Origin of the sequence: Deinococcus aquatilis DSM 23025, from assembly GCF_000378445.1 — a bacterium.
GTDB lineage: Bacteria > Deinococcota > Deinococci > Deinococcales > Deinococcaceae > Deinococcus > Deinococcus aquatilis.
This window is the reverse complement of record NZ_KB899706.1, coordinates 1-57,671: the sequence shown is the minus strand read 5'-3', so window position 1 is coordinate 57,671 and position 57,671 is coordinate 1. Positions and strand designations below refer to the sequence as shown.

Annotated in this window: 49 protein-coding genes, 3 tRNA genes and 1 pseudogene (1 of these 53 running past the window's edge); 18 read left to right on the top strand and 35 right to left on the bottom strand. The window is 60.9% G+C overall.

The genetic code is table 11. The features are described from left to right. Positions 1-518: the beginning of a RecQ family ATP-dependent DNA helicase gene (locus tag F561_RS0108730; protein ID WP_019009576.1), read on the bottom strand. 4,744 nt of this gene lie to the left of the window's left edge; 518 of the gene's 5,262 nt are visible here — the first part of the coding sequence; the start codon lies at positions 516-518; its stop codon lies beyond the left edge, outside the window. Positions 519-757: 239 nt separating this feature from the next. Here F561_RS0108730 and F561_RS0108725 point away from each other — a divergent pair, with 239 nt between their 5' ends. Further along, entirely contained in the window at positions 758-1,414 is a 657-nt protein-coding gene (locus F561_RS0108725) for a hypothetical protein (RefSeq protein WP_019009575.1), read from the top strand. Beyond that, entirely contained in the window at positions 1,411-3,693 is a 2,283-nt protein-coding gene (locus F561_RS25135; RefSeq protein ID WP_019009574.1) for a nuclease-related domain-containing protein, read from the top strand. Before F561_RS0108725 ends, F561_RS25135 begins: the two co-directional genes overlap by 4 nt. A 106-nt stretch (positions 3,694-3,799) precedes the next feature. On the opposite strand, the gene F561_RS25130 is transcribed toward F561_RS25135, so the two are convergent. The 12 genes from F561_RS25130 to F561_RS28770 all read right to left on the bottom strand — a co-directional run bounded on the left by F561_RS25130 (position 3,800) and on the right by F561_RS28770 (position 19,100). Continuing rightward, positions 3,800-7,030, bottom strand: a complete 3,231-nt coding sequence (locus F561_RS25130; RefSeq protein ID WP_019009573.1) for a helicase-related protein — start codon at positions 7,028-7,030, stop codon at positions 3,800-3,802. Positions 7,031-7,047: 17 nt separating this feature from the next. Next, a complete protein-coding gene (locus F561_RS0108710) occupies positions 7,048-7,509 on the bottom strand; it encodes a hypothetical protein (RefSeq protein WP_019009572.1) in 462 nt (153 codons plus the stop codon). After that, positions 7,502-8,404: a ParA family protein gene (locus F561_RS0108705; RefSeq protein WP_040380233.1), complete on the bottom strand. Its 903-nt coding sequence runs from the start codon at positions 8,402-8,404 to the stop codon at positions 7,502-7,504. Before F561_RS0108705 ends, F561_RS0108710 begins: the two co-directional genes overlap by 8 nt. 164 nt (positions 8,405-8,568) lie before the next feature. Continuing rightward, entirely contained in the window at positions 8,569-8,913 is a 345-nt protein-coding gene (locus F561_RS0108700; protein ID WP_019009570.1) for a hypothetical protein, read from the bottom strand. Beyond that, entirely contained in the window at positions 8,910-9,695 is a 786-nt protein-coding gene (locus tag F561_RS28775) for a nucleotidyltransferase family protein (RefSeq protein WP_157451681.1), read from the bottom strand. Before F561_RS28775 ends, F561_RS0108700 begins: the two co-directional genes overlap by 4 nt. Continuing rightward, positions 9,692-13,069, bottom strand: a complete 3,378-nt coding sequence (locus F561_RS0108690; protein ID WP_019009568.1) for an Eco57I restriction-modification methylase domain-containing protein — start codon at positions 13,067-13,069, stop codon at positions 9,692-9,694. The genes F561_RS28775 and F561_RS0108690 overlap by 4 nt, the downstream gene beginning before the upstream one ends. A gap of 187 nt (positions 13,070-13,256) precedes the next feature. After that, positions 13,257-14,396 (bottom strand): AAA family ATPase, encoded by a 1,140-nt coding sequence (locus F561_RS0108685; protein ID WP_019009567.1) that lies wholly within the window; start codon positions 14,394-14,396, stop codon positions 13,257-13,259. Positions 14,397-14,648: 252 nt separating this feature from the next. Continuing rightward, positions 14,649-15,131, bottom strand: coding sequence for a hypothetical protein (locus F561_RS0108680; RefSeq protein ID WP_019009566.1), 483 nt, complete (start codon positions 15,129-15,131; stop codon positions 14,649-14,651). 284 nt (positions 15,132-15,415) lie between these two features. Next, complete coding sequence (locus tag F561_RS0108675) at positions 15,416-15,691, bottom strand: hypothetical protein (protein WP_019009565.1); 276 nt, start codon at positions 15,689-15,691, stop codon at positions 15,416-15,418. 233 nt (positions 15,692-15,924) lie between these two features. Continuing rightward, on the bottom strand, positions 15,925-16,482 hold the full coding sequence (locus F561_RS0108670) for a PDDEXK-like family protein (RefSeq protein ID WP_019009564.1): 558 nt from the start codon (positions 16,480-16,482) through the stop codon (positions 15,925-15,927). Between the two features lie 850 nt (positions 16,483-17,332). Continuing rightward, positions 17,333-17,839, bottom strand: a complete 507-nt coding sequence (locus F561_RS0108660; protein ID WP_019009563.1) for a hypothetical protein — start codon at positions 17,837-17,839, stop codon at positions 17,333-17,335. 988 nt (positions 17,840-18,827) lie between these two features. Then, entirely contained in the window at positions 18,828-19,100 is a 273-nt protein-coding gene (locus F561_RS28770) for a hypothetical protein (protein WP_157451680.1), read from the bottom strand. A 9-nt stretch (positions 19,101-19,109) separates the two neighbouring features. Here F561_RS28770 and F561_RS28765 point away from each other — a divergent pair, with 9 nt between their 5' ends. Then, positions 19,110-20,183: a hypothetical protein gene (locus F561_RS28765; protein WP_157451679.1), complete on the top strand. Its 1,074-nt coding sequence runs from the start codon at positions 19,110-19,112 to the stop codon at positions 20,181-20,183. 211 nt (positions 20,184-20,394) lie between these two features. On the opposite strand, the gene F561_RS0108650 is transcribed toward F561_RS28765, so the two are convergent. The 6 genes from F561_RS0108650 to F561_RS0108625 all read right to left on the bottom strand — a co-directional run bounded on the left by F561_RS0108650 (position 20,395) and on the right by F561_RS0108625 (position 26,894). Further along, on the bottom strand, positions 20,395-21,204 hold the full coding sequence (locus F561_RS0108650; RefSeq protein ID WP_019009561.1) for an aminoglycoside phosphotransferase/kinase family protein: 810 nt from the start codon (positions 21,202-21,204) through the stop codon (positions 20,395-20,397). Continuing rightward, on the bottom strand, positions 21,204-22,100 hold the full coding sequence (locus F561_RS0108645; protein ID WP_019009560.1) for a tyrosine-type recombinase/integrase: 897 nt from the start codon (positions 22,098-22,100) through the stop codon (positions 21,204-21,206). Before F561_RS0108645 ends, F561_RS0108650 begins: the two co-directional genes overlap by 1 nt. A 126-nt stretch (positions 22,101-22,226) precedes the next feature. Then, a tRNA-Met gene (locus F561_RS0108640) sits at positions 22,227-22,303 on the bottom strand. A gap of 66 nt (positions 22,304-22,369) precedes the next feature. After that, a tRNA-Ala gene (locus tag F561_RS0108635) sits at positions 22,370-22,445 on the bottom strand. A 101-nt stretch (positions 22,446-22,546) separates the two neighbouring features. Then, the gene (locus F561_RS0108630; protein ID WP_019009559.1) at positions 22,547-23,245 is read right to left on the bottom strand and encodes a TrmB family transcriptional regulator; all 699 of its coding nucleotides are present in this window, start codon (positions 23,243-23,245) and stop codon (positions 22,547-22,549) included. Between the two features lie 76 nt (positions 23,246-23,321). Next, the gene (locus F561_RS0108625; protein WP_157451678.1) at positions 23,322-26,894 is read right to left on the bottom strand and encodes a beta strand repeat-containing protein; all 3,573 of its coding nucleotides are present in this window, start codon (positions 26,892-26,894) and stop codon (positions 23,322-23,324) included. A 375-nt stretch (positions 26,895-27,269) separates the two neighbouring features. Here F561_RS0108625 and F561_RS0108620 point away from each other — a divergent pair, with 375 nt between their 5' ends. The 9 genes from F561_RS0108620 to F561_RS0108580 are packed head-to-tail and all read left to right on the top strand — an operon-like array spanning position 27,270 to position 33,787. After that, positions 27,270-27,965 carry an urease subunit gamma gene (locus F561_RS0108620; protein ID WP_019009557.1) on the top strand — a complete coding sequence of 232 codons (696 nt, stop codon included), beginning with the start codon at positions 27,270-27,272 and terminating at the stop codon, positions 27,963-27,965. Next, a complete protein-coding gene (gene ureC, locus F561_RS0108615; protein ID WP_019009556.1) occupies positions 27,962-29,674 on the top strand; it encodes an urease subunit alpha in 1,713 nt (570 codons plus the stop codon). The genes F561_RS0108620 and ureC overlap by 4 nt, the downstream gene beginning before the upstream one ends. Before the next feature lie 13 nt (positions 29,675-29,687). Next, the gene (locus F561_RS0108610; RefSeq protein WP_019009555.1) at positions 29,688-30,125 is read left to right on the top strand and encodes a hypothetical protein; all 438 of its coding nucleotides are present in this window, start codon (positions 29,688-29,690) and stop codon (positions 30,123-30,125) included. Between the two features lie 4 nt (positions 30,126-30,129). Continuing rightward, the gene (locus tag F561_RS0108605; protein ID WP_019009554.1) at positions 30,130-30,471 is read left to right on the top strand and encodes a hydrogenase maturation nickel metallochaperone HypA/HybF; all 342 of its coding nucleotides are present in this window, start codon (positions 30,130-30,132) and stop codon (positions 30,469-30,471) included. 25 nt (positions 30,472-30,496) lie between these two features. After that, on the top strand, positions 30,497-31,159 hold the full coding sequence (gene hypB, locus F561_RS0108600; protein WP_019009553.1) for a hydrogenase nickel incorporation protein HypB: 663 nt from the start codon (positions 30,497-30,499) through the stop codon (positions 31,157-31,159). Continuing rightward, a complete protein-coding gene (ureE, locus tag F561_RS0108595) occupies positions 31,156-31,614 on the top strand; it encodes an urease accessory protein UreE (RefSeq protein WP_019009552.1) in 459 nt (152 codons plus the stop codon). The genes hypB and ureE overlap by 4 nt, the downstream gene beginning before the upstream one ends. Continuing rightward, the gene (locus F561_RS0108590) at positions 31,611-32,264 is read left to right on the top strand and encodes an urease accessory protein UreF (RefSeq protein ID WP_019009551.1); all 654 of its coding nucleotides are present in this window, start codon (positions 31,611-31,613) and stop codon (positions 32,262-32,264) included. Before ureE ends, F561_RS0108590 begins: the two co-directional genes overlap by 4 nt. 54 nt (positions 32,265-32,318) lie before the next feature. Then, positions 32,319-32,978 carry an urease accessory protein UreG gene (gene ureG / locus F561_RS0108585; RefSeq protein WP_026298727.1) on the top strand — a complete coding sequence of 220 codons (660 nt, stop codon included), beginning with the start codon at positions 32,319-32,321 and terminating at the stop codon, positions 32,976-32,978. Next, positions 32,975-33,787 carry an urease accessory protein UreD gene (locus F561_RS0108580; protein ID WP_019009549.1) on the top strand — a complete coding sequence of 271 codons (813 nt, stop codon included), beginning with the start codon at positions 32,975-32,977 and terminating at the stop codon, positions 33,785-33,787. The genes ureG and F561_RS0108580 overlap by 4 nt, the downstream gene beginning before the upstream one ends. Positions 33,788-33,826: 39 nt before the next feature. Here the strand turns inward: F561_RS0108580 and F561_RS0108575 are convergent, their stop codons facing one another. After that, the gene (locus F561_RS0108575) at positions 33,827-35,548 is read right to left on the bottom strand and encodes a sensor domain-containing diguanylate cyclase (protein ID WP_019009548.1); all 1,722 of its coding nucleotides are present in this window, start codon (positions 35,546-35,548) and stop codon (positions 33,827-33,829) included. 116 nt (positions 35,549-35,664) lie between these two features. Then, positions 35,665-37,350 carry an adenine deaminase C-terminal domain-containing protein gene (locus F561_RS0108570; RefSeq protein WP_019009547.1) on the bottom strand — a complete coding sequence of 562 codons (1,686 nt, stop codon included), beginning with the start codon at positions 37,348-37,350 and terminating at the stop codon, positions 35,665-35,667. 91 nt (positions 37,351-37,441) lie between these two features. On the opposite strand from F561_RS0108570, the gene plsY reads away from it, so the two are divergent. Together plsY and F561_RS0108560 are read left to right on the top strand one after the other, a co-directional pair. Further along, a complete protein-coding gene (gene plsY / locus F561_RS0108565; RefSeq protein WP_019009546.1) occupies positions 37,442-38,035 on the top strand; it encodes a glycerol-3-phosphate 1-O-acyltransferase PlsY in 594 nt (197 codons plus the stop codon). Positions 38,036-38,271: 236 nt separating this feature from the next. Next, positions 38,272-38,595 (top strand): hypothetical protein, encoded by a 324-nt coding sequence (locus tag F561_RS0108560; RefSeq protein WP_019009545.1) that lies wholly within the window; start codon positions 38,272-38,274, stop codon positions 38,593-38,595. A gap of 21 nt (positions 38,596-38,616) precedes the next feature. On the opposite strand, the gene F561_RS0108555 is transcribed toward F561_RS0108560, so the two are convergent. Next, positions 38,617-39,111: an AAA family ATPase gene (locus F561_RS0108555; RefSeq protein WP_019009544.1), complete on the bottom strand. Its 495-nt coding sequence runs from the start codon at positions 39,109-39,111 to the stop codon at positions 38,617-38,619. Positions 39,112-39,377: 266 nt separating this feature from the next. On the opposite strand from F561_RS0108555, the gene F561_RS0108550 reads away from it, so the two are divergent. Further along, the gene (locus F561_RS0108550) at positions 39,378-40,424 is read left to right on the top strand and encodes an aspartate-semialdehyde dehydrogenase (protein ID WP_245556475.1); all 1,047 of its coding nucleotides are present in this window, start codon (positions 39,378-39,380) and stop codon (positions 40,422-40,424) included. Between the two features lie 120 nt (positions 40,425-40,544). Here F561_RS0108550 and F561_RS0108545 read toward each other — a convergent pair. Beyond that, positions 40,545-40,634 (bottom strand) — tRNA-Ser (locus F561_RS0108545). A gap of 104 nt (positions 40,635-40,738) precedes the next feature. Between F561_RS0108545 and murJ the strand changes: the two genes are divergently transcribed. Then, the gene (gene murJ, locus F561_RS0108540) at positions 40,739-42,367 is read left to right on the top strand and encodes a murein biosynthesis integral membrane protein MurJ (RefSeq protein ID WP_157451677.1); all 1,629 of its coding nucleotides are present in this window, start codon (positions 40,739-40,741) and stop codon (positions 42,365-42,367) included. A 59-nt stretch (positions 42,368-42,426) separates the two neighbouring features. On the opposite strand, the gene F561_RS0108535 is transcribed toward murJ, so the two are convergent. The 9 genes from F561_RS0108535 to topA all read right to left on the bottom strand — a co-directional run bounded on the left by F561_RS0108535 (position 42,427) and on the right by topA (position 51,927). Continuing rightward, positions 42,427-42,759 carry a hypothetical protein gene (locus F561_RS0108535; RefSeq protein WP_019009541.1) on the bottom strand — a complete coding sequence of 111 codons (333 nt, stop codon included), beginning with the start codon at positions 42,757-42,759 and terminating at the stop codon, positions 42,427-42,429. Beyond that, on the bottom strand, positions 42,756-43,103 hold the full coding sequence (locus F561_RS0108530) for a hypothetical protein (protein WP_019009540.1): 348 nt from the start codon (positions 43,101-43,103) through the stop codon (positions 42,756-42,758). The genes F561_RS0108535 and F561_RS0108530 overlap by 4 nt, the downstream gene beginning before the upstream one ends. Before the next feature lie 102 nt (positions 43,104-43,205). Next, positions 43,206-43,688 (bottom strand): hypothetical protein, encoded by a 483-nt coding sequence (locus tag F561_RS28760; RefSeq protein WP_157451676.1) that lies wholly within the window; start codon positions 43,686-43,688, stop codon positions 43,206-43,208. Between the two features lie 70 nt (positions 43,689-43,758). Further along, on the bottom strand, positions 43,759-44,967 hold the full coding sequence (gene mqnC, locus F561_RS0108520; RefSeq protein WP_019009538.1) for a cyclic dehypoxanthinyl futalosine synthase: 1,209 nt from the start codon (positions 44,965-44,967) through the stop codon (positions 43,759-43,761). A 38-nt stretch (positions 44,968-45,005) separates the two neighbouring features. Further along, positions 45,006-45,884, bottom strand: coding sequence for a HAMP domain-containing protein (locus F561_RS0108515; protein ID WP_083922381.1), 879 nt, complete (start codon positions 45,882-45,884; stop codon positions 45,006-45,008). A gap of 61 nt (positions 45,885-45,945) precedes the next feature. Further along, a complete protein-coding gene (locus F561_RS0108510; protein WP_019009536.1) occupies positions 45,946-47,001 on the bottom strand; it encodes a DUF4388 domain-containing protein in 1,056 nt (351 codons plus the stop codon). 76 nt (positions 47,002-47,077) lie between these two features. Then, positions 47,078-48,058, bottom strand: coding sequence for a Bug family tripartite tricarboxylate transporter substrate binding protein (locus F561_RS0108505; protein WP_026298724.1), 981 nt, complete (start codon positions 48,056-48,058; stop codon positions 47,078-47,080). Positions 48,059-48,684: 626 nt separating this feature from the next. Continuing rightward, positions 48,685-48,990, bottom strand: a complete 306-nt coding sequence (locus F561_RS0108500; RefSeq protein WP_019009534.1) for a hypothetical protein — start codon at positions 48,988-48,990, stop codon at positions 48,685-48,687. A gap of 9 nt (positions 48,991-48,999) precedes the next feature. Next, positions 49,000-51,927 carry a type I DNA topoisomerase gene (topA, locus tag F561_RS0108495; RefSeq protein WP_019009533.1) on the bottom strand — a complete coding sequence of 976 codons (2,928 nt, stop codon included), beginning with the start codon at positions 51,925-51,927 and terminating at the stop codon, positions 49,000-49,002. Between the two features lie 175 nt (positions 51,928-52,102). Between topA and F561_RS0108490 the strand changes: the two genes are divergently transcribed. Beyond that, the gene (locus tag F561_RS0108490; RefSeq protein ID WP_019009532.1) at positions 52,103-52,675 is read left to right on the top strand and encodes a YdcF family protein; all 573 of its coding nucleotides are present in this window, start codon (positions 52,103-52,105) and stop codon (positions 52,673-52,675) included. Between the two features lie 454 nt (positions 52,676-53,129). Here the strand turns inward: F561_RS0108490 and F561_RS0108485 are convergent, their stop codons facing one another. Together F561_RS0108485 and F561_RS0108480 are read right to left on the bottom strand one after the other, a co-directional pair. Continuing rightward, a complete protein-coding gene (locus F561_RS0108485) occupies positions 53,130-53,906 on the bottom strand; it encodes a DUF421 domain-containing protein (protein WP_019009531.1) in 777 nt (258 codons plus the stop codon). Further along, positions 53,903-54,121: a hypothetical protein gene (locus tag F561_RS0108480; RefSeq protein ID WP_019009530.1), complete on the bottom strand. Its 219-nt coding sequence runs from the start codon at positions 54,119-54,121 to the stop codon at positions 53,903-53,905. Before F561_RS0108480 ends, F561_RS0108485 begins: the two co-directional genes overlap by 4 nt. Positions 54,122-54,699: 578 nt before the next feature. Between F561_RS0108480 and F561_RS0108470 the strand changes: the two genes are divergently transcribed. Further along, complete coding sequence (locus F561_RS0108470; protein ID WP_245556474.1) at positions 54,700-57,396, top strand: sensor domain-containing protein; 2,697 nt, start codon at positions 54,700-54,702, stop codon at positions 57,394-57,396. Between the two features lie 146 nt (positions 57,397-57,542). Here the strand turns inward: F561_RS0108470 and F561_RS28755 are convergent. Next, positions 57,543-57,671: pseudogene (locus F561_RS28755) on the bottom strand (IS5-like element ISDds9 family transposase); the annotation flags it as partial.

Sequence of the window (57,671 nt, the reverse complement as noted above, 5' to 3'; positions counted from 1 at the left end):
GTGGCCAAGGCGCGGCGCAAGACCGGGAGGTCGTATTTCAGCGCGTTGTGACCCAATAGTGGAAGGGATCCTGCCCAAATCAGGAAGTCGTTCAGCACCGCGTCCAGCGGTTGCCCCTCGTCCATCAACATCTGCGGCGTAATGGATGTCAGGTTCGTGATTTCTGCGCTCAGCTTGGGGCCGTAGACGAGCCGTTGAAAGGTGTCTACCTCCTGCCCATCCCGCACCCGGACGGCCGCCAGCTCAATGATCTCCGCCTGTTCCGGATTGGCACTGGTGGTTTCCAGATCGAAAACGACGTATTCACTCAGTCGTCCGTCCAGGTCGGATCCTGGTTCAGTGTCCTCCTGTCCAGGCAACAGCAGTTGACCGCCGTCTTGCACGATACGGCCCTCACTGGCCCCTGCGACCTTCAGCAGAGCGCGTTCGCTGGACATGATCCCCAACGTGACCAGATCACTGAGGAGGGTCGGGCCGCGCTGACGAAGGGCGGCGATCAGTTTCTCTTCAACGGACACGCGACTTCTCCCGGCAACAGTCTGTAGCTTAAGTTATTGTTCAAGATAGTTCTACGTTACTTGACTTGACTTGAAACCATCTACAAATTTGCAGTGCTCTGCGACAATTTTGGGCTTAATGAAGCTGAATTGGCGCGGGTCTGCTAGGGGGGGTCTACCCCCAGCGCAACTCTGGCGCACGGCACAAAAGACGGTAAATACGTGTTCAGGACGGTAGCCAGCACCCTAGACTCAGCCCAATGCTGCTCCGCGCCTTCCTGCTCACCCTTGCCCTGTGGGGCACCACTTCCGCTTCTGCCCTGCCCGGCCAAACCACCACGCCTCAAGCCCTCGGCATCACCCTGTCACTGCGCGGCGATGATGCTCGCAATCTGGTCGTGATTGAGGGTGCCCGCGCTTCTGGTCAAACCCTCTTTCGCAGCAACGCAGGCCGCACCCACCTGAAATTTAAGGTCGCAGTGGAAGGCCAGACCTATGAGGCGATCATGTTCGACGGTGACTGGAAGACTGCTGATCAGTCGCAGCTTTCAGCAGGCCCAGTACGACTGGTGGGAGTATGGGACACCTTCAACAACCAACCGTCACTGACGGTCAAGCGGGTGTTGGCGACTAAGACAGCGGCTCCTGTAGTAACCAGCGTCAGCAAGCCTCTGCTCAAGATCGCAGGTGCCCAGATCAACCTCGCCAGCCTCCAGAAATACACCAGCACTGCGCAAAAGGTACATCTTTCGTACACCTTTAATGCCAATGGCAAGACCTATCAGGGCGTGCTGTATGCAGGAAGCTGGTCAACGCCTGTGTTGGCCGTTCTCCGCTCAGGCCGCGCCACGCTGTATGGCCGTTGGAGCACGTTTGACGGCAAACCGAACTTCGTGACCGAGCGAGTGGAGCGGTGACCAAGCAGCTCAAAGACGATCCCCGCAGCCGGATATATGTGGGTCAAGACTTCGTGATCGGAGACATCGCTGAGCCACTCATCTCGGCGTTGGAAAGATTCTTGAAGCAGTACCCCGATGCTTTAGCCATGCTGGAGTTCACCAGTCCCGGCCCCAACAACCGCCAGATCGACTGCGCTCTGGTCAGCCGAGGGGGCATCGATCTGATTGAGGTCAAGGATAAGCAAGGCGTCGTGGAGGGATCGGCGGACGGCCCCTGGACCGTGCGGCAGGGCAGACGCGTCAACCCTGTGTCCAATACCAAGTCGGGGAAGGAAGAGAACCCATACCAACAAGCCTCCAACACGGCTGAAGACCTGAAAAAAGGCTTGCGGAAACTCTTTACCCATAAGCCTCACCTGCGGGTGACACCTCTGGTGTTCCTACCAAGTGCCGATCCAGCCTCATTCATTTCCGACTACTCCAATGTCAAGCTCGCTTTAGGCGAACGACAGTTCCAAGCGGCACTTCGGTCTGCTCCGCGCAGTCACGATGGTGGCTGGAACGGCCTCGATCATTTTCTTCTGCCTAACCTGCTGCACCTGAAACCCATGAATCTGTCATTCATTCAGGGACGAATCACAGACGCTTTTGAACATCAGGCCCTTCCCAATGTTGAGGTGTGGGCCAATGTAAACGGCGAGCAGTTGATTACACACACCGACAAAGCTGGAACCTACCGCTTTGCCGCCGCGTGGGGCAGTGAGGTACAGCTCAGCGTCATTGCGCCAGACCGGTACTTGGCCCCAGAAACGACGCCGTTCCGCGCCGACATGCATTACCTCAACGTGGCTGACCTGCGGCTGGCCGACCGGTATGAACGCAAAACCGAGGAGCAACTGCGGGCTGAGGTGAGGCGGGAGATGGAAGCCCGGATTGAGGAACAAGTGCGCCAGATGCAGGCCGCCTGGACAGACACCCAGTTGCAGATGGGGCTGGTCATTGACGACCTGAATACCCAATTGCGTCAAGCGGCGGTGCAGTTGCAGCAGCGTGACCGGCAGGCCAAGGAAGCCTTGCGGTTGGGCAGCCAGCAGCGCCTCCCTCTGCCCATTCAGGTGCGGCAGGCGACCCTCGTGCAGAGCCTCGGTGAGCAGCGCCAACAGGTGCAGGAGGCGTTGGCCGACCTTCAGACGGCCCAGAACACCGAACAGCAACAGGCGGTGCAGCAGGCATTCGGCGTCCTCACGAGGGTGGCCCTCAGTGCCCGCTTGGAGCTGGAACGGCCACGAGACAGCGCCTTGCCAGTGCTGGCTCTAAAAACCAGCCCACGCGTGGTCGATGCGCCGGAGCTGCAAGATTTGGGCGAGCCGGAGTTGGTGGAGGACGCGAAGTGGTCAGACGTGAGCCGTGAGCGTCCTACGGCGGCCCGACACGACACAAGGCCGTCCAGCGCGACGCTCACTGCCCAACCACCACGCCGAGTGCCCATGTGGGTCTGGGGGGTCGGGTTCCTTATGGCGGCAGGCCTAGGGGCGGGATTGACCAGCCAACTGATTCGCCCACAGTCGCCTGCACCGTTGGCCACGCCGACGCCCCCTGCACCAGTGACCGTCGCTGTGGCTGAAACAACGCCTGCTGAACCGGCGAGTGAGCAGGCGGCAGCTGTCATACCGCCTGCGACCAAGCCCGTGTCGGCTCAAGTTACTCTTGAACCTGTGGCTAAAACGTCTGTCGCTACACCAACCCCATCACCAGCGACACCAGTGCCCACCGTTGAGGTAAGTCCATCGGCAACTGCACCCACCAATTCACCAACAAAAACCGTTGTTGCAAAGCCTGTGACAACGCCAGCCGTCCAAATTCCCACTCCTGCACCCGCCAGACGCACAGTAGAGGAGGCGGCCCCGGCGCAGGCTCCGGTACCCGCTGTAACGCCCACTGCTTCCCGCTCAGTGGCGGCCAGCCCAACTTCTAGTAAACCCGTGGCGGCAGCTGTGGCCTCTCCGCCGCCTGTGGTCGTGACGCCTCCAGCCGCTTCAGCACCACGGCCTGCCCAGACTCCTCAAGTCACTCCGCCTGCAGCGGTGGTTAAAGCTATTACCACACCGCCTACTCCCGCTCCCAAACCCGTGGTTGCTCCCTCTACTCCAGTGGCACCTGCCGTATCAAACGCCTTGCCGCAGCCCACGGCAGATTCGACGAACCTGCCCGGAGAAATGGTGGACGTGGTGGACAGCGCCAGCAATACAGACGTGACGAGCGAAACTGATGCCTTGCCAGGAGTACCTGTGGAATGAGCGCACAAACCTTCCTACAGAAGAGCGGCTCAAGAATTGAGTCAGTAGCCATCTGCCCCCCTGACATGACTGACAGGCTGACACTCCCTGCTCGTCACTCTGTCCGTCAGGTCAGCCATTCATAGGCAATCAGTTCCACCTGAGCGCGCGTAATGTCCTGAATCGTGACGCGCTCAGATGGCTGATCCACCAGCAGCTTGTTGTCAACGAAAAAGCCTTCAAGGTCAGCCGCCAGCACAACTGCTTGTTGCACCCCGATCCCAGCAATAATCGCCTTGAGGGCTGGGTCGCGTTCGAAGCCGCTCAACGAGCGGTTTTCCAGGGTGTGCAGCAATCTGGCCTGAAGGGAGGCCTCCAGCGCCGTCCGTACAAAAGCGTCTTGCAACCAGGTCGAGAGGGTGAGGTTGTTGCCCTTGAGCGGCACCTTGAAGCGGCTCTTCTTGGCTGCACGGGTCGACTCCGCCAGGATGTCCTTGATGGCCTGCTCCAGGAAGGGATACACCTCCTGCCCAGCGGGCAGTTCGGCGCGGGGGGTGTCCTGCTGGGCTGCGATGCGGCGGTAAATCTCACGCTTGGACGTCAGCGGAATTGCACCTTCCTGCAAGGAATAGACCCGCCACAGCACGCGCTCACCAACCCGGAAGGCAAAGAAAATCCCCTGCGTGCCTTCTGGTGACGCGTGGACACTGTGAGTGCCCAGCGGAATGTCTTCCACAAACGCTTCCCCAAGCAGTTGCAGGGCAGAGATCAGCGGCAGGCGCATCTCGTCGCCGTAGCTGAGTTCGCTCTCCTGCTCCAGTTCGTCCAGCACGCTCTGGTCTTCGGCACGGATGCGCTTCAATTCCTCAAAGGAACGGCGGCTCACGGCTTCGCCCAGCACACTGGCGTCAAGGCCCACCGTGCGGTCGATGTCGGCTATGCGGGTTTGCAGGCGCTCGACCAGGCCCAGCACCTCTTCCAGCCCCTCTTCGGGGAACACGTTGGCAATTTCCAGTTCCTCAAAGGTGCTGCCGAGGCGGTCGATGCGTCCAGCCCGCTGAATCATACGGACCGGGTTCCAGTGCAAGTCAGCGTTCAGCAGAAAGCCTGCATCCTGAAGGTTCTGCCCTTCACTGAGAACGTCAGTGCTGATGAGAAGATCAATGGGACGATCCAGCAGCTTCTGGTAATCGTGGTCGTCATCTTCGCTGCGGCGGTTGGAACGCGGGGCAAAGCGTCTCACCACATCGTTGCGGGTATCGCCGTTGCTGCCGCCACTGAGGAAGGCTACGCGCTCCGGGGTCAGGGTCATGGCCGCCATAAACTCCGCGTCATGGATGAGGGCGCGGTAGATGTAATCAGCGGTGTCGTGGTAATAGCTGAACACGATGGCCTTGCCAAAGCCCTGCTCGGCACAGCGTTCCAAAAGAGCTCGCTTGATAGCGGCGACCTTAGCGTCTTGCTCGCCGCCGTCACCGCGCGAGACCAGCAGGGTCTTAATGGCCCCTTCCATCCAGATCAGTGCGTCCAGGTCGGCCTGAATCTCGACCTCCATACGCGGCACGTCGTAGTCGGTGCTCTTCACTTCTGGCAGACTACCTAGCAGGCCGTCAATGCGGGGGCCTTCGGCATCATCTTCCAGCGCGGCGAGACGCAGCACCTGCTCGACCTTGCGGTTGGTGCCAGCGTCCAGGAGGCGGCCCTGCTTGAACTGCGTGTAGAAACGCTCCTGAAAGCGACGCTGGTTGGCGATGCTGGATGAGAGGGCATGCACGCTGCTTTCCAGCCGCTTCAGGAAGTTGGTCTTGAAGATGCCGGTCAGCGCCTCGCGCTTGCTGAGTTCGGTGGCATCGGCGTCCAGCTTGTAGCGCTCAAGGTTATATGCGACCAGCCGTAACCGCTCGATGCGCCCCACCAGGCCGCTGTAGAAGTCACCGAACTGATCGGTCAGGCTGTACTCGACCCGGTGCAAGCGGCGCTTGGGGAAGCGCACTTCCTGCCCGGCGATGATTACTGCCTCACCCTGCTCCTGACGGCGGCGCACGTCCCGGCGGCTGCGGCGCACCATGCTGTGTTCGACCAGATCGTAGAACTCTTGGGTGCCGCGTGTCACACCAGTGATAAAGGACTTGAGGCTGGGCACCCCATAGGCGCTGTAGGCGTCGTCCCGGCCCCGCGTCATCAGCATCACCTGCTGATAGAAGTCCCAGATGGTGTTGTTCACTGGGGTGGCCGTGAGCAGGGCAATGCGCTTGTCACTGCGGCCCCCGGTCAGCAAGCGCATCAGGTTGATGTAGCGCCTCGCACCGGGGTTGCGGAAGTTGTGGCTTTCATCCACTATCACGACATCGAAGTTGGAAAAGGCTTTCCAGTCGAAGTCCTCGCGGCCCAGTGACTCCATGCTCACGACCTGCGCAGGAATGCCGTAGCGCTCCAAGAGGGGCCGCCAGACCAGCTTCTCCAGTTGGGCCGGACACACGACTAGACCACGCGGCACCCGGCCTCCGAATTGTGCCCGGCGTTTGATCAGGTACTCCTCGAGGATGCTCAGCCCCATGAAGGACTTGCCGAGGCCCACTGCGTCGGCCACCATCACGCCCCCGAAGCGCTCCAAGAGGCCGATTGAGAGCCGGAAGCCCTCCGCCTGAAACTCGGCGAGGTTGATGACGCCGGGTGTATCGCCGGGGTCGTTCAACCCTAGCGAATCGCGGAAGTTTTCGAACAGCACTTTGACGAACACCTCAAAGGGGGTGTAGGGATGTGCCCCGAACTTGCTGCGTTCCAGCTCGTCGATCAGGTCCTGCTTGTAATCGTCGGCTCGCGTCCAGAAACGCTCAAACCACTCCTCCCGGAGCTGCTTGGCAACGCCAGTCTGCTTGGTGACCGTGTTGAGTTCCGAGTTATGCCGCAGGCCATTGACGGTCAGATTGCTGCTGCCCACGATGCTGTAATTCGGGAACAGGTAGGCCTTGGCGTGCAAGAAGGGATCATCGAAGAGCCGCACTTCCACCGTCTCGCGGCGCAGGAAGGCGACGAGTTGATCGATCATCTCGGCATAGGCACTGCCCAGCGTTTCGCCTTCCAGTTCCTTGCGGAGCTGCTGCCGGAAGAACCGCTTGAGTTCGAGGCCCCGCCGATCCAGCGGCATGTCGGGTTCTTTACCCAGCATCAGTCGCAAGTGTTCTAGCTGCGAAAACGCCCCACCGATCACGTTCCAGACGTTTGGACTGAAAAAGCCCGTGGCAATATCCATCCTGCGCTGTTCGTACTCGCCAATAAGGGCTGTCAGGACGCTAGAGAGATATTGGGTCTCGTTATCGGTGAAATCGGGGAGGGGCGTGTGGGGCATCCCGGCCATGATGCCGCAGGATAGGTTTACTCAGGGGCAGATGTGCCTGCTGGTAAATCCTTCAAACTCCCGGACTCCTTGAAGGTTTCATCGGGTGCTGCAGCGCCGGGGGCCTCCTTCTCGGAAAACGTGTCCTGACGCGCGAAGGCCGAACCCTTGTTGAACTGCTGGCGCATGGTCTGCAACACCTGTTGACGCAGGTCACTCAATGCTAGCTTCTTAGATGCTTTAAGCTTCAAACGCTTTGCATAATGACGCACCTGTTCTTCATCTGCATGAAGCAGATGCTCTTCAAAGGCTGGGAGATCATACTCCGCAACATATTCATGAGGGTCAGTGTAAATCGCAGTTTTCAAGGGCGTTTTACTGTCTTCTGTCGCGTCTAAAGCTGCCTCAAGTTCTTGACTAAAGCTTGGATGTTTTGCTGCATAACTCTCAAGGAAGTGAAGCAACCGCTCTAATTGGGCTAAAGCAACAATCTTATTCATCTGCCTCTCCTTCAAGCCTTGAGAGGATCTCTTGAGTCAGTGCCCAAGGGTAGTAATGAAGGGCATGAGAGCCAGAGTTTCCTGTTCCCCACTTGTCTTTATAGCTAATCTGTTGTGCGGTGTAATCCATCACTTCGGAATATCGGTTGGCCTGGGGGATAGTAGTTTTAAAGATTAGGGCTGGTGAAGCACCTGCCATGGTGTAGTACCCGGCAAGTTGACGAGGAAGCATTTTCACAACCGATTTGTGGAGAGTACTACTAGAGTTAAATTTGGTCACTACCACACCGAGGCTCTTCACAGGAATTTTTCGAGTTCGTGCGTATTTCTCGATGCGTTGAATAATTTGCGGAATCCCATATGTAGACATTACGTCTGGAATGACTGGTGTTACATAGTAATGACTAACCTCTAATCCATTTTGCGTAATGAACCCAAGATTAGGAGGGCAGTCAATCAATATAAAATCGTAGTTGGAAAATAATCCACTCAGCTCCATCTTCACAATCTCCATAGGAGACATTGTGAAGGATGATTTTATTGCCACCTCATGCATACGGTCTTGAGCTTCAACCAATTGAATGCTGGATGGGATAAGATCAATCTTGCGTGTTTTTAGGTTGGAAACCCCTACAATCAAAGCCTTTTCTAAATCGAAGTTGTTGGTTCCGTCCAGCTTATCAAGAAACAAGTGTGCCAAGGTTTGCTTATCTTCATCTGCCTGCTGCCAACGTTCTTCCCCTATAAGAGCAATGGTCGCATTCGTTTGTGGGTCAAGATCTAGGACTAAAACACGGTATTTATTGATGGCGCTAAGTGTCTCTGCAACCTGTACCAGTGTAGTTGTCTTCCCGACGCCGCCTTTGAAGTTGATAAAGCTGATGATATGAGTCACTTCAGTAGCATAACCGCAGTCTCCTAACATGGTAAGCACAAATACGTGGCCTAGCAAGGTTACCCCTGAGATCACTGCGAATATCTATTGAGTTGTCAGCCTGAAATAACTGAGGTGTCTGCCTCCTCTTGAATCAAGGGAAGCGAATTGGCACCTTTGAGTTATTAGGGTACAGAACGTAATAGTGTGCTGGCGGCCCTAAGTTCGGCCACTTGCCTTTTATACTCATTCTCGTCAATACGACGTACGCCGTCTCCATCGCGCTCATGCCGTTTAATAGTGATGTAATAACGGGAGTCAGAGACGAAGCCACCTAATACTGGGTTGTAGGCGCGCAGCACGACCCCATCCAAGCGTTCCTGCATCTTGACAGGTACACGGCCAACCATGTAATACCGCACAGAGCTGGGGGTATCCCCTACACTCCGAAATTTTTTCTCATCCTGACGTAAGGCCGGACGGTCTTTCTTCTTGATGACCACTTTCTCGGAAGTTTTCGGATGTGTCATGGGGATCCTCCTTCCTGCCTTTGCAGAGCTTCGGCGGCCAGAATCATCTTCCAAGCCTGATTGAACAAGTCTGCACTGGTAGCGTCCAGTGTGTCCAGCACCAATTGCTCAATTGGAGTCAGCACTGGATCGCCGAAGTCAGCGTCTTCTAGGTTGAGGTCGACCTCCTCAGTCTCGATGACCATATTGGCCTGCTGTTCAGATTCTTTGGCCTGAAGTCCCCGGCGAATCTCGTAGAGCCGATGCTCAAAGCCGTCTAGTTCGTCGATCATGGCATGCATCACTTTTAGCTCGGTGTAATGGCCATTGACGTCCAGCACAAACTGAAGATCCCGGTAGCCGCTACTTTGAGGTCGCACGACCCGGTCACGGTACGCCACCACTGGGAAGACACGTTGGACATAGGCAGCTACGTCATACATCCCCCAGAGTGAATCCACAACAACTTTTGCTCCCAAAATGTCGACTGGGACAACCAAAGCCGTACGAGCATATAGATACTTTTCTACCAGACGTTCAAGACTCTTGACCTTATTCGGGCGCGCTTGAGCCTGAACTCCGCCAGGCCATTTGGCCAGTCGTAAGCGTTCTTCAAACGGCCCAGCGAGTTGCCGGGCCTGTGTATAGGCTCTGATCAAATCCTGCTCGGGCTGTTCAACTTGGCCAGTGTCAATGATGTGTTGCGCTCGCAAAGCCACACTAAGAGCGGCACAATGACCTGTTAAACCTGCCTCGCGTGCTTCCTGCTCAGCAGCAGACTCTACCAGCTTGCGCCGACTCAAGCCCCCACCGCGTCCACTTCCAGTTCCTCTGCTGCATCGCCCGCGCCCGCATAGGCTCCAGCCGTCAGCGATTCCACTAATTCTATTTCGGCAGGCGTCAGGCAGTACATCTCGTATACCAGCGCATTGAGTTCGGGTAGACGGGAATCATCGGTGAATGTTTCGAGCATGGCTGCTTGGGTTGGGGTTGGGGTGACGATGGGGAGTTGCTCTAGGTATTGACTGAAATAGCGGCGTGAGCCACCCATGATAGTTGGAGAGATAGAATTCATAAAATATTCAGTCATTCTAGAGTTTAGAATAGGTACTAACCACCGATCTGTAGAGCAAATAAAATAAGTTGTATTACCTAAATAAACTCCACTTTCATCCCACAAGAATCTGGGTAATCTACCCATGTCTGGATAAACTATCTTACTCTTTTTGAATTCAGAGTAATATCCACATGACCTAAGCTCCCACCAAAATCTTCCTTTCTCAGTCCTATCTCTAAGTTCTTGTTCATTTAACTTCATATACCTGTAAATAGCTGGGTATTCACTCTCAAAAATGCTCTCAGCTATACTTTCCGACCGTTCACTGGACCAAGGATGGCCTAACGCTTTATCGCCAGTATTTCTAAGCAGAATTATGTACTTTTTTTCGCGCTCATTTATCCTCCATCTCTCTATATCCTTTCCTCTCAGATACGGCTTAATTATATCGCAATTTTTCGGGTCTTCAGATATGAATGCTTGCGCTGCTTCATTATCTATTATGAAAACTTGATTCAAGCTCGTTTGTATACCATGACTAAATTGTCCTGAGACTATCTCCCCTAATGGTTGACCTTGGCTCTTAAGCTTGGCAATCAACCGCAAAACCCCCGGTTCATCAAGAGTCCATTCTTGTGTTGTCAACACATTAGGGTTTAGGGCCGCCATAACTTCACGAGCAAAGCTATGGAAGCTCGCCATGCCTTCACGGAAACTGTCTACGCCCTCAGTTAGATTTTCGCTGAGCTTTGCCTTTAGAGTACGTTCTGGCAACATCCGAATACTCTCACCATCAGGTTTAGCTTTTTGCACCATGACAATAGAGGTTAATACAACAGCATCAAATATTGGCAAATCACCAAAGTCGGCTAGAATCTCTACTCTAGTTTTGCTGCTCAATACGCCGCGTAACTTCTCACCATATCCCGCCCGCATAAACTTATTAGGCGTGATGTACGCCAAGCGTCCACCTTCGCGCAACACATTCAAACCTTTTTGATAAAAATACACGTACAGATCGGCAGTTCCACTAGCTACCTCTGAGAACGCTGTTTGCAAGGCTTCTTTATAGTTTTTCGCTAAACGTTGTGTACGTACGTAGGGCGGATTGCCGATCACGATGTCAAAGCCGCCGTTACCACCCCGGTTATCGTCTTTCATCACCTCGGCAAAGTGAACGTTGTGCAGGAAGAAGGGCAGAGGTTCCTTCTCGTCCCACACCTTAATTTTCTGCTCGATCAGGCGGCCCATATTTTCTGCAAGGGCAGTGCGGCGCTTGGCAAGGGTGGCGCGGCTGCGTTCAGCGAGAGTGGGGTGAGCAATCTGGCCATCCAGAATCCTGATCTGGCCGTCCAGCCCCTTGATGCGGGCATCCACGTCAGCGCGGAACAATTCACGCTCCAGCTGTTGAATCTCTTGCCGCAGAGCGCGGCGGCGTTCTGGGTGCTGCTCGGCAAAAAAGGCTTCGTGCTTGGTTTCAATCGCTTGCGCCTTTTCGGTCACGAGGGCCTGATCGCCCAGAATGGCCTGCTCCACTTTGATAAAGGGCGTGCCATCCACCGTTTCCAGCAGGCCGTCGCCAGCCATCAGCTTGTACTCGAGGTTGGGCAGTGGTTCAGGCTCTTGCGCGTCCACCACCAAACTCAACCACAAGCGCAAGCGGGCAATTTCAATGGCTTCCTGCTTGATGTCGACGCCGTACAAACAGTGCTGGATGTATTCACGCTTCCAACTGGCCAGCGCGGGGCTGCCTTCGGTCACGTTCACGCCCCGGCGGGCCTCAGCACTGCGGCGCACCCGGATCATGGCGCTCAGAAAGCCCACCAGCATTGAGGCCGTGCCCACCGCCGGATCAAGCACACGCACCTTGCCCAGCGCCTCAATGATGGCGTTGGCTTCGGGGGCGCTCAGGTCATGTACGGCGCTGTCGTCGGCCACCAATAGCAGCAGACGCTCTTGCCCAATTCCGGTGGTGTCTGCCAAATACCGGGTCAGGGTTTCTTCGACCATAAATTGCACGATGGAGCGTGGCGTATAGAAGGTGCCGCTCTGCGCGGCTTCCTCTTCTTCCATCATGTTCTCGAAGACCTTGCCCAACATTTCGGGGTCAAGGCTTACGTCCTGCTCCAGTGCGCCGCTTTCAGCAATGGTGAAGTTGTAGCCGCCCAGCGTATGCAGAATGCTGCCGGTCACGCGGGGATCAAACAGGCTGTTGGGCAGGTTCAGCACGGTGTCTTGCGGGTACTCGCGCTCAAAGAGGCTGCCGTTGAGGTAAGGAATCCGGCCCAGATCGCTGGCGTTGCTGGGACGCGGCGTGTTGAGCACGTTGAAGAACAGCGGTTCCAGACCGTCGCGGTAAAAGTTGCCGCCAGGGTGCGCGGACGCCTTGCCATAGAGGTCGGCAATAAAATCAGGGGCCTCGTCCAGCCAGCCCTTCTTCTGAATAAAATACAAGAAGATGATTCGCCCCAGCAGGCGCTGGGTGAACGCATGCAGACTGGCCCTGTCTTCAGGGCGGTTGCGCTCCAGTGGGCCAAGCTGGGCGTTCGGGTTCTCGTCGCGGATGACGCCGCGCACATGCTCGAACAGGCGGCGGTAGTCGTCGTAAAAGCGCTTTGTCACGCGCTCAACATTGAAAGCCTTGACCTGCGCGAGGTGGGCGGCCTGCGCGCGCTGTCCGGCAGGTCGGGCGACCTCACGGAGTAGGGAGAGGTCATGCGCCGTGGGACGCGCGGGCTGCACACTCAGGCGGCCCAGTTTGACGCTCCCACCGTCCCGGCGGGGTTTAACAAACACCAGCCGCTCAAAGTCGCTTTGTGTGGTCGCAAAGGTGAGCAGGTACTCGCCGGGCCGTTTCAGGAAACCCTCAGTGACGCGCCTTAGCGTGGCTGCGTGCAGGTCAGTGACCTCAAAGTGAACGTGTTGCAGGCCGTCACTGCCCTCGCCCAGATCTACCAGCAGCCAGACCCGGCGCACGTCATTGGCCGCCGCTCCTTCTATCCCGATGTCGTCGGGTGTATACGCCGGGGCCTCCTGATCCACCGGATAACCCAGCAGGTGATAGAGGTCGGCCAAGGCAGCAGGCGAGCGGAGAGAACGCAGATCATCGAGGTGCAGCAAGGGAAAGCTCCTAGCGGGAGTGAGAGGGACAACCGGCGGTGGACAGGTTTATGGCGGCATTCTGGTGTATTCCTCCCATGGGCGCAAACGAATGTGTGGATGGGTGAAGTCGGGTTGGGGGTCAGGGACTGGACCAGATCCCCAGTCCCTGACATGACTGACAGCCTGACACGCTGTGGGTGAGGGGCTAAATCAGAACGTCGTACTGGAAGCGAACTTCGCTGTCACTGTTGTCTGTCATGTCAGCGGGTTCAGGCGTTAGAGCATCGATGTCGTCTTCAGATTCAGGAACCGGTAGGCCGTGTTCGCCCCCACCCAGCCGCACCAGATGGCCGTCCCGCACCAAGTCACTCAGATGATTGGTGACGGACGTTCTGCTTTTGCCAAGGTGGGCAGCGATTGTCGTGGCTTTGGTGAAGCCTGCTGATACGGTGTCCATGACCAGCTGCTTTTCAGGAGAGAAGCTCGGCCCTGAGGTATGGGTCGCTTCGTTCCACTGACAAGACGCCTTGTCGAAGGTCAACTGAATGGCGTTTTCTTCCACGTCTCGCCCAGTCATGGACAGCACTGCGTCCCGCTGCAAGCGGGTTCGGGTGAGCATCATGGTGAGATCCATATTTGAGGTCAGGCCTCGGCTCCCCATGATTTGATCGTAAGGATCATTGCCTGCAGAGCCTTCCCCCTGCGTCTTCTTGGTGTGATGAATCAGCACCACGGCCACCCCAAACTCTGCGGCAATTGCCTGAAGAGGCTGCAAAGTCTGCGTGATGCGGGCATATTCATCTTTTGTACCCGTGCCGCGGGAGTCGAACTTTCCCCAGACGTCGAACGCAATGACACGGGGACAATCTGCAACTTCCAGCCAGCCCCTCACCGCGGCCAAACCACCTTCATCTATAGGATCAATCTCCGTCCAGATCTCAAGCGGCGCAGTCTCCCAAGCCGTTCCAGGAGCGATGCGGTTGAGGCGTTCTTGTAAGCGCCTTGGTGAGTCTTCGAGAGCCAGATATAACACAGCCCCTTGCTGGGTCACTCGGTTCAGGAATGGACGGCCTAAGGCGACACTAATCACCAGATCCAGAGTGAGCCACGATTTGCCAATCTTGGGCGCACCCGCCACCATGCACAGGCCCACGGGGAGCAAGCCTTCCACAATGAACTGCTGAGGGGGAAACTCAGTCGCCATCAGGTCGGCAACTTTGAGTCGGGTTCGTCTTCTAATGGGCAATCCGGGCGCGGGAATCGGTTCAGGCAGGCCGCGCACGACATCATCGTGGCTTTTTAAAGAGGTGAGAGGGGGCTGGGCGGTCATGGTCAGATCAGTCATAGAAACTCCTAGAGGTGCGACAACACCAAGGCAAGCAGTTCCTCAGTGGGTTTCTGCTTGCTGAAACAGGAACAGCAGTCCCACCAGAGGGCTGGCAACACTGCTGCGAAAGAAGTTGGATACTGCCGAACGACAGGCTGCATCTGTTCACCTCAGGTCAGGAGAGGACTCAAGCTGAGAGGTGCAATGGAGGGTGAGGGTGCCCTGCTGGAAAGTCACCCTAAAGGTACAGACGCGTGATCGTGGTCCAACTTACGCTCTCAAGGAAACGCTGAACTCCATATATGTGCGGGCCTCGTCGACAGTAAACCGCTGATAAGGCATACCCCTTCCACCTGCAGACACGAGAACGTTGACCTCTTGAGACGCCGAGTTGAGGCACAGCAGGATGCAGCCGCATTCGTCTGGTGCCGGACGGTGGTTCAGGGAGAACGCGAAAGTGCCGCGAGGCTGCCGGAGGGTGCGCAGGAGAATACGGAAGCGGCCCTGCGGCAGGTGCAGAAACGCTGAATCATTGAGACTTTTCGGCAGAACCAGTTGCCATCCTGGCTGCATCACTGGCTGAAACACTTCTGCAATCAGCTCGCGTCTGCGCTGGGCCAGGCGTTTGGCTTTGTGCGCCTGGGTGAAACGCCTGAGGCTGAACGTGGTCAGGCGACGAGTCAGGGCGGAGAGCACGGAGCGTGCGGAACGGAGATTGGGCTGAGGGAATTGGGCAGTGGTGTGCTGAATCATGTGATCTCCAAAAAGCAGCGGCCTGAAGAGCTCTCTTCAGGCCGGGAAGGGGAAGGGACGAACAGAGCGTGCCAGCAGGCGTGGCCGCTGCCAGAGGGGATTGAATGAAAGGTTGCCCTCTCGAAACGTTGTGCGAGATGTTGGGGGGTGCCGCACGCGCATCTGAAGCTCTGAGAGCACCGAGCGCCCAGTGGAGAAGAATCGGCTTTCACCCCTGGGCGCAGCAGCACGGCCTGAAGTGCTTACGTCCCTCCGCCGCAGACTGGACTGTTTACGTCCAACGCTCAGGCCAGCAGGGAACGGCGGCCAGAGAGCAGCCGCTGAGCCAAAGCTGGGTCGTGCTCCAGTTGCGCCACTTCTGCCGCGAAGGCCAGTGACCAGCAGGCGGTGAGGGATGAACCGCTATCAAAAACATCGATGCCAAACTCCGCCTGACCTGCAGCGGTGTGCATGATGATCCAGATTCGCAGATCGGTCTGGATGCCAAGTGCGGCGTGAAGACTCTCGGCCTGGACAACGGTAGTGTGCTGACGCATTTCGAAGACGAGCTCTGGGTGCATGGCGTTCCTCCTTTAGGAATCGCCTGCACAAGCGCTCTGTCCAGTCCTGCGGCGTGGTTGAGGTGCCCTTGCGGCCATCCCCCCGGAGTGGGGGGGAGTCCTGACAACCTTGCTGATGTGGCCTGTTGCGGGGCAACCACGACAGAATTCGGCCAAGGATGTCAGGGATCGTCTGGTCTCCTGACTGCCTTCCGAGAGGAGAGAAGTCCCCCGGAGTAGGGGGCAAGCAGAACCTATGCCTGTAAGGCTGGACCTGAACCTTCAAGCAAACTCCAATCGTTCTTGATGGAGTCGCAGCTACCCCCCGCTCGAATGCGGATATCGCTCAGAAGGCCTGCACTGGGTAAGAAATAGAAGTCGGGGCTCTGCGTACCTGGATGCAGGGCGACCAGCGCAATGACGTCGCAATCAGCGGCGTAATCCTTGGGGTAGCTGTACTGCTTGTAGAAGCTCTTGCGCTTCGAGGGCAAGCGGAAGCGCCACGACCCATCCGCCAGGCGCATGGTGGCCTTGGCATCAACGCGTTGTCCGGCAATCACCAGATCATGCTTGTCGTTGTGTCCAGCACGCCAGGCGACCGGGAGCCCCCGTGCTGCGGCATGGTCGGCCATCAGCTGCTCGCCCAGTTCGCCCCGCAGCGCCGTGACACAGTTGGTCTTGAGGCCGAACTGGGTGCGGTAACGCTTGACGGTGGCAAGGCTCACGCCTGCATGCTGGGCAATGCCGGGATCGAGATGGCCGAGCTGATGTGCTTCCTGAATCCGTTGAACTTGTTCTTGTGAAATGGCCATCGGGCCTCCCCACGCGCACCGGCGGACGCCGGGTGGAAGAGGAATGTCTGAGGATGTCGCCAAAAATGTGCCCCAGGGGCAGCCCTGGGGTGATGTCGTGATGCTGGATGTTGTGCTGGATGTCTGAGGACTGCGCGTGCTGTCCTGTCCATGCCAGTAGAGCACAAGGCTTGGTTCCAAAATTCTAGAGGATGAAGTAAAAAGATTGCCCTCTAGGACAGCAAATCCTTTCGCAATTGCCTAACTTGTCGCTGAACCTCCTTACGTCAATGGGTCGATTGATCTGTTGGCCAATGTGATCCTCCCGAAAACGAACGAACTTTGCGTGTCGAAGTCCCAATACTGGTTGTTTCAGGCACGTGAGTGCCTCTTGCCTTGACTCAGTCCCCTCAGGCGCCCAGGACCACACCGCTTCCAGATTGTTGTGCACACGTTCTGGCAAGGCAGCCGTTGAGTTCTGCCTGTCAGCTACCTCTCCCCTGTCCGTTTCGGCGCGACAGCGTCGGTACATGGCAACCGATCTGTGTGAACACACTGGCAGGCAGGCTGACACCCCTGACACCTCCACCGCAGTCTGGGTGGCAACGGTCAATCTGTTGGTCGTCCCAAAGGCCTGTAACCTGGCACCCTCTCGAGCCCAATCTCACCTGCTAAAGCGCAAAAACGTCCACCGACTAATTCAAGTTGACCGCAACTTACCACGTATCAGGAGAAGTTGCTGCCTTCCCAGCGTGACTTTGCCTGACCAGAATGTGGTCGAAAGGCTGCTTCTACTTGCAGCGAAAATTTCTGCGTTCTTTTGCAGAAATTTTGCCGAGCGAATGCGAAGGCACCACACCCTAGTGGAGCGTCAACTTAGGTCTGTCAGTTGTTCAAGTTGGATACTGTCATCCCGTAGGAGCTCCACGGCTGCCGCCCGAACCCCCCAAGAGTCGTTGATGATTCGATCAGGGTCAGGCGGTGCAGGTACACTTCCCATCGCCTCTGCCCATCCCTCCTCATAACGCTCCGCATGTGCTCGAAGGTGCGGCCCTATAAAGTCGTATGCCCGGCTAAACCACCACCCATCGAGTGATTCAGCCATTTCGATCCAGACCAAGTCGCAAAGGGCATGATCGCCTGTTTCAAGTAGGCTCTCTGCAAACTTGAATCCCAGCAACAGGGTTTCGTCACGGATTGGACTGCTTGGCAAGGCCAAGAGAGTTTCTAAAAAGGGGCAGAACACCTCTGAAAACAGAGCGTAATGCTGTGGGAGAGAATCCTGAAAGTAGATCGTGAATCGTTCGTGGGCATCTCGTAGCACAGGGAATGCCTGAACCAAATGTTGATCGACGTTCTGGTACATGATATCGCGCATCAGTCTGTTTTACGCTGCAAGGCTTCAAAGCACCACAAGTTTGCTCTGTTAGATCTCCCAGAATGACAGACCAAAGTTGACGCTCCACTAGGTTGTCCCTGCCAACATCAGGCCCAGCGTGTTTCGCCCTTCGCTGCGCTCCGGCCGACTTGGCCTGCCGGCCAAGCGTCTGCAAGTAAGGAAGCTTTGAAACTAGCTGTGCTCTCCACAGGAAACCGCAAGGGTCATAGTGCAAACTGCAGTTAAGGATCTGGCACAACTAATCGTCGGTGCTAAAGCAGTTGGACCGAACCCGATATGCTCCGCGGCTGTGAAAGCCCCTGTCTTTGAGCTCAGCTCACTCTCCACGGTCGTCCAACACGCACTCAGCAGCGATCCCGGAGTGCATGTCATTGTTGCGCCGCCGGGAGGCGGAAAAAGCACGTTGACTCGGCGACTGATCGTCCAACAGATCGCCGCTGGCACCCTGAAGCGAGTGCTGTGGGCCACACGGGACACGCGCGAACCGACCTCTCTCGGCCAAGAAGCGTGCGACGACTTTATGGCCCTCGACAGCGGGCTTGATGTCAAGATCGTCTATGGTCAGGAGCACTTGACCAGGTTGGGCCGCCGAGCAGAATATCGCCAACAATTCACCTGGCCACACCAGCCTGGAGTAAGGATCATCAGCCACGCCCACCTGCACCGCGTCCTAGGCACGGAAGGACTTCAGACTGGGCTGGCTGCTGCCGACCTGCTGGTGATCGACGAAGATCCCACTGGAACGCTCCTCGTGAACAGCGGCCCAAAAGGTCTGCCACAGTTCACTGGGGGTGTGATGTGCGCTCAGTCTGATCCAACAGCACAGGCACTAGGCCAGATGATGCTTGACGCTCAGTCTGGCTCATGGAAGGAGTACGAGCCCTTCCAGCCTGATCTGCGCCGTCGAGCCTGCGAGTATGGGCTTTACGGAAAGCGGTTTTGGGAGACATTGACTGACCGGCTTGACTCAGCACATGACCCAGTGGGGTTTGAGCGCGCCTTGCTCCAGATCGCCCACTCCGCTCCAGATGTGGCACGCCTCCTGGCTCAAGCTTTTGAAGCCGATCTCGCTTCGTTCCGTTCGGGACAAGCGAGTCAACGCTTGGGGATTCATGGTGACCTCCTTGCGGGCTTCGACCTGCGGTACAACTTGCGCCGATCGATCGTCCTCCCCTGCCCAGCCTTGGTCTTGGACGCCTATGCGCATCCTCTTCAGTACCAAGCCTTGTTCGCCGAGCACCCTGTCAAGGTGCATTCATTTGATTTGGGCGCACCACTTGAGGTGGAACACGCTCTGGCGCTGAAGCTGGACGCCTATGACGAGGGCAAAACGCGCCGCAGTTCAGCACGTCTACAGATCGCCGAAGAGCTGGTTCAACTCAAACAACAGAATCCTCGACGCGGACAGTTGCTGATTACCCCCAAAGGGCTGACTCACCCCAGCAGTCAATGGAAGACCCTGTTGGAAAGCACGTATCAGCAAGCAGGCTTCACCTTGACTGTGGACGCTCAGACAGGCTACTGGTTCGCAGGACGAGGACAAAATCAGCACGCAGGGAGCGACGTGATCGCGCTCAAGGCGCCGTATCTGCCAAGAACACACCGGGAATATCAGCTTGCGGCGCTCTTCCCTTCCGACGCAGCGGCCCGAACAGAACTGCATCAGCATCTAGAAGCCACCGAGTACCTGCAACTACTGCACCGGGGACGGCAGCACCGGACGTACCTCACAGGCACCCCCCGCGTCATCGTGGCGGATGCGCAGCGGCTGAACAGCCCGAGCCTAGCCAGGTGGGTTCAAGTCAGGCCCTATCAAACCAGCCTGCATTTCGTTCGGGGAAGCCAATCACCCCGGTGGCGAGACGCCACGCAGGCGATTGCTCAAGATCTCCTGGATGTCCTCGGTGGGGTGCCGCGCCACGCACTGATCGGCGCTGGGCTTGTTCAGGCTCATCACAGCAGTACGAACACCCCACACCTGATCCAGGGGCTCAAGCGTCTGGCAGCACCGTTGCCCCCAAGCGCCGCCCTTCATCAGGCGGTTCTCAAACGGGAGCAGTGGGCTTACCGCGATCTGGAGACGGCCAAAGACACCCACGCCAAAGCCGAGAGAGAAGTGATGAAGCGGCTGGGACTTCAGGAGTTCAAAATGCCTGGAAGAGGCCAGCCGATCGTGTACGCGACTGACCTGCCTGCCGCACAGCGGGCGTATGTCCAGTTCAAGGCACAGGTGGCAGGGTCGGCAGTATCTCCTACAAAGGGCGAGACTGACCCGCAGACAGTGGGTGGGGCGTTGGCCAGCACGGCAGAGTACACACAGTAAAAGCGCTGATTGGACATAAGGAACATCCTCCTGAAGGACGCAAGGGGCGACAGCAACACACCCCGGAGAAGTTCTCCGGGGTGCAGGGGTTAAAAGTGGGCTGTAAAGAGACGACTGAGACCAGCCTCAGGACTGGTCTGTCATCGCCAGTGTAACGAGGTTGTCAAGCCCCCCAAAATAGAGCCGCACCCAACAGCCCAAAGCCGCGGCTTTAATGACCCATGCTCAGCCCCAAACGCTGAAGCAGGTCGGCAAAAACCTCTGCACAAGCAGCAGTTTGACCCTCCTGCGCGGCCCCCTGAACCAGACTCAGCAACTTGGCCCGCAGGAAGAGGCCAGTGCCGGAGGGCCCGTAGCCTTCCAAGACCGTCTCTAAAGCCGACTCCGGCAAACGCAGAAAATCGTGCCCTGCCGAGCGACCTTGGGCGACGCTCCAATCGGTGAGGCCCAGGATCAGCTCGCGCTGGGAGTCGGTCACTACCCAGCCGGGATCTGCGAAGCCGTGGGTCAATACGAGGGGCGCTGGGGGCAGCAGGGTCCACCACCGCTGTAGCCAAGCTCGGTCGGTGGGTGTGAGCCTGTTTGCCTCATTTAGAGTGCGCAGCGCCTCCTGCCAGACCGTTTCGTCCGACGCCGCCTGTTGAAAGGGCGGTACCGGCCCCCGGTCATGCAGCGCCCGCAAGTAAGCCCCCAACGCCTGCCAACCACGCTCAGTCAGTCCAGCCGCTTCGACATCAAGCCGCGCACCTGGCAGCAAAAGGTGCTGCACACTTACAACCTGTTGGGGGTCGGTGGTGTCCAGGGCCAGCAGGTGCGGCGCCGGAATGCCGTGGTGTTCGAGGGTAACCAACATCCGGGCATCCCGCACGATGTGGTCGGCCGATAAGGCATCGGTGAGTGACCAGCGCAAGACCCGGTCACCGCTACGCACTCGCCATTCACCGCCTTTCTCGATGTGCTCAACATGCTGAGGTGGGCCGAATCGGTACCGATCCAAGGCCGCCGTCAACGCGTCCGGCATCACAGGCGGTCTCCCGGTGAAAACCGCAGGTGGGCGGCTTTGAGATCCTCGTCGAGGAAGTTCACGTAGCGGCGCGTCATCTCGAGGCTGCTGTGCCCGAGGATCTGCTGGAGGGTGAACACGTCTCCCCCATTGCGCAGGAACTCCACTGCAAAGCCGCGCCGGAAGGTGTGGGGCGTGGTTTGGGCGCGCTCGAAGCCACTGACCAGCGACAGCCGCTTGAGCAGGAGAGAAACACAGCTGCGGGTCATGGGCAGACCCCGGCGGCTCACGAACAATTCGGCCACCCCAGCGTGCTGGAGGGAACGCTCCCTCACCACATACGCGTTGATGGCCGTCAGCGCGCGGGTGCCGATGGGCACGGCGCGTTCCTTGTCTCCCTTGCCGATCACGCGCAGCACGCCCCGGTCGACCTTCACGTCGTCCCGCCGCAGAGTGATCAACTCTTCGAGGCGGATGCCGGTATCGAAGAAGGTGAGCAGCATGGCCGTATCCCGCAATGGCTGAGCAGTGCTTTTGGCCGCTTTGAGCAGCTTGGCCACACACTCGTTGGTCATGCTCGGCAAGCGCCGTCCCGGTAAGGTGGGCCGCTCCAGCCGCACCGAAGGGTCAGTCAGCAGCAGCTCCTCGCGCTTGGCCCAGCCAAAGAGCGACTTCAGAGAACGGACATGCGCGTGAATTCCACCCGCGGCCAGGCCGCGCTCTTCCAACCAGACCACAAAGGCCCGCAGATGCCGCACGGTGACGTCTGCCGGAAGAGCCGGAAAGTCCTGGGCGTCAGCCCTATACCGCCCCAGGACCCTCTGCGTCGTGCCGTAGAAGTGCAGGGTCGTCTTGGCGCGCCGACGAATCCGCAGGTGGTAGTAAAACTGCTCCCAGAGTTGTTCCCAAGTCATCAGTGACCGCCTCTGACGGGACTCAGGCTGGCGGAGTCTGGAACAAACGATCACTGCTCGTTAGACCGAGTTCATGTACTCAGTACAAACACAAAAAACCCCGTCTATGACGAGGTTTTAAGGTCTTGGTGGCGATGCGCGGACTTGAACCGCGGACCTAACGATTATGAGTCGTTCGCTCTAACCAGCTGAGCTACATCGCCTTGAGGTGGTTTGACCCACCGCCTGCACAGTGATAAAAGTTGCCCCGCTGTTGGGCGGGGCGTTGTTGGTGGAGCTGAGCGGGATCGAACCGCTGACCTTCTGAATGCCATTCAGACGCGCTCCCAGCTGCGCCACAGCCCCTCACCGTTTTCTCTTGCTTGCCTCTTGTGTCGCTCTCAAGGCTCAGCTAGGTTAACAGCGACCTCCGGACTTGTCAACTCCCACCCCGAAATCCAACCTACTTATGGGGTGGGCGGGCTAGTAGGTGTATGTCCAGAGGGGGTGTGCTGGGCCGCCAGACGCACATAACCCTCGATCAGGTGAATGATGACTGGGTTGTGCGTGTGAACCCCATGCGCCTCCCCTACGCCGCCCTCCTCTATGAAATGAGCGATCAGGGCAGCTTCTCCGTCACGGGCCAGCAAGAAGGCCTGTTGGCCGGCTGCGGCAATGCTGGGAAGAGCTGTCAGCACAGTGCGGTGCAGTTCCACACCGCGTGGTGTCAGGCGTTCCAGGCGGTCGGCCAGCGCCGCGTCTCCGGCCATATACACGCTGCGGCGGGCGTTCAGGGTCAGGTCTTCGCACAGACTGCGAATGGCGGCCTCGCCATACAGGTGATACACGGCTTCGGGGGCTGGGTCGGGCGCGAGGCGAGACAGGTCTCGATCGAGGGCACCCAGACGGTCATCGAAGGCACGGCGCGAGCGGGCCAAGTACTCGCGGGCACTGAGGGGCGCATATTCCAGCGGATTCTGACCTACTTTGGCTGCCAGGCCACGCCCCTCCAGGCGTTCCAGTGTCTCGTAGATCTTGGGGCGAGGAATGCCCGCCTGCCGCGCTACACGGGCAGGCACAGCCCGTCCTAGTGCCAGCAGGGCGGTATACGCGCGGGCCTCGTATTCGGTCAGGCCCAACGCTTGGAGGTGGATCACGGCGCTCATCTGGCCGTCAGCATAAAGGATGGCAGCGGGTCATATCCCAGATGGGCCGAAAAAGCATGGCAGAACAGGCCCGCCATCACCGGATACTGGCCCTGAAACACGTCTGCCCGCTTTCACCGATTGTCAGGGGCGTGGTCAGGGTGGTGGTCAGCAGGCCCTGACCGAACGCGCCTCCGCCTGTGCTTAGGCTGCCGCCGTCAAGCGCAGGAGTGACCTCTGTACTGGTCAGCAGCGACGTTGTGCCGCCAGTGACCGCCGGGCTGCCTGCCGTACCCGTACCGCCGCGCAGGAGCGAGACGCCGAACTCGGGAAGGCCGTATGCATCGGTCAGAGCCGTGACATTCACGGGCACATCGTCTGTAATCACAAACCCGCCCAGCGCCACACCCCCCAGATTGCGGAAAGTCAGGCAGTATTCCAGTTTTTCAGCTGGATTGCCCTGCGTGGAGATGCCGAAGCGGGCCGTACCACCGTTATCGCGTGTATCGGCAGTGATATTCCTGACACGTTTGATCAGCTCGGCCAGCATCAGACCGGTGGAGGCCGTCGCGGTGTTGTTGGCGGTCACAGTGTCGCTGGGACTTCCGACGGTGGCTGAATTGGTGACGCTGGTGATCCCTGCCGTGGGTGGCAGGCTGGCCGGGTCACCCCTCACGACGCTGGCGCTGGGCATTCTGAGGACCAGCGTCACGGTCTGGGCGGCCGCAGCGGCAGTCATGTTACTCAGCGTCCAGGTGACGGTTTTGGGCGAGGTGCTGCCGTTGTAGACGCCGCTGAAGCCGCTGGCCTGATCTGCTGCGCTGAAGCTGGTGCCTGCGGGCAGTGAATCGGTGAGGGTGATACTGGTGGCAGTGGACGGCCCCGCGTTGCTGACGGTCAGGGTATACGTAACCAGATTGCCCGGCTGGGCCGCCGCTGCCCCGGTTTTGGTGATGCTCAGATCGGCCAGAATGGTATCGGTATCAGTGGCAGTACTGGTGGCCCCCGTAACTCCGGCAGCATTGGCAACGGCGGCAGGGGCCTTGATCGAGGCGGTGTTGCTGACGCTGCCAGAAGTCGCCGTGACCGTTCCTGTGACCTGAAAGGTGATGCTGCTGTTGGTGGGCAGATTCAGCAGGGTATTGGTGTAACCGCCGCTGGTAGGCAGGCCAGTTGGACAGTTGGCGGTACCGGTAGTGGCGGTACACGTCCAGTTGCTGAGCGTGACGCCGCTGGGGGTGGTGTCGGCAAAGTTGCCGGTGGTGGTGCTTGGCCCGGCATTCGCCACTACGATGGTGTATGTCACGGTCTGCCCAGTGCTGACATTGCTGAGGCCGTCAGTCTTGGTAATGCTCAGGTCGGCAACCTTGCTGAGCGTGGTAGCAACGGTGCTGCTGTTGTTGGTGGTTGCTGAATCGGTGATGCCGCTGGGGGCGGTAATCGTGGCGGTGTTGTTGAGCGGGGCGGTGGCCCCGGCAGGAATGGTACCCGTAATCAACACCTGTACGCTGCCGCCCGATGGAAAGGCCGTCACACTGCCTGTGACATTGCCGCTACCAGCGACGGTGGTACTGCATCCACTGACGCCCGCTGAAGGACTCTGGCAGACCGCCGTCACACCAGTCAGGTTGGCGGTGTTGGGGTCGGAAAAGGTGGCATTGTTGGCCGGGGCAGGACCAGCGTTGCTGAGGGTCAGGGTATAGCTGATGGTTGTTCCAGACACTGCCGTACTCGGCCCGGTCTTGGTGATGCTCAGGTCGGCAGTGATCACGGCAGTCACGGTCAGGTTGGCGGTGTTGGAGGCCTGACCCGTCGTGGGTGTCTCGGTACTCTTCACGCCGCCGGTGGTATTGGGCAGCGTGCCGCTGGTTGTCGGCTTGATCACCACCGTGAGTGTGCAGCTGCTGTTCCCCGCCAACGTTGCCACCGTCAGGTTGAGCGACGTGGCTCCCACACTCAGGGCAGCCGGACTGACGATGCCGCTGTTGGCGCAGGTACCACCGATGACGGTGCTGTTCACGCTCATGTTGGTCAGGGTGTCACTGAAGGCAAGGTTGGTCAGGGGCGTGGCGTTGCTGTTGGTCAGGGTAAACGTGATGGTGCTGTTTTCTGTCGACAGGATCGAGGCGGGCGAGAACGATTTGGTGATGGTCGGCTTGCTCAGCACGGTGGTATTGATCGAGGCGCAGATACCCGCCGTGGTGCAGGTGGGGCCAGGAGTCGGCGGCGTGACGCCCGTACCGGAAGCGATAGAGGCGTAATTGGTGACGGTGGAGGCTGCCGACGCGCCCACGGTGACGCCGAAGGTAAAGGTAGATGTGCTGTTGGCAGCAAGAGCGGTGTTGCTGCTACATGTCAGGACGTTGCTGGCGGCGTTACAGCTCCAGTTGGCGGCGTTGGTCCCGCTGAGCGCCACGGCACCGTTTGTCACGGTGATGCCACTGGGCAACACGTCTGTGATGGTGATGGGAAAAGCGATAGAGCTTCCGCCAGTGCCGTTGTTGTTGCTGGCGGTCAGGGTATAGGTGGCCCCGCTCTGGCCCGCCGTCCACGGCCCGTTGCTGGCCTTGCTCAGGCTCAGGACACCCAACATGCTGTTGGTCAGCGTGCACTGGATCTGGGCCTGCGGAATGATGTACGTAGACGCGATGGTCACGGTTTTGCCGCTGAGGGTGCTGGGAATGGTGGGGGGATTGCCGCTGACCGCCGCATTGGCATCGGTGCAGGTCGCGCCGGTCAGTCCGAAGGTGCTGGGGCCAGTTTCGGTGACGCTGGTAGCGACGTACTGGTTGGTCAGCGAAAAGGTGGTGCCAGTGACGGGCGTGCTGACGGCGGTGGTGGTGATGGTCTCGCCGCTGTAGCCGTTGGTGCCGGTAAATGTGAAGCTGCCCGTGCCCCCCACGCTCTGCTTCTTGATAGTCAGGGTGGGGTTGGTGCAACTGTTCCAGTTGGCAGCGACACCGGGCAAGAGGTACTGGGTGGCTGGAATAATCGCCTGATCCGAGAAGTTGCTCTGGGTGCCGTAGCGCAGGCGCAGATGGTTCACGCCGCCCTGATTGTTCCAGTACACCCGCATCAGGTAGCACGCAGAGGCACTGACCACAAAGGGCGCGGTATTAAGCGTTTCGTAGGTGGAGTCGTTAAGGGTAAAGGAAGAGACGCCGCCCAGCACGGTACCGTAGGTGGCGGTGCGGGGATCGCTGGCAGTCAGTTGTCCCGACAGATCGACCTGAACGCTGTCGTCGTGGGCCAGCGTGAAGTAGTACGTGCCTGACACCGGAAATTTGAGCAGGGCGTACATCACCCGGCCCGTCCAGCCCTTGCCGTTGGCACAGGTCGCTGCCGCAGAGGTGCCGTTACATAGCCCTTTCGGTGTGCCTCCGGGGGACGTATCGGTAAAATTCAGAGTCGAAATGGTCTCGGTGGCGTTTCGGTTGCTGGCAGTGGCGGCAAACACTTTCAGGCGGGGCAGGCCGGACGCTGCCGTTGCCGAGGTGTCGGGAAAGTTCAGGTAGCTGGGGCCGCTCGCCACATACCCGGCAGGCAGCCCGGACTGTCCCTGAAAGTTGTCGGACATGATGCCGTATTGCAGCGCCTGCGCCTGCGCCGCGCCCTGCAAAACTCCAATCAAAAACCCCAGCCCGATCACCCACCTGATCAATCTCTGCACGTAGCCTCCCAGTTACGGGTGGCCTCCCAGTAGATGGCCCCCTTTTCATTTATTTTAGTGTGGGCTACTAAACTTTTTCTGACTGCTGACGGTTCTCCGGTTTGGCAGCTGAACCGTGGGACAACAGAGTAGGTTTCTCCAGGGTGAAACTGGAACTGCCGAGCTTGATGACGCCCTGCGGCAACTTGTGACAAACTGCATCTCATACGTACTCGCCGTATCGGCCTGTCGTGGCAGTGCTCCTGTGTCCTTCCTGTTTCGTTGCTGCTCCTCTCCCGCCTGCCCGGGCCTTACCCACCCTGTTGGGGGGATCCGTTTTTTCCAGTCATGGGCAGAACCGCTGGTACCACCTCACCTTCAGGGGGCAACCCACCTATGCAACTGACCGAGCGAGAACGTGACAAGCTGCTGATTTTCACCGCCGCCGAGGTTGCACGCAGGCGCAGGGCGCGGGGCCTGAAGCTCAATTACCCGGAAGCGGTGGCCCTGATTACCGCCGAGGTGCTGGAAGGCATCCGGGACGGGCGCAGCGTGGAAGACCTGATGAGCTACGGGGCCACCATCCTGAGCGCCGATGACGTACTGGACGGCATTCCCGAGATGATCCACGATATTCAGGTGGAAGGCACCTTCCCCGACGGCACCAAACTCGTGACCATTCACGACCCGATACGCGGCGGCGCAAGCCGGGTGGTAGCGGGGGAATACCTGCTGGAGAGCGGCGACATCGACCTGAATGCGGGCAAACCCGTCACGGCGCTGACCGTTGCCAACACCGCAGACCGCCCCATTCAGGTGGGCAGCCATTTTCATTTTTTTGAGGTCAACGCGGCTCTGAAATTTGACCGGGCCGCCGCTTACGGCCAGCGTCTGAACATTCCCGCCGGAACCGCCGTGCGCTTTGAACCCGGCGAGGAACGAGAAGTGGAGCTTGTGCCTCTGGGCGGCACCCGCACCGTGTACGGCATGAACGCACTGGTCAGCGGCGAGTTGGATACCCAGCGGGAACAGGCGCTGGAGCGGGCCAGACAGGGCGGATTCAAGGGGACAGAATCGGGAGAAACGGAATGAAGATTTCCCGCAAACAGTACGCCGACCTGTACGGCCCCACCACCGGAGACCGCATTCGGCTGGCCGATACGCAGTTGCTGATTCAGATCGAGCGCGATTTCACCACCTACGGCGAGGAAGTCAAATTCGGCGGCGGCAAGGTGATCCGCGACGGCCTGGGCCAGAGCAGCACCGCCACCCGATCAGATGACGATGTGCCCGATCTGGTGATCACCAACGCCATCATCCTCGATCACTGGGGCATCGTGAAGGCCGATGTGGGCGTGAAAAACGGGCGCATCACGGCGATTGGCAAGGCGGGCAACCCCGGCACTCAGGACGGCGTGAGTCGGGGGTTGACCATCGGGGCCAGCACCGAGATCATCGCGGGCGAGGGCCACATTCTGACGGCGGGCGGCGTGGATACCCACATCCATTTCATCGCGCCGCAGCAGGCATGGACGGCGCTGGAATCGGGCGTGACGACCATGATCGGCGGCGGCACTGGCCCTACTGCGGGCACCTCCGCCACCACCTGCACTCCCGGCGAGTGGCACATTCACCGCATGCTGGAAGCGCTGGACGGGCTGCCGCTGAATTTCGGACTGCTGGGCAAGGGCAACGCCAGCACTCAGGAACCGCTGGCCGAGCAGGTGCGGGCCGGGGCGCTGGGCCTGAAACTGCACGAAGACTGGGGCACCACGCCCGCTGCCATTGACGCGGCGCTGAGCGTGGCCGAGCGATACGACGTGCAGGTCGCCATTCATACCGATACGCTGAATGAATCGGGCTTCGTGGAAGACAGCATCCGGGCCTTTGGCGGGCGCACCATCCACACCTTTCATACCGAGGGCGCGGGCGGCGGGCATGCTCCCGACATCATCCGGGTGGCGGGGCTGCCCAACGTGTTGCCCTCCAGCACCAACCCGACCATGCCGTTTACGGTGAATACCATCCACGAGCACCTCGATATGCTGATGGTCTGCCACCACCTCAGCCCGCGTATTCCCGAGGACGTGAGCTTTGCCGAAAGCCGGATTCGCCCCGAAACGATTGCCGCCGAAGACGTGCTGCACGATCTGGGCGTGTTCTCGATGATGAGCAGCGATTCGCAGGCGATGGGGCGTATCGGAGAAGTGATTACCCGGACGTGGCAGACCGCCCACAAGATGAAGGTGCAGCGCGGCGCACTGGCAGGCGAACTGGACAGCCGGGCCGACAACCTGCGGGCGCGGCGGTTTATCGCCAAGTACACCATCAATCCGGCGATTGCCCACGGAATCGCGCACGAAGTCGGCAGCATCGAGGTGGGCAAACTGGCTGATCTGGTGCTGTGGAAACCAGCCTTCTTCGGAGTCAAACCGCAGATGGTGGTCAAAGGCGGGCTGGTGGTGGCCGCGCAGATGGGCGATCCGGGGGCCAGCATTCCCACGCCGCAGCCGGTGTACACCCGCCCGATGTTCGCGGCCTTCGGGGGGGCCACGGCCAGTACCTGCCTGCATTTCGTGTCGGGCATTTCGCTGGAACTGGGCTACCTGCCCAGCGTTGGCCGCCGCTACAGCGCTGTTGCCAACACCCGCAGCATCGGCAAGAAAGACATGGTGCTGAATGCCGGAACGCCCGATATTCAGGTGAACGCCGAGACGTATGAAGTGCGGGTAGACGGCGAACTGATCACCTGCGAACCCGCCGAAACACTGCCGATGGCGCAGAAGTATTTCTTGTTCTGAGGTACAAAACCAAATGTCCATCTTTACCGAGCAAGAACTCAATCTATTGACCCAGAGTTGTTACAAGAATCCTCGCCTTGCCGAATGGCTTGAACGTAGCCTTATTGAAGGGCCGGGAGACTACGACTGGATGCTCACCGCCGAAGGTTTCTATCCAGACGACGAAATTCCTTTGTTTGAAAACATTCTGGCGGAGATAGAACATCAGGGAACGATCTATCCGGCAACTTTTGTGGCTGTGCCCATTCTCTGTCAATTGCCGGAGCGTTTTCCTCAGCAAGACCACTCGGTTTTATTGGAAACACTTGCCAGACTTGAAGAAGCAAGGAGAGTCCAAAATGATGACGGGGCGGCTGTTCCTGAAACCATCCTCGATAAGTATGTCAAGGCTTTGGCTCATCTCAACGAAAGCTTGACCACTCCCACTCTCCTCTCAGGCCCACTGAATTAGCCCTATGCACGAAGCCTCCATCGCCCTTTCGCTGATTGGCGTTGCCACCGAAACCCTGCACGAGCACGGCGGCGAACGTGTTACCGCGCTGACCGTGCGGATCGGGCAGTGGTCGGCGGTGGTGCCCGAAGCGTTGCAGGCCGCCTTTCCCGCCGCCGCACAGGGCACGCCGCTTCAGGGCGCACGCCTGAGCATCGTGCCCGTGCCGGGGGTGGGAGCCTGCCCCACACATGGCCCCGTCGAACTCCAGCTTGCCCTTGGGCTGCGCTGCCCGGTCTGCGATCTGCCCACGCCCACGCTGCTTCAGGGCGATGAACTGGAACTGGACGAACTGGAGCTGGAATAAATTGGAGTTGAACGAAAGGAGAACAATGACCACTGCCCCCCGAATCGTGACCGTGCGCCAGAACATCCTGAAAGACAATGACCGCGTAGCTGCCGACAATCGCCGCACCTTTCAGGACGCGGGCGTGCGGGCCATCAATCTGGTGTCCAGCCCCGGCGCGGGCAAAACGGCGCTGCTGGAACGCACGCTGCAAGACCTTCAGGGCCAGATCGGAATGGCGGTGGCCGTGGGCGACCTCGCCACCGAGAACGACGCGGCGCGGCTGCGGCAGTGGGGCGCACAGGCCGAACAGATCGTGACCGGAACCATCTGCCACCTCGATGCGAGCATGGTACAGGCCGTCCTGCCGCGCTTTGAATTGGCGGCGCTGGACGTGCTGTTTCTGGAAAACGTGGGCAATCTGGTCTGCCCCGCCAGCTACGATCTGGGCGAGGCGGCCCGCGCCGTGCTGATTTCCACCACCGAGGGCGAGGACAAGCCGCTGAAATACCCGACCATGTTCAATACCGCCGACGTGGTGGTAATCACCAAGATGGATATCGCGGAGGCGGTGGAATTCGATTCGGCGCTGTGCCGCGAGAATATTGACCGCGCCCGGCCCGGCGTTCAGGTCATCGAACTGAGCAGCAAGAAGGGCAGCGGGCTGGACGCGTGGTACAGCTTTGTTCGTGGGCTGCCGCTGCCATGACCCGCAAGCTCTCGGGCCTCGGCCTGCGCCTGAACGGGCAACAGGCAGAAACGCCGATTCCTTCTGGGACAGCAGTGATCGAGGTGCCGATGACCGCGCTGGATCGCCGCCGGGTGCGCCGCCGCCTGACTGCGCCCGATGGAACGGAACTGCTGCTGGCGTTTCCCACGGGCACGTATCTGGCCCCCGGCAGCGTGCTGGACAGCGTAAATGGCATGACCTACGTGGTGGCCGCCGCGCCGGAAGACGTGGCCGCCGTGGTTCCGCGCAGCATGGGGGAAGCGGCGCAGGTGGCGCACGCCATCGGAAATCTGCACCGCGACTTCGTGGAAGATCAGAATACGTTTCTGGTGCTGTGGGACGCGCCGATAGAACTCCTGTTGACCCGGCTGGGCGTGCCGTTCACCCGTGAGCATAGGCCGTTTCTGGGGCGGCCCGCGTGGGAACACGAATGAGCCTGCCCGCCCTGCTGAGGCTGCTGCAACTCTCCGATTCGGCCTTTCCAACGGGGGCTTACGCCTTCAGCGACGGGCTGGAAACGCTGACGGCCAGCGGTACGGTTCGCAGCGCCGACCAACTGGCCGACTTTTTGTGTGGGCAACTGGCCCACGGCTGGGGCCAGCAAGACGCGCCCGCTTGCGCCTTGGCCTGGGCCGCCAGCCCCTCCGAATTGGCCGAGCTGGACGCCCTGCTGACCGACCTGAAGCTGGTGCGGGGGCCGCGTGAGGCCAGTCTGCGGGTCGGGGCCAATCTGCGCCGTGCCGCGCTGCACCTCTGGCCGCAGGACTTGGCCGACCTGCCCGCCACGCGCCACCACGCCACCAGTTTTGGGGCGGTGGCCGCCGCCCTGGGCGCGTCTCAGGCCGATGCCGTGACTGCCTATGTCAGTGCGTATCTGCTGGGCCGCGTCACCTCTGCCACGCGCCTGATGCGGTTGGGCGGGCTGGAAGCTCAGCGGGCGGCACGTTTGGCCGAACACGCCGCACAGACCTGCATTCAGGCCGCGCTACACGCCACCGCCGATGATCTGGGCGGATTTTCGCCGCTGCTGGATATTGCCGCACAGGAGCAGGCGGGATTGGAAACCCGGCTGTTTCAGACCTGAGACGGATTGCGTGTGCTCCAGATTCCTGCCGAAAAATGCGCCAGACTGCGTGACGTGACCCCCTCCCCTGCTCCGCTGAAAATTGGTGTTGGTGGCCCCGTGGGTTCGGGCAAAACAGCGCTGCTGGAAAGGCTGTGCCGCGAGTTGCGGGAGCGCTACGCCCTGGCCGTCATCACCAACGACATCTACACCTTTGAAGACCAGCGGATTCTGACCGCCGCCGCCGCGCTGCCCGCCGAGCGCATCCGGGGCGTTCAGACGGGCGGCTGCCCCCATACCGCCATCCGTGAGGACACGTCGCTGAATCAGGAGGCGGTGGAAGCTCTGGAGGCCGATTTTCCGGGCGTGGAACTCATTTTTATCGAGTCGGGCGGCGACAATCTGGCGTCTTCTTTTTCGCCGGAACTCGTGGACGCCTGGCTGTTCGTGCTGGACGTGTCGGGTGGAGAAAAAGTGCCGCGCAAGGGTGGCCCCGGCGTGCGCAACTCCGATCTGCTGGTGATCAACAAAACCGACCTCGCGCCGCATGTGGGGGCCGATCTGCGGGTCATGGACGCCGACGCACGGGCACAGCGCACCGTACAGGGAGAGGTGCGGCCCTACGTGTTTACCGACCTCAAACGCGGGCTGGGGGTGGCCGAGGTGATCGCGTGGATCGAACACGACCTGCTATTCAGGGCCGTCACGCCGCCGAGGGTGGGCCTTCAGGAATGAGGCCGGACACCACGCCGGGACAGCGCACCCGCACCGGAATCTTGCACCTGACGTTTGAAGAAAAGCGGGGCAAAACCGTGCTGGCCCGCGACCAGCAAAAAGCGCCCTTGATGATCATCCGGCCCTTTGAATTGCCCTGCGGCACGCTGATGGTCTTTGTGGTCAACCCGACGGGCGGCGTGCTGGGCGGCGATCACAGCGAAATCGTGGCCGAGGTGGGCGCGGGCGCACGGGTGCTGATCCTCACGCAGTCGGCCACCCGGCTTCAGCCTTCGCCTTCGGGGGCGCGGGCCACACAGGACATCCGCTTTCGGGTGGCTTCGGGCGGGCGGCTGGAATACTACCCGGAACGCACCTTGCCCTTTGCGGGCAGCGCCTTTGCCCAGACCGTGCGGGCCGACCTCGAAGACGGCGCGGAACTGGGCCTCAGCGAAACATTGGCGTCTGGGCGCGTCCACATGGGCGAGCGGCTGGCTTTTGCCGACTACCGCAGCCGCGTAGAGGTCTGGAACGCCACGACCCGTCTGTATCTGGATCACCTGAAGCTGGAGCCGGGGCAGCACACCCGCGCCCCCGGCGTCTGGGGCGATCTGGATTACGCCGCCAGCGGGGTCTGGGTGGGCAGCGGCAGCGTGCAGCACTGGCCCGCCCTGCCCGGTCAGTTGGCCTGCGGGCACACGGCAGGCGGGGCGGTGTGGCTGCGTTCGGCCTCAAGGCGGGGGCCAGAGCTTGACCGGGCACTGAACGCGGCGCGGGAGAGCCTGAGGGCACAGGTGTTCGGGGCGCAGCCGCTGCAGGTGCGGCGCTGAACTGTTGTCAACCTGCCCACAGGACGCCTCTCCGTTCCATCAGTCCAGCAGAAGCGTTCCGCTGATTTCTTCGGCCATCCAGACCCGTCCCTTTTCACGCTTTTTGCCTCTCAGCAGAGCCGTATCGGCCTGTAGCAGCAGGGCGTGTGAAATCTCCTCAATCTCCTCCAGGGTGTGCGGCGCAGGCACCATCTGATCGTGAAACACCAGTCCCGCCGTCGCTCCCAGCGGATGCGTCACGCCGTTGACCGTGATGGGCCGCACAACGATGGTCTGCACAATTCCTTCGACCCGCAGACGCACGCTCTCACGGCTCTCGCCATGCAGGATCAGGGCAAATTCGTCGCCGCCCAGCCGCCCCAGGGTATCTCCGACGCCCACCGCACCCAGCAGACTCGCGCCGACCATGTGCAGCACCTCATCGCCCACCGCGTGCCCGTAGGTGTCGTTGATGGTCTTGAAGCCGTCCAGATCGAGAATGACGACCCCCAGTTCTCTGGTGTGGGGGCTGGTCGCACTGCGCCTCACGTCCTCGCTCAGTTGGGCCAGCAGACTGGCGCGGTTGCGAAGACCTGTGAGGGCGTCGGTGGTGGCCTGCCGCTGCAACGCGGCAAACGGCTGGGTCACCCTGAAAGCCAGCGGCCACGCGATCAGGCCGCTGAGCAGCGTCATCATGGCAATGATCAGCAGATGCTGATGAAAAACGCTGTCCAGCTCTCCGGTAAAGTCGGATTCTGGTGCATAGACGCCCACCACCCAGTGGACGCCCGGCTGCACTTCCACGCGGCGCAGCACGGCCGCGTAAGGCTCGCCGCCCACCCGGTAACGGCGCGTCACCTCGCTGCCCACCGTCTGGCCGACCTTCAGGCGTGGCAGGCCGCCGTCCCCCAACAGGGCACGCAGGGCCGGGTCACCCACCTCGGTCAGCTTGGGCACGCGGCCCTGAACGGTGCGCGGCCAAGCACGGGAAGCGGCGATGGCGTGGCCCTCGGCATCGGTGATGAACGCCCGTCCACGCGGCGTCAACTGCACACGCTCCAGCATCTGCGTCAGGCCGCTGAGTTGCACGTCTACCCCGATCACCAGATCACCGCCGTCCAGACCCCGTTGGGCCGACGCCACGGTGATGCCCGGCAACTGAGAGGAGGTGAAGACGTAAGGAGCCGTCCAGATCGTCTGGCCTGGACGCAGCACCGCCAATTTGTACCAGGGCCGCGTGCGCGGATCATAGGAATCGGCAGGCCTGGTCTGCGAAATCAGGCGGCCTGCGGCGTCCAGCGTGGTCACGGTGGTCTGCCGCCGGGGAGACTGCTCTATGACCTTGATGTAACGGCCTGTTCCGTTTCGGCGCACCAGAACGAAGCGTCCCTCCGAGTCTCCCAGCAGGGCCGAGTCCAGTTGCGGCACGGCGTCCAGCATGGTGCCGAACACGATGCTGACCTCTCCGGAGTCGTAGGTATTGAGCTGTCCTCCCCTGATCAGGGCCGCATTGATCTGCACGATCTGAACTGCGGTTTGCAGAGAGGAGCGGGCATTGTCACCGGTTACACGTACCAGCTGTTTCAGGCTTTCGCGGGCCTGTGATTGCAAGACGGCTTCACCGCTGCGCCGGTTGGCCCACAGCACGCCCGTGATCGTGCCCAGTTGGGTCAGCAGGAGCGCCAGCAGAATCAGAAAGCGAGTCCACGAAAAGGCCCGCGATGCCTGAGCAGGGGTCAGCACTGGAGCGTTGCGATTCGGTTGGCGAAAGAGAGAAGTCATGCGAATGCGAAAAGCCTCACATCATCTTAAACGCAAAAGCAGCATAAGTGACTCCCAATTCTATAAACTCCGGGTGTATTCGCCATTCCTAAAGAAATAAATGAGATATTTCACGTTTATTGATGTCCTGACCCCTCGGTCATCTGCCATGCTCCGACATCCAACAAACCGCGTGGCGTCAGCTTGAGGGCCGGAATCACGGTGAGGCCCAGAAAACTGAGGGTCGTGACCGGATAGGGCAAAACGCAGCCCAGCGCCCGCGCCGCCGCTGTAATTTCTCCCAGTGCCGCCGCCGCCACCTGTGGATCGGCAGCGGTCATCAGGCCCGCGTAGGGCAGCGGCAAGGAGGCCCGCACCTCGCCGCCCGACACCACCACCACGCCGCCGCCCAGGGCTTCGAGTGCCGCGCCCGCTGCCCGAATATCGGCGTCGGTGCCGCCCAGAAAGGCCGCGTTGTGCGCGTCGTGCAGCACGCTGATGCCCAGGGTGCCGCCCGTCAGACCTGTGCCGGATGTCCAGCAGGTGCTGTGGGCGCTCTGGCCCAGTTCTGCACGGCCATAGCGGTCGGCCACGACCAGACGGGTGTCGCCGCTGCCGGGTGCGCCCACCCCGGTGGTGATCTGGTCGGGCCGCACCTGCATCACGGGCCAGTGGGCGGGTGGGTCGAAGGTGGCCTGACTCCAGCCTGCACCCAGATTCACGCCTCCACCCGGCAGCGGCGGCGTGACTGTTCCGGCCCGCGCTTCCTGCCCGCCCACAAAGGTTTCCAGCACCTCGAACCCCTTCAGGTCTTTAAGCAACACAAAATCGGCGTGGTATCCCGGCGCAATCAGGCCGAAGTCGTGCAGGCCCCAGTATTCGGCGGGATTGCAGGTGACAAGCGCCACCGCATCGGCGGGATGCAGGCCGCCTGCCACGCACATTCGCAGCAGTCGGTCAAGGTGGCCGAGTTCCAGCAACTCATCGACGCTGACGTCATCGCTGACCAGCATGGCGCGGCGCGGGCCTTCCCGCAGCACGGGCAACAGGGCCGCCAGATTGCGGGCCGCTGAACCTTCGCGCACCATCAGCCACAGGCCCGCCCGCAGGCGTTCGCGGGCTTCTTCGGGGGTGGTGGCCTCGTGGTCGGAGTGCAGGCCCGCCGCCGCGTAGGCGTGCAGGTCGCGCCCCTGCACCCCCGACGCGTGCCCGTCCATGCGCCGCCCCGCCCTGCGCCCCGCTTCCAGTACGTCCCACACGCCGGGATCGGCATTCAGGACGCCCGGATAATTCATCATCTCGGCCAACCCCAGCACGCCGGGATGGGCCAGCATCTCGGCAATCTCGGCGGCCCCTACCACCGCGCCGCCCTGCTCGAAACCGCTGGCGGGCACGCAAGAAGGCGCGGAGGCCCACACCCGCAGGCCAGAGCTTCGGCCCGCTTCCAGCATCCAGCCGAGGCCCGCCGCGCCCACCACGTTGACCAGTTCGTGCGGTTCGGCCACGATGCCCGTGGTACCGCGTGGCAGGACCGCCCGCGCAAATCCCGCCGGAGTCAGCAGGCTGGATTCGATGTGAACGTGTCCGTCTATGAACCCCGGAGCCAGAAACGTCCCGCCTGCCTCGACCACCCGCGCCACCCGGTAGCCTGATCCAAAGGCGGCAATCCGGCCCTCCGCCACCACCACATCGGCTTCAAAGACTTCGCGGGTGGCGGGCTGCACCACCGACGCGCCCCGAATCAGCAGATCACCGTCTTCCTGGCCGCGTGCCACCCGTACCACCCTTTGTCTCTGTTCTCCTGTCAGCGCCGCCGAAATCATGGCGCAGTGTACTGACTCTGAGACCTGTGTGCTGCACCGCCCCACCTGATCCAAACGCGGCTTCAAAGAAAGGCGGCGTACAATTCTGGGCGTGACTCTGACTGCGGCCCTGGCTGTCCTGATTTCTTATGTGCTCGGCTCGCTTCCGGCGGCGGCGTGGCTGGCCCGCGCACGGGGCATCGATATTCGCAAGGTGGGCAGCGGCAACAGCGGCGCGACCAACATGATGCGGGCAGCGGGCAAAGGCCCGGCCGTGGCCGTCGCGACCTTTGATGTGTTCAAGGGCGTGCTGGTGATCTGGCTGGCCCGCTGGCTGGGACTCGGTGAGAACGTGGCGGCCCTGTGCGGCATCGCTGCCGTCATCGGCCACAATTTCAGCCCCTTTTTGGGCTTCCGGGGCGGTAAGGGCGCGGCCACCACCTTCGGCGTGATGGTATCGCTGATTCCGGTGGTGGGCATCGGCACGGCAGTGATCTTTCTGACCACCGTCTGGCTCACTCGTCTGGTCTCGGCGGGCAGCATTCTGGGCGTCATCGCGGGCACGCTGGTGGCCCTGGTCACAGGCCAGAGTGTGTGGCTGTGCGTGGCTGTGGCGCTGCTCTCGGCCCTGCTGATCTACCAACACCGCGACAACATCGGGCGGCTGACCGGCGGGACCGAGCGTCGGCTGGGAGAAAAAAGCTAACCCCCGTTGCCTGGCAACGCCCCCATCAGGGTGGGAAGAACTGCGTCTGATGCTCCCCTTTCAGGAGGGCGGGCTGCGAAACAGACTGGGGTTGATACGCAGCGTCCATCTGAACGGGCAGGTCAGGCCACCGGATTCACGTCCCTCACTGACCCGGTGCGCTATTGTGTAGGGGTCAAAACTTCAACTGACATATTGCCCGGACGGTGGTCAGCCCGCCCGGCCCGGAGTGGTTCATGCCCGCCAGAATCCGCATATACGGCAAGGAAGCGACCTTTACACAGGGCCACTGGACTTGCGACGACGACAGCCTGCTTGCCATGTTGGAAGCCCTCGCAGACCCCCGCGCCAACACCGAGGAGCAGGAGCACCTGCACGCGCTGTACGCCGCTGGGCGCTTTGGTGGGGCAGTTGCCACCCCCGAAGGCCAGTGGCAGACCGCGCCGCACCCCGAGGCCGAGATCAAGCTGGAAGATTTTGCACCTGCCACCCGCAGCAGTACGCCGGAGAGCCTGGCGAACAAGGCCGGATGGCTGGGGTTCTTGAAGCGCAAGAAGTAACACTTCAGGTCATTGGGCCGTTCAGGTCACAGGGTCGGCCACCAAAGCGGCCAACTGATCCGCGACTTCGGCCACGCTGAGGCGGGAAGTGTCTATCTGCACGGTGGCCCGCGCCCGGAGCAGCGGCTCTACCCAGTTCAGGTGCTGCAAAATCAGTTCGCGCTGTGCTTCCGTTTTTCCATACGGGTTGTTGGTGCGGGCCGCGATCCGCTCCAGCATGATTTCTGGGGGCGCACTCAGCAGCACGATCTGGTCAAAGTATGGATAAAACTGGCCCTGATTGGACTTGCAGCCTGACACGAACAGGGCCGTGATCTGCGAGGCGCGGAGCAACTGTGCCATTCGGTCTGCTCGCCAGATCCAGTCGGGTTCCGCCGCCTCGCCTTCTGCACCCACCTGCCATTCACACCACTGGTCCGAGTCGGTGTCTATGGCCGTGAATCCACGCGCCGCCAGAGCCTCTATCACCGAAGATTTGCCGGTGCCTGACATGCCCGTGATCAGGACGCGCTTCATGAGGCAAGTCTAGAGCGAGTTCTGAACCTAGAACCCCCCTAGCCTGCCCGCTTGACCTGCACCCGCCGGACCGCTACCGTTTGACCATGCGTTGTGTCCCTGCCATTCGGCTGACCATTCCCCAGGAAACTATTACTTCCTGAGGGGCGGCCTGCTGGAATTGTCAATCCAACAGTACCGCCCTGCGAGAGTCGTGGGGCGGATTTTTTTGGATGGCAAGAGGGCGGAAGGCGGGTGCTGGACTTTTTTTCTGGGAGGATAGACCTATGAGCGGATTGCCTATGAACGGACTAAAAGTAGCTATCGTTGGAGCCACGGGCGCGGTCGGACACGAGTTGATGAAGGTGCTGGAAAACAGCACGCTGGACTTCAGCGAGTTGCAACTGTACGCCTCGCCCCGTTCGGCGGGCCTGAAACTGCCCTTCAAGGGGCAGGAATTGACCGTGCAGGCCACCCCCGAAGGTGCCATAGACGCCGACGTGATCCTGGCTTCGGCGGGCGGCAGCATCAGCAAAGCCTTGGCCCCGGCGTGGGTGGCGGGCGGCGCACTGGTGATCGACAACTCCAGCGCCTTCCGGTATGACGCCGACGTGCCCCTGGTGGTGCCGGAAGTGAACGGAGAAGCCGCCCTCGCCCACAAGGGCATCATTGCCAACCCGAACTGCACCACCGCCATCGCCGTGGTTGCCGTTGCGCCGCTGCACCGCAAATACGGCGTCAAGCGCATGATCGTTTCGACCTATCAGGCCACCAGCGGCGCGGGCCAGAAGGGCATGGAAGAACTGCTGGAGCAGACGCATATGCAGCTTCACGGCAAGGAAGCCACCGCCACCGTGTTCGCCCACCCGATTCCCTTCAACGTGATTCCGCACATCGACGCCTTTCAGGACAACGGGTACACCAAGGAGGAAATGAAGGTGGCGTGGGAAACCCGCAAGATTCTGGGCGACGAGAGCCTGATCATCAGTTGTACCGCCGTGCGGATTCCCACCCTGCGGACCCACTCCGAGGCCATTACGCTGGAGTTGGAGCGACCCGCCACCCCCGACGAGGCCCGCGAACTGCTGCGCCACGCCGCCGGAGTGGAAGTGCGCGACGACCCCGCCGCCAAGCTGTACCCCATGCCCCTCACCGCCAGCGGAAAATATGACGTAGAGGTAGGCCGCATCCGCTCCAGCCTCGCTTTTGAGGGCGGACTGGAACTGTTCGTGTCGGGCGACCAACTGCTGAAGGGAGCGGCCCTGAATGCCGTGCAGATCGCGGAATACCTGCAGGAGAAGGGAGCGCTGAAGCCGAGAGCGAGCGCACTGTAAGAACGTGGGATGTAGAACGTGGATCGTGGAACGTGGTTAACCCCCACTCCACGATCCACACTCACGGAAACCAAATTAAACTGCCCCAGACATCATCCGTCCGGGGCAGTTTTCTTTTTTTGGCGAAGAGGGTGGGATTCGAACCCACGATACAGTTGCCCGTACTTCAGTTTTCGAGACTGACCCATTCAACCACTCTGGCACCTCTCCGCACTGCTCTAGGAGTGTAAACCCCACAAGCAAGAGGGAGTTTACCACAGCTTTTCACGTGGCGCGAGAGGGCATAAGGGCGGCGAGGCGCTACAGTTGACCGCGTGACCGTTCCGCCTTCAGGCTCCTCAAGCACCCCACCTGTGATCCAGATCGAGTTTGATGGAGCCACGCCCACACCGACCACCGCTTCTGGAGGGCCGGAACATACCCCCAAAAAGCCCGCTCAGAAATCGGTGGGCCGCAACACCCTGATCGTGATGGCCGGAACGCTGGGTTCGCGGCTGTCGGGAATCGTGCGCCAGCAGATCATCAATCTGTTTGGCAATACGCTGCTGGAAGCCTTTCTGGTGGCCGTACGGATTCCCAACCTGCTGCGCGAACTGCTGGCCGAAGGCGCACTGGTCAACTCCTTTATTCCGGTGTACAAGACGCTGGATGCCGCCGAGCGAAAAGCGTTGGCGTCGGCCTTTTCGGGCGTGCTGATCGCCGTGAACCTCGTGCTGATGGCGGTAGGCATCCTGGCTGCGCCGTGGATCGTGAACCTGCTGCTGTCGGGCACCTCCAACGTAGACCGGGCGCTGGCCGTGTACATGACGCAACTGGTCATGCCGTTTCTGATGCTGATCAGCCTGTCCAGCATTGCCATGGGCCTGCTGAACGCCGACGAACATTTCCGCGAATCCAGCTTTGCTCCGGTGGCCTTCAATATCGCCAGCATCATCGCGCTGCTGCTCCTGCCCGATACGGCCACCTGGCTGGCCTTCGGATGGCTGATCGGCGGGGTGGCGCAACTGCTGGTGCAACTGCCTGCGCTGCGGCGTTTTGGGCTGCTGCCCACGCCCGCGCTGATACGGCATCCTGCGCTGGGGCGAGTGCTGCGGCAGATGGCCCCCTTTACCCTCACGGCGGGCGCACGCCAACTGCTGAACGTGTATGTCACGCGCCTGCTCAGCGACGGCACGCTGTTTCGGCAGGGCACACAGGGCGGCTATTCCAACGCAGAAGCCCTCTTCACGATGGTCAACGGGCTGTTCGTGGTGTCGCCCGCGCTGGCGCTGCTGCCGCGTTTTTCTCAGCACGCCGCCGAAAAAGATTGGCCTGCCTTCCGGTCACTGACCGCGCAGGCCGTCCGCACCACCACCTTTCTGGCCGCGCCCATGAGCGCCCTGCTGATCGCCCTCGCACCCTACGCCGTCAGCCTGTTCAATCTGCGCTCCAACTACGACGTGCCGCGCTTCGAGGCCGGAAGCGGCATTCTGACCGGCTGGGCGCTGGCGCTGGTGCCGTGGGCCATCGTCACGATTTTGCTGCGGACCTTCTATGCCCGCGAGCGCACCCGTGAAGCCGTGATCATCAGCGCCATCGGCTTTGTGCTGGAAGTGGGGCTGTACCGCCTGCTGGTGCCGCAGTTGGGCCTGCTGGGCTTCGGCGTCAGCACCACCATCAGCGGCATTCTGATGGCCGGGGCGCTGGCCCTGCTGTACCGCCGCGCTCTGGGCTTTCCGTCGCGCCAGATCGCCTCGCATCTGGCCCGCATCCTGCCGATGGCGGCGCTGGCAGGCGCTCTGGCGTGGTTCATCTCCCGCCTGATGCCTGCGCCCGGTTTTATTTTCCCCGGTGTGCTGGGGCTGGTTGTGGCGGGCGGCGTGGGCCTGAGCGCCTATCTGCTGCTTGCGCTGGCCCTCAAGATGCCGGAAGTTTCAGGCGTGCTTCGGCGGCTGAAACGGTAGAGGGGGTGTGGAGAAGGGCGTGATGGAGGTATCGTTTCCCCAGTTCAGATGAACCTGCCTTACAGAAACCAGAGCACCACCCGTACCGCCGCGCCCGCGTCCTCGTAGATGCGGGCGAAGGCTTGCCATGCCCGAAGCGTCACCGGGTCGTCGTCTTCCGCCGCCAAGAGCGCCAGTTCTGGCCCCATGACAAAGGTTGCGCCGAAGACCTGAGCTTCCTGTTGTCCTGCACGGGCACTTACGCCCAGCTCTGGCGGCCACCCGCGCCCAGACAGCTCTGCCGCTTCCAGCAGGGCCAGCAGATGACGGGCCGAACCATGCTCGAAGGCGGCCACCTCAGACCAGCTCTCCCCCGTTTGGGCCTCACAGACGACAAACACGAGGGCGCTCATTCGATCTGCCACACGATCAGCCTCGCGGGGCGACCCATGCCCTCAAAGGCGCGGGTCATGGCGTGCCACGCCCGGAATTGGGCGGCCAGTTCGGGCGGCGCGTGGCCCAGCAGGCGGCCCAGTTCGGAGGCGGCAAAGTAGGTCGGCGCGGCGATGACTTCCTCTTCAAACAACAGTTCCGCTTCCAGGGTGACGCTGAGATCGGGCGGATGCCCGCGCCCGCCGAAGCCCGCCGAGGTCAGCACTTCCAGAAAATCCCTGACCGCCGCGAGGTGAAAATGCGCTTCCAGACGCCACGCGCCCTCGCCGTAGCTTTCGCAGGCGACAAAAACGAGGGGCGTCATGATCCTATTGTGGCTGTATTTTAGAGGTCAAAGGATTGGAAAGCCCCGGCATAGGCTTGATGAATCGCAAGATACGTAGACAAACGGCGAGCGCACCCAACATCAGGGCCGAATCAACAGGCAATCTCCCAAAGAAGGCTGCTTCATTGTTTCGGCAAGGCCCAATTTTACCTTTTCCGCTGCTCCGGGCTGTCCAGCATCCACACTCGCCACGCCTGCAATCAAGGCATTGCGGTCTGTTTCGGTAACGGCGTACATCTGACCATTAAAACTAGGGGTGTCTACCGGATCCTGCTCGGCTACGCAAACCATTCCACCGCTTCCAGTCAGACTGTTGGTAACAATAAATAACTGTGTTTCCTTGATCGTCGCCGCAAAGCCGTTCCCAAAAAGCATGCTCCCTAGACCTTCAAACTCGGCAGCATAGATCTCTCCAACGACTTTTTTGGTTTGGAAAGAGTAGGAGGGAGACGGAAGTCCTAGAGGTGACGGAAGCTGATATGTCCAAGTCTGACCGCTCGTCAAAGTCTTATTTGACTTGCTGCTGGATAAAGCAGGAGCACAGGATGCCAGAAGAGTCAGCATAAGGACAAAGCTAGAGCCAATTGATCGCATAGTCAGAATATAACCAAAACAGAGCGACCCCTGACAAAATTTAAAGTGCGCCCACGGCCCGCGCCGCTTCGGGGTTGGCGTCGGCACGGTTCAGCACCGCGTCCACATCGGGCCGTTCGATGATCTGAAAACGGCTGTTGCGGATGGCCGGGTCGAATCCGGCGTCTACGGCAATGCGGATCAGTTCGCGCACGGTGGCATGGTGCCGCCCGTGCCCACCCGCCGCACTGACCACGTTTTCTTCCAACATGGTGGAGCCGAGGTCGTTTGCGCCGTAATACAGCGCCGCCTGCGCCACCTTGAACCCCTGCGCGGGCCAGGACGCCTGAATATTCACGATGTTATCGAGCGCGATGCGGGCGATGGCGAGTTGCTGCAAATACTCGTGGGCGGTGGCTCCCGGAGCCTTGCCATGCAGCCGCGTATGCTCGGTTTGCAGCGTCCACATGGCAAACCCGCTGAAGCCGTTGCCGCCGTATTCGGCCTGCGCCTTGTCCTGCTGATCCCGGATTTTGAGCAGGTGGCGGGTGCGCTGCGCGTAGGTTTCGCCAAAGCCGATGACCATCGTGGAAATCGTATACAGCCCCTTTTCCTGCGCCGCGTCCAGAATGCGGAACCAGTCGGCGCTGCGAATTCGGGCAGGCGCGGCTTTGGCCCGTACCTCATCTTCCAGAATCTCGCCGCCCGCTCCCGGCAGACCGTCCAGCCCCGCCTCGATGAGCGTGTCCAGCAGCGTATTCAGGTCCAGCCCGAAGGTTTTTTCCATAAACAGCACTTCTTCGGGCGAAAAAGCATCGATGCGGATGCTGGGATGGTGGGCTTTGACGTGTCGCAGCAGACCCGTGTAGTAATCGAGGCCGAGGGCCGGATTCACGCCGCCTTGCAGCAAGATGCGCGTGCCGTTCACGGCTTCGAGTTCCCGAATCTTGGCGCTGATGGCCTCGTAATCCAGCGTATAGCTGTCTTTCTGGCGGCCTGTGCGGTAAAAGGCGCAGAAGTTGCAGCCCACGTTGCAGATATTGGTGTAGTTGATATTGCGGTCGATCAGAAACGTGACTGTTTCGGGGTCGCGCCGGGTCAGGCGGAGTTCGTGGGCCACCGCCGCCACATCGGGCAGCGGCAGGTGATACAGGGACTCGATTTCTTCGGCGTTCAGGCGCTCACCCCGTACGGCCTTGTCCAGCACCGCGTGGGTGGGCATTGCGCCGGGAGAAGAAAGGCCGGGGGTGGGCACAGCAGGAGCCGTCATGAGCCTACGCTAGCACCGGGCGGGGTCAGAGAATGTCCCTACAGCCGGGCCATGATGGTTTCCAGACTGAAGCGCATGCGTTCCACCGATTCGGCCAATTCGCCCAGTTCATCCTGAGCATCGGCCAGAATCGGCTGATCGAGTTCGCCCATGCTGATGGCCGTGACCCGCGCCGACAGCGCCTGAATACGGCGAATCAGGGCATTGGCAAACAGGGCCGCGCCCACCGCCGTCAGCAGCACCACCAGGAGGGTCAGGAAGGCTGTTGGCGCAAGGCTGGCGACCACGCGTTCGCGAATGTACTGCTCGCTGAGGCCCAGGACCACCACGCCGACCCCGCCCGGTAGGGGGTAGCCGGTCAGGGTGGTTTGCTGCTGGCCCAGGCGCTGGGTCAGGGGAACCGGGGTCACTTGCGCTTTGGTCGGTTCAAAGCTGCTGACCTGCTGAGCATAGGCGCTGATCGTCTTGCCGCCTTGACCCATGAGATTCACAAACTTTTGCCGCAGCACTGAGGTTTCGACGCTGGAATCTTTGAAGGTGTTGTCATAGGCGGCCAGCAGCGTTCCGTCCTGGGTGTACACCGTGGCAAAGTGCAGCGGCGTGGCTCCCAGTGCCACGAGTTCCATCAAACGCATCTGCACGCTGTCTTGCACATCGCTACTGGTCAGCGGCTTTCCCGACGAGTCCATCGATTCCTGCACGCCCATGCCGAACACCGATGCCGACTGGGCCGTAGCCCGCACCAGCAGTCCACGGTATTCGTTGGCATGGCGGCTTGACATCAGCAGCAGCATCAGGGTTGCCAGCACCAGCAAAGGCACCAGCACCAGCAAAAAAATCTTGACCCTTAAAGACAGAGTGGTTGCAGACCGAGGTGTTGAAGACAGCGTTGCTGGAGACAGAATGGTTGAAGACATAGAGACCCCTCCTTGAAGGACAGCAGTAGATCAAGCACAAAAGGAAAAAAGCCCCCGCCGTTTAGCGGCGAAAACTTTGCAGAAGCAACACCGCCTCGCCGCGCCGTGCCGGGGGCAACAGGGCCTGCAACGCATCCAGAAAGTTGGGAATCTGCGCGGTATCGAGGGTCTGCGGGGACGCACTGCCCTGCACCTGCTGCAAGCTTTCATGCACCAGTTCCCGTGCAATCGGGCCAAGCAGATGGGTCAGCTGGTGCGTCAACTCCTGTGAGGAAAAGGGCTGGACGGCAGGCGGCCTGCTGGGTGGCTGCGCCGGAGGCCATTTGGCCAAGCTCAGAAAAAGGGCCTCTATCTGGGGATGACGGCTGACCGGGCAGCCCCGTAAGACCTCCGTTTTCAACTCTGGCAGCAGGCCCACTGGGACGGCCTCTTGAGCCACTCCAATGGCTTTGAGGGCATCCCGCATCAGCAGCTTTGCCACGGGGCCGACCACGGCAGTGAGGCCCTGCACGAATTGGCCCATGCCTTCGGCAGACACCAGCGGTCCGGTGCCCAAACGCAGCGCCCCCTGCTGCTCCAGTTGAGCCAGGATCAGCCGCACCTCCTCCAAACTGTGTCCGAGCGTGTGCGCCAACGCCTGAACGGTGCGCTGGCCGTCTATCAGTGCCCAAAGACGCCCATAGAACTCGGCAGAGGCGAATTCTGGCCCGCCCTCCAGAACAGCAGGAGGAGCCGCAACCAACAGATCAGGCACGCTGTGGGGGCCAATGTGGGTCAGGTCCAACGCAGGAGAAACGGTTTGCACCTTGATCAGCAGGTCTTCGATGTCCAGCATCAGCAGGCTGGCCGCACGCAGGGGCAGGGGAGCTTCCTGGGCGGCCCAGCTTTCCTCAAAATGGCAGGTGCCTTCCGGTTGGCGCAGCAGGGCCTGTACGGCGGCCAAACCCTCAAGCTGCGGCGGCAAAGTGGTGCAGGAAATCACCTGTTGTCCTGTCAGGCTCAGCACTGTGACGACCATTTCCGGGGACTGGCAATGCAGCAATCCAGTCTGACCAAGGCCAGCCACGTACCGGAGCAGCAGCGGCAGCGTTTCTGAAGTGTAGGTGGCTCTGAACATAGGCAGTTCTCCGCTTGGATAGGGCAAGACACAGAGCGCTTGGGCAGGAGCCGTCGCCTGTGAATCAGAAACCGAGTTATTTCAGGATGTCCAGGCTTCGGAGGAGTTGCGTGACCACCGTTTTTTGTGAACGCACAAAACGGTCAAAGGTGTCGCCGGTGGCAAAGTACGCATTCCACTTGTTTTGCGACAGTTGCTGCTGCCAACTGCGGGTGCGAACCATGCGGGTCATCATCAGGGTCAGGCGGGCGCGTTGGGCGGCGCTGATTCCGGCGGGGGCCACCACACCGCGCCAGTTGGACACGTCTACATCGATGCCTTTTTCGATCAGGGTCGGCAGATTGATGCCGTCCACGGCTTCGGGGGCCAGAATAGCCAGCCCGCGCACCTGACCACCTTTCAGGGCGTCTTCTATTTCGCTGTAGCCCGCACTGACCACATCCAGTTCCCCGCCCAGCATGGCTGTGGTGGCCTGTGCGCCGCCCGCCGAGGGCACGTAGCGCACCTGATCCATCGAAATATTCAGTTCGCGGGCCAGCTTGCCGATGGCAATATGGGCGCTGCCGCCCGCGCTGCTGCCCCCAAACCGGATGCTGCCCGGAGACGCCTTGAATGCCGCGATCAGGTCTTCGACATCCCGAAAACGCGATTTGGCGGGCACGATCAGCACTTCGTAATCGGTGGTCAGGCGGGCAATCGGGGTCACGTCGCTGTTGAGGTCAAAAGGACTCTGATTCAGCGGAATGCCTGCCACCATTACAAATCCGGTCAGCATCAGTTGATTGCTTTGGCCGCGCAGTTTGACAAATTCGGCCAGGCCCAAAGTGCCCGCTTTCCCCGGCAGGTTATACACCGTCACATCGTTAAAAATGCCCTCGCGCTTGAGGGTTTCGGCAATGGCTTTGGCGGTGTTGTCCCAGCCGCCACCCACCGAGGCCGGGGCCAAAATACGCAGACCCGAGGTTGTTTGGGCCAATGCCCCAGAACCCGCACCCAACAGCGCCGTGCTCAACAGCATTGCCAGACTTCCCAAACGAATTAACTGTTGCTGTTTCATTCTTGCTCCTACAGTCTTTGCATCAGAAGGACGAATATTAAGCCATACGCCCTGTATGCCCGCTCGTTGAGATTGATCATTCAATCCACGAGTGACTCGGAAGGGAGGGAATCTTTTAGCACTGAACCGATTTATCTTGGTGTTCTTCTAAGATTAAGGTTATTCAGAATATGTCACAGCGCTCTGACTCCACAGTTAGTAATCTTACTTAACGTTGGAAAATCAGCCTCCCAAACGAGCAATACCCGCCGAGAGCGGGCACTGTTTGGGAAGAGATGGCCTCGTCTGCTGTCAGGCTTAATAAAGGCAGTAGGAGTCGCAACCCGGAGTTTAAGGCAGTGTTTTCCCGGGAGGAGCGAACTGCTACGGATTCCGAATCATCTAGAAACTGACTGGAACGCCCCATCTTTGGGCTTTCCATTCAGCTTGCCAAGCCCGGCGGGGCAACTCTCTGGGCACGAAGCAGGGGTGAGGGGAAAACCAACATGTACGGGAATCTTGTATGCCCCGGCAACGTCAAGGGAACGTACAACCCCCTCGTGCTGACGCCCAGCCTTCGAGGAGTTGCCAATCTAGCCAGGAATCAATGGTTCCGTCTCCCACCACAGATCAACCTCAGATCGGTTTCAGTCGGAGACCAACATCAGCACCGTATTGGGCTTTACGGGCAACACCGACCAGTCGTCCTCTGGGATCAGGCGGTGGGCTTCGCTGGCCCGCAGACGCACAAAATCTCCTTCTGGCAGATCAATCAGGGCTTCTCCAGTCAGGCACACCAACCAGCCCGCCGCCTTCGGGCCGGTCTGCTTGTTTGCCAGTGCCAACAGGCGCACCTCAGCCCCCGGCAACGCCACCCACACACCGGGAGCACCCGCAGCAAGGCGGGCCAGATTCAGCGGCGGCGGCGCTTCGGGGCGAGCGCGGGAAGGCATAACGCGTGCTTACTCGGCCCGCGCAGCCTGATTCAGTTTCTTGCTGGCCTGAAGCGCCATGCCCTTGGCCTTCTTCACGTCCAGCCCCAGCGTGGGCGCAATGTCTTCGACCTTCTGGCCTTGCTCACGGGTGGCCGTGACCAGTTGGCGCTCCTGATCGCTCAGCACAGCCAGATGAGGCTTCAGTTCGGCCCACGTCAGCGGGGTTTTGGCGGCGGGAGCTTTGGCGGCAGCAGACTTCTTGGCAGGCGCTTTCTTGGCTGTGGTCGCCTTGGTCGCAGTTGCCTTGGCTGGCGCTTTTTTGCTGGCCGATGTCTTGTTGGCCGACCCCTTGGCTTTCGCCGTTCCAGCCGCCTTTTTCGCGGCTTTGGCGGGCTTGGCTTTGGGTTCCTTGCCGCGTTCTTCCAGAATCTCCAGGGCGCGTTCGGCGCTCAGGGTGCCTTCTTCCTCGCCCTTGCGGAGGGTGGCGTTGCGCTCTCCGTCGGTCAGGTACGGCCCGAAACGGCCCGATTTGAGCAGGATGGGAGCGCGGCCCTCGAATTCAAAGGTTTGCAGCGGCGCGGCGGCCACTCCACGCGCCCGGAAACGCGGCTGCATGAACAGGGCCTCGGCTTCCATGATGCCCACGTCGAACAGTTGCTCGTGGTTGGTCAGGCTGCGGCTGTCGTTGGCCCGCTTGAGGTAAGGGCCGTATTTGCCGTTGAAGGCCCACACTTCTTCGCCCTCCGAGGTGCCCACCAGACGGGGCAGGCTCAGGAGTCTCAGCGCACGCTCCAGCGTCAGTTCGTTCAGATCGTCGGTGGGAAACAGGCTGGCGGTGCGAATCGGCGGGTTGCCTTCGCCCAGCGTGACGTAAGGGCCGTAGCGCCCCGCGCGGGCCACCACCGGATGCCCGCTGGCCTCGTCGGTGCCGATCACGCGGTCTCCGCTGGGGCGGCTCAGGATGTCGGCGGCAAGTTCGGCGGTCAGTTCGTCGGGGGCCAGACCTTCGGGCAGGTTGGCTTTTTGCTCGCCCAGTTGCATGTACGCGCCGTAGCGCCCCACGCGCACCTCTATACCCGTTCCCTCCAGCCTGGGAATACGGATGGTGGCGATGCCGCGTGCGTCGATCTCGCCCATCTGCTGCTCGATCAGGGGCCGCAGCGCCATGCCCTCGCCGCCCTCGCCCAGAAAGAATCGGCGCAGATACGGAACGCGCTGTGCCCGCCCACCCGCAATGTCATCGAGGTCTTCTTCCATGCGGGCGGTGAAATCGTAGTCCACCAGCTTGCCGAAGTGGTGTTCCAGCAGCGCAGAGGTCGCAAAAGCTGTCCAGGAAGGCACCAGCGCCTGACCCTTTTTGGCGGCGTAGCCCCGGTCCTGAATGGTGCCCAGAATGCTGGCATAGGTGCTGGGCCGCCCGATGCCCGCGCCTTCCAGAGACTGCACGAGGCTGGCTTCGGTGTACCGGGCGGGAGGCTGGGTGTCGTGGCCTTCAGGCTTGGCGGCCTGCCCGGTCACGGTCTGCCCGGCCTTCAGCGGGGGCAGGGGAGTTTCGCGGTCTTCAAGGGCGGCGGCGGGATCATCGCTGCCTTCCACATAGGCCCGCAGAAAACCGGGGAAGTCGATGGTGCGGCCCGAGGCACTCAGGGTCACGTCGTCGCCCAGAGCGGTCCCGGTCAGGCGCACGCGCAGGCTCCGGCCCCGTGCATCGGCCATCTGACAGGCCACCGTGCGCTTCCAGATCAGGTCGTACAAACGCCATTCATCGCCGCTGAGTTCGGTTCTCAGTTGATCGGGTGTGCGGAAGGTGCTTCCGGCGGGCCTGACTGCTTCGTGGGCTTCCTGCGCGTTTTTGGCCTTCTTGGAATACACGCGGGGCTGAGGGCTGAGGTACTCGGGGCCGTACATGTCCTGCACCTGTGCGCGGGCCGCCGACACCGCCTCTGCCGAAAGGTTGGTGGAATCGGTCCGCATGTAGGTGATGTAACCGCCCTCATACAGGCGCTGGGCGGCCCGCATGGTGCGCGTGGCGGCAAAGCCCAGCTTGCGGCTGCCCTCCTGCTGAAGCGTGGACGTGATAAACGGCGCGTAAGGCCGCTGGGTAAAGGGTTTTTCTTCGGCAGAGGCAATTTTGAGAGGCTGGCCCTTCAGGGCGTCGGCCAGGGCGGTGGCGCGGGCTTCGTCCAGTTGCAGCACACCCGAATCAGGCTTCAGCTTGCCGGTCAGGGGATCGAAATCCTTGCCGGTGGCGAGGCGCACACCGCCCACATCGGTCAGGCGGGCGGGAAAGGTCGCGCCCTCCTCGGTCTGGGCCGTGACCAGCAGATCCCACCACGACGCACTCACGAAGCGCATCCGCTCGCGCTCTCGCTCGACCAGCATCCGGGTGGCTACCGACTGCACGCGGCCCGCGCTGAGTTTGGGGGCCACCTTCTTCCACAGCACGGGCGAAACCTCGTAGCCGTACAGACGATCCAGGGCACGCCGGGTTTCCTGCGCTTCGACCAGGTTGGTATCGATAGAGCGCGGGTTGGCAATGGCCGCCAGAATCGCTTCCTTGGTGATCTCGTGAAAGACCATGCGCTTGACCGGCACTTTGGGCTTCAGCTCCTGAAACAGGTGCCACGCGATGCTCTCGCCCTCGCGGTCATCATCGGTTGCCAGAATGATTTCGTCGGCCTCGCCCGCCATCTTCCGAAGCTTGGCAACGTGCGCCCGCTTGTCCGGCGACACCACATACAGGGGCCGGAAGTCATCTTCTATATCCAGCCCCAGTCTGGCCCACGCCTTGCCCTTGTACTTTTCGGGAATGTCGGCGGCGCTTTTGGGCAGGTCACGAATATGGCCGATGCTCGATTCCACCGAGTATCCCTTGCCGAGATACTTTTCGATGGTGCGGGCCTTCGCGGGTGATTCGACGATCACCAGAGTATTGAATGCTGGAGTTTTAGACATATTGGTTTGGGGCACTCCCTGAAACAGATGATGAGAGGAACTTGCGGGCGAGCGTAGCACAGGGCCGTATGGTGTAAAGCAGCCTTCCTCCACTTGTCAACCCCCATCCCACCATCTTTTCTGCGTACCACCCGTGCCTTATCTTGGGTTTTCCTTCATGCTAGGCTGGGTGCCTATGCGCTCGCGTGGCTCCACCCTGACCCTCCTGCCGCTGGCCGTGCTGGGCCTGCTGGCGCTGGGGTTCTTGTTGTTGCCGGGGCCGCGTGTGCCGCACCCACAGCAGCCTTACGCGGCAGTGGTGGTTTTGGGGGCCGCGCAGTATGCAGGCAAGCCCAGCCCCGCCTTTCAGCGCAGGCTCGATCATGCCCTCGCGCTGTACCGGGCAGGCGGCATACAGACCGTTGTGGTTACGGGCGGCAGGCGTCCGGGCGACCCCCACACCGAGGGAGAGGTGGGCCGCAGCTACCTCATCCGCCTGGGCATTCCGGCGGCGCAGGTATTGGCCGAAACCCGCAGCCGCACCACCATCGAAAACCTCCGCAACGCCCGCGTGTACCTGCCGCCCAACACGCCCATCACCCTCGTCACCGATGAGGCCCACGCTCCCCGCGCCCTGGCCCTGGCCCGCGCATTGGGTCTCACTGCCAATGCCAGTGCCAGCCGCCTGAGCGCCCGGACCAGCCCCAGCTACCTGCTGCGCGAAAAAGTAGCGCTGGCGGCCTACGCCCTGATCGGAATTCGGAGCTGAGTCTGGTCCGGAGTTCAGTCAGTGGTCAGTGGTGAGTAGTGAGTAGGAAAAGCGTGGTGGCCGAGAAATCTTGCTGGCGGACAGGGACGTACTCTTTCAAAACGCTGCACTATTACAGTGTTCCAGAAGTTTGTATCCCCTCACCCCCCACAGCATTGCCGCCCCAGCCGTGTGAGGCCGTCGTCCACGCAGTGGGCGGGCCAATTCCATTTCGGAATGAACGAGCAATTCCGCTTCAGATGAACAAGTAAGCCAGGTCTGAACACGACAAGATCACTCCTGCCGAGCGCAGCGACCACTCCCCTGACCCCTGTGGGGGCGGGGGCTGGGGGGTGGAGGTAAACCGTGGCAGCGAAGAAGTAGTGGAGAAAGGCAAGCTCTACAAGTCCTGGAAGAACTATAGAAATGAATGAAACACCGCACTCCGTCTAGCGGGACGACTCCTACGTTGTCCTCAACTCTCGCTCCCATCCGGCTCCAGAGGGTCGAGGGTCGCGGGCGTCCAGCCTTTGCTCTGAACGCTGTCCTGACTGTCAACGCTCTGTTCGGTCGCGTGCTTGCCCTCTGTACAGGCCGGACAATTTGGCAGCGGGCCAGCCGCCTCCAGTGTGTGGCCGCAGCCCAGGCAGGCCACGACTCCGCTGTAGGTCGTGCCGATCTTCAGGGTCAGGGGCCACTGCAAATCCCACGGCGGCACGACCTGTAGTCCGGCGGGAGCATCTTCCTTGTGGGTAAATACAGTCAGGTTGCCGTCTTGCTCGAAGTAGGCCCGCTGCACCTCTCCCAGTTGGCGCACACCCTGACCACGCAGGCGCTCGAATAGGTCTTCCCGGCTCAGGTTGGCGCGGCTGAGGGGGCCGAGACGAATCACGCCGTCCCGCACGAGTTCCACAGGAATTCCTTCTACAAACGTTTCGACGCGCTCGCTGCGAATGACCAGATAAGACAGCCCACGCTGCAAGAACACCACCAGAGCCAGCACCAACATGGAGTGCAGGAGCGGCACCTCTGGGTAGAACATTGGATCGCCCGCCGCCGACCCCAACCCGATCACGATGGCGAGTTCCAGCGGGCTGAGTTGCGCCAGTCCCCGCTTGCCCGTAATCCGTAGCAGCACCACCAGCCACAGGAACATCAGGGCGGTACGGAAGACGATCTCCAGGAGAAACAGTGGGGGCAGATCACCCAGAAACATCCGGCCCCAATCGAAGGGCACAATGTCGGCACTCACAGGGAAGGGCCAGAATCGGCTTCGGCTTCCGACAACCCCAGTCCACCCAGGATGCGGGCACGGTTCCAACCGATCAGAGCCGACAGTTCTGTCAGGAGGGCCTCAAAGGCTGCCGATCCCGGCTCCAGCACACGCAAGGCGGCCCACAGTGCATTGCGCCGCTCCAGGAATTCCCGGCCCAGAGCTTCCCGGCCCTGTATAGATTGATCGGACATAATGCCCAGAGTCTAGCCAGTCTGAGAGTCGTGGCCGCGCTTTGGAGCAGTTCTGCGACTGACGGCCTGAGGAAAAGGGCGTCCTCGGGCCTCCATTCTTCCTCCTGCTCGGTGACATTCACTCGCTCTGCTCGGTCAACAAGGCGGCCCCTTTTTGACAGATGCTTCAGAAGATCGTATCCAACTGAACTGTGGTCAAGAGACACTGCCCCTCAGGCAACAAGTCGGTCCTGTCGTTCACATCGGGGCAGTGGGACACACAGATGAACATTGTATGAGGTCATACAATACTGAGTCGCCCCAAGACTGATCTAGACTGGAGCTATACACCCATTCACTCCCCCCAACTAGCAGTTCAGACCGGCAGCCTATTTGCATGAGCAGCGTAAGAACTGACGTGAGAAGATGCAGTCAGCAAAGGTCTCCGACTCGGCTCTCGGCTGGCCCTGACAGTGCCGCGTTTTCCTCGCTGCCCTCTCCATCAGGACTGGCTCTGCTGCGTTTTCTCCCTGCGTCGTCTCTGCCTCACCCCACTGCTCAGCATTTCTCTCCCCGGTTTTCTTGTTCTCGCCTACAGTGTGCTGCTCCTGCTCACCCTTTTTCCAGAGGTACTGCCCAACGTGACTCTTCCGACTTCTGCCCTCCATACCGCCCTGCGTGACCTGCTGCGTGTCCATGCGCCAGAAGCGACGCTGCTTGCTTCTGTGGGCAAACAGGTGCTCAGCGTGCGTGCCGACGCTGCACCCTTCGAGACACCCAGCGGCGAACTGATTCCGCCTGACGCCTGGTTGGATCATGGTCAACTGTCCTGGCTGACGCGGGACGGAGCGCTGTTGGGCCTACTCTGGAGCGAAGAAGCGGCCATACCCGAAGGTGCGGTGGAAGTGCTGACGCTTCTGCTGTCGGCGGCCAGTGCCGAGGGAGCCAACCGCGAGGCGGACATGCTGATCACGCAGTTGCCCGCGCCCACCGCGTGGCTGAATGCCGATCTGGTCTTCAGGCAGGTCAGCCGCACATTTCTGGAACTGTTCGGCCTGAGCGGGCCAGCGGTGGTGGGGCAGCCGCTTCAGGCAGTCTTTCCGGGCCGGGAAGACCTGGTGCACTGCCTGAGTCAGGCGGCAGCGGGGCGGGCAACCCACCTACCCGACGAATATGCACTGTTGCCTGACCGAAATACAGGTGCAGCGGAGAGCGGCAGCGCCGGCGTCTGGTTGCGCGGCGAGGCCCGGCCCTACTTTGGCGGCGCGGCAGCTGGGGTGCTGTGGACCGTACAGAACGTCAGCGGAGAGCGGCAGGAAGCGGCACGGCTCACGGCGCTGCTGGACGGACTGGAAACCCCTCTGGCCCTGCTGACCGACACGGGAACGGTATTGGCGGCCAGCACGGGCCTGTCTGATCTGGCCCCGGCCACTGCGCCTGCTCTGGTGGGAACGCCGCTGTGGACCTGGCCCTGCTTCTCCGACCTTCCTTCAGAACTGCTGCGCGATCTGGTACGGGTGGCAGCCAGCGGCGGCGCGGCCAACGGCGACGTTCCCCTGGTGTCGGGCGGCACCTTGCCTCTGGCTCTGCGCCGCAGCACTGCACCGGGGTTACTGGTGGCCGCAGGCCTCAGCGGGCGCGGAGCAGGCTTGCAGGCATCCTCCAGCGTGGTGGCGCAGGTGTTGGCGCTCAGCGACGCGGCCACCATCTTGCTGGATCATGCGGGCCGTACCCAACTGGTCAGCGAGCAGGCCGCCGGGTTGGTGGGTCTGGACGCCGCCAAGTTGCTGAACCTGAGCCTGTCGCGGGTACTGGGAGAACTGGGCGTGCGCCTGCATACGCCGGAAGGCGACCCCATGCCCATTCCTGATCTGCGTACGCTCAATCTGCCCCTGACGCGGGAACTGCTGGTGGTGCGCCCCGACGGGGTGGCCCGCCATATGGAAGTGCGGGCCACGCGGGTCGAAGAGGGCGGCAGACCCGGCACACTGCTGGTGCTGCGTGATCTGACCGCCCTGCGCCGCGCACAGGCCAAGATGAAACACGACGCCCGCCACGACGCCCTGACCGGACTGCCCAACCGCCCCGGCCTGCGCGAACATCTGGCGGCGGCAGCCACCCCCAAAACGGGCGCGGTGGTGTGCCTCGACGCCGACGGGTTCGGTGCACTGAACGCCGCGCTGGGCCGCACGGCCTGCGATCATCTGCTGATTCAACTGGCGGCCCGCCTGAATGACCTGGCGGGAGTGCACGGTGGACTGGCCGCACGTTTGGCCGACGATACCTTTGCCGCCCATCTGCCCTACCTCAGCGCCGACGACGCGGTGCAGGCGATTCAGGCCGCCCTTCAGGTGCCGCTGCGCTCGGGCCGCCGCGACGTATCGCTGACCTTTGCCCTGGGAGTGTCGCACCTGCCCGCCGACATGACCGCCGACGCTGCTCTGGCCGACGCCGAGATTGCCATGCAGCACGCCAAACGGCAGGGCCGCGCCCAGACCAGCGCCTTTCATCCGGGGTTGCGGGCCAGTGTCGCCGAAGCTTTCGAGCTGGAAGACGCCCTGCGCGGCGCGATCGCGGGCGAGCAGTTCACGCTGCTGTATCAGCCTGCCGTCCAGCTAGAAGACGGGCAGCCCTTCAGCGCCGAAGCCCTCCTGCGCTGGAAGCACCCCACGCTTGGAACGCTGGCTCCCAGCCGATTCTTGCCGCTGGCAAGCCGCAGCGACCTGATCATGCAGGTGGGCGACTGGGTGGTTCAGGAGGCGTTGCGAGGCCGTGACGCGATTCGGGCCAGCCTGCCAGCCCACATCAACTGGCGCGTCAGCGTGAACCTCAGCCTGGAAGAACTGCGGCGCAGTGCGGGTCTGGAACACCTGATGCCGCTGCTGGCCCAGCAGGGCGCACCCGACATAGAAGTCTCGGCGGGCAGCCTGATCGACCACAGTCAGGACACACTGGGCCTGTTGGAGCAGTTACGGACACACGGCGCACGCCTGATCGTGGACGACTTTGGCGACGGAGCCAGCAGCCTGACCGCTCTGACCCGCTTTCCGCTCAGCGGCGTCAAACTCCATCCCACCCTGACTGCCCGCCTGCCCGGAGACGAGCGCAGCCTGACGCTGGTACAGGGCACCATTGATCTGGCCCACCGTCTCGGGCTACACGTCACGGCAGTGGGGGTCGAAACACAGGAGCAACTGAGCGTCCTGCGTGACCTCGGCTGCGACGCCGCACAGGGATATGCCATCACCCCGCCCCTCTCGGCCACCGATCTGGGTGTGTGGCTGGCCGAGCGCTAGGGCTGAGCGCAGGAGCCCGAACACAAAAGCCTGAACGTAAAAACGCAGTTCAGGACGCAAGAGAGCAGCGCAGAACTGATACGGATTCCGATGAAACACCGTGCTTTTTGGTGTTTCATCCGGCTTGCAAAGCTACGGAGTAGAGATCATCCGGAAATTCGGCGCAGCAGGATGAGAATGCAGGCGAGCTGGACAAAGCCTAAGAAGTTCTGGGCTTTGTGCTCGTCGCGGGTTCGGACACGGCGGAAGGACTGCAACCAGGCGATGGTTCGCTC

What these genes read in the sequence shown, in the direction of transcription:
- F561_RS0108725 (WP_019009575.1), top strand. Translation starts at nt 758, where the DNA reads ATGCTGCTCCGCGCCTTCCTGCTCACCCTTGCCCTGTGGGGCACCACT.
- F561_RS25130 (WP_019009573.1), bottom strand. Translation starts at nt 7,030, where the DNA reads ATGGCCGGGATGCCCCACACGCCCCTCCCCGATTTCACCGATAACGAG.
- F561_RS0108710 (WP_019009572.1), bottom strand. Translation starts at nt 7,509, where the DNA reads ATGAATAAGATTGTTGCTTTAGCCCAATTAGAGCGGTTGCTTCACTTC.
- F561_RS0108700 (WP_019009570.1), bottom strand. Translation starts at nt 8,913, where the DNA reads ATGACACATCCGAAAACTTCCGAGAAAGTGGTCATCAAGAAGAAAGAC.
- F561_RS0108685 (WP_019009567.1), bottom strand. Translation starts at nt 14,396, where the DNA reads ATGACTGATCTGACCATGACCGCCCAGCCCCCTCTCACCTCTTTAAAA.
- F561_RS0108680 (WP_019009566.1), bottom strand. Translation starts at nt 15,131, where the DNA reads ATGATTCAGCACACCACTGCCCAATTCCCTCAGCCCAATCTCCGTTCC.
- F561_RS0108675 (WP_019009565.1), bottom strand. Translation starts at nt 15,691, where the DNA reads ATGCACCCAGAGCTCGTCTTCGAAATGCGTCAGCACACTACCGTTGTC.
- F561_RS0108670 (WP_019009564.1), bottom strand. Translation starts at nt 16,482, where the DNA reads ATGGCCATTTCACAAGAACAAGTTCAACGGATTCAGGAAGCACATCAG.
- F561_RS0108660 (WP_019009563.1), bottom strand. Translation starts at nt 17,839, where the DNA reads ATGCGCGATATCATGTACCAGAACGTCGATCAACATTTGGTTCAGGCA.
- F561_RS0108650 (WP_019009561.1), bottom strand. Translation starts at nt 21,204, where the DNA reads ATGCCGGACGCGTTGACGGCGGCCTTGGATCGGTACCGATTCGGCCCA.
- F561_RS0108645 (WP_019009560.1), bottom strand. Translation starts at nt 22,100, where the DNA reads ATGACTTGGGAACAACTCTGGGAGCAGTTTTACTACCACCTGCGGATT.
- F561_RS0108630 (WP_019009559.1), bottom strand. Translation starts at nt 23,245, where the DNA reads ATGAGCGCCGTGATCCACCTCCAAGCGTTGGGCCTGACCGAATACGAG.
- F561_RS0108620 (WP_019009557.1), top strand. Translation starts at nt 27,270, where the DNA reads ATGCAACTGACCGAGCGAGAACGTGACAAGCTGCTGATTTTCACCGCC.
- ureC (WP_019009556.1), top strand. Translation starts at nt 27,962, where the DNA reads ATGAAGATTTCCCGCAAACAGTACGCCGACCTGTACGGCCCCACCACC.
- F561_RS0108610 (WP_019009555.1), top strand. Translation starts at nt 29,688, where the DNA reads ATGTCCATCTTTACCGAGCAAGAACTCAATCTATTGACCCAGAGTTGT.
- F561_RS0108605 (WP_019009554.1), top strand. Translation starts at nt 30,130, where the DNA reads ATGCACGAAGCCTCCATCGCCCTTTCGCTGATTGGCGTTGCCACCGAA.
- hypB (WP_019009553.1), top strand. Translation starts at nt 30,497, where the DNA reads ATGACCACTGCCCCCCGAATCGTGACCGTGCGCCAGAACATCCTGAAA.
- ureE (WP_019009552.1), top strand. Translation starts at nt 31,156, where the DNA reads ATGACCCGCAAGCTCTCGGGCCTCGGCCTGCGCCTGAACGGGCAACAG.
- F561_RS0108590 (WP_019009551.1), top strand. Translation starts at nt 31,611, where the DNA reads ATGAGCCTGCCCGCCCTGCTGAGGCTGCTGCAACTCTCCGATTCGGCC.
- F561_RS0108580 (WP_019009549.1), top strand. Translation starts at nt 32,975, where the DNA reads ATGAGGCCGGACACCACGCCGGGACAGCGCACCCGCACCGGAATCTTG.
- F561_RS0108575 (WP_019009548.1), bottom strand. Translation starts at nt 35,548, where the DNA reads ATGACTTCTCTCTTTCGCCAACCGAATCGCAACGCTCCAGTGCTGACC.
- F561_RS0108570 (WP_019009547.1), bottom strand. Translation starts at nt 37,350, where the DNA reads ATGATTTCGGCGGCGCTGACAGGAGAACAGAGACAAAGGGTGGTACGG.
- F561_RS0108560 (WP_019009545.1), top strand. Translation starts at nt 38,272, where the DNA reads ATGCCCGCCAGAATCCGCATATACGGCAAGGAAGCGACCTTTACACAG.
- F561_RS0108555 (WP_019009544.1), bottom strand. Translation starts at nt 39,111, where the DNA reads ATGAAGCGCGTCCTGATCACGGGCATGTCAGGCACCGGCAAATCTTCG.
- F561_RS0108550 (WP_245556475.1), top strand. Translation starts at nt 39,378, where the DNA reads ATGAGCGGATTGCCTATGAACGGACTAAAAGTAGCTATCGTTGGAGCC.
- F561_RS0108535 (WP_019009541.1), bottom strand. Translation starts at nt 42,759, where the DNA reads ATGAGCGCCCTCGTGTTTGTCGTCTGTGAGGCCCAAACGGGGGAGAGC.
- F561_RS0108530 (WP_019009540.1), bottom strand. Translation starts at nt 43,103, where the DNA reads ATGACGCCCCTCGTTTTTGTCGCCTGCGAAAGCTACGGCGAGGGCGCG.
- F561_RS28760 (WP_157451676.1), bottom strand. Translation starts at nt 43,688, where the DNA reads ATGCTGACTCTTCTGGCATCCTGTGCTCCTGCTTTATCCAGCAGCAAG.
- mqnC (WP_019009538.1), bottom strand. Translation starts at nt 44,967, where the DNA reads ATGACGGCTCCTGCTGTGCCCACCCCCGGCCTTTCTTCTCCCGGCGCA.
- F561_RS0108515 (WP_083922381.1), bottom strand. Translation starts at nt 45,884, where the DNA reads ATGTCTTCAACCATTCTGTCTCCAGCAACGCTGTCTTCAACACCTCGG.
- F561_RS0108510 (WP_019009536.1), bottom strand. Translation starts at nt 47,001, where the DNA reads ATGTTCAGAGCCACCTACACTTCAGAAACGCTGCCGCTGCTGCTCCGG.
- F561_RS0108505 (WP_026298724.1), bottom strand. Translation starts at nt 48,058, where the DNA reads ATGAAACAGCAACAGTTAATTCGTTTGGGAAGTCTGGCAATGCTGTTG.
- F561_RS0108500 (WP_019009534.1), bottom strand. Translation starts at nt 48,990, where the DNA reads ATGCCTTCCCGCGCTCGCCCCGAAGCGCCGCCGCCGCTGAATCTGGCC.
- topA (WP_019009533.1), bottom strand. Translation starts at nt 51,927, where the DNA reads ATGTCTAAAACTCCAGCATTCAATACTCTGGTGATCGTCGAATCACCC.
- F561_RS0108490 (WP_019009532.1), top strand. Translation starts at nt 52,103, where the DNA reads ATGCGCTCGCGTGGCTCCACCCTGACCCTCCTGCCGCTGGCCGTGCTG.
- F561_RS0108480 (WP_019009530.1), bottom strand. Translation starts at nt 54,121, where the DNA reads ATGTCCGATCAATCTATACAGGGCCGGGAAGCTCTGGGCCGGGAATTC.